Raw genomic sequence first — 51558 nt, forward strand, 5'->3', positions numbered from 1 at the left:
ACTTGGCCTGTGTAGTAGCGAATTATATTCGCCTAAAACTTTTAAAACATCCTCTCAGGGTTGGGGGTGGGGTTCTCAATAAGCAAGGAATTTAATCTGGGTAAAGTGCAAAGATTATAAAGTTTTATTGCAAGATTTAACACTTCTGGACAGTAGGATCAGGGTTTGGGATGACAAATTACCTCTTTATCCAAACGCTTATGTATACTAATTTTTGCCAGTTTTGCTATTATTAAGGCTCTTATTTTGGCTAAGGTATTAATGTCTAAACTTAATTTTTCTTTATGACCAGAGAAAGAGGTACATAAAGCTACAAATATGTAACTTTGTATATTAGAGATGAAACTAGTCTAATCTGTAGTCAAAGTCATCTAATATTCCCTACAAAGCAGTTTATTTATGTTCTCTAAATCTGGGATTGTAGAAAAAAGTTCGCCAACAAAAGAAAGAACAATTACCATATATAACCGTGCTGAACAGCAATTTATTGAACTGCTGACTACAGAGAATTTAGACAACATTGTGGAGGTAAAAGCGGCAAAAGTAAACGAATTTGAGCGGATACTCTGGACAGCGATTCGTGCTGCTTATCAAAACGAATATGATGATTGGCAAGCTCATCTTTTTCTCCAGAGGATACTTTATAGAATAAATCGGCTCAAGCTATTTTGGTATGATGATCTGCGACATTACACCAATGAGCGCTCACTTTACTTATGCTCATGCCGTAACCAAATTGAAGCTGCTTGGCAAAATTGGGAACTGGCGCAAATCAATGTGGTGGTATTACAACAACTGAACGTTAAACAAGCTTTAATTGAGCGCGCATCTGCTGATTTAGACCCCTCACTCTCAGAAGATAGTCGCTATATCCGAGAACAGATGACTGAAGCTGGTTATCGCCACTTGCTCAAGATTGCTTCTTTTGACGGTTTAGTGGAAGGTAGTCGTCTTGCCAGAATTTTAGGTGGTGCAGCTAATGAAATACAGTGTACCCTTGTACGGGTACTCTTGGAAGAATATGGCAATGGTCGCTTATCCCGCAAGCACTCCACATTTTTTGCTCAAATGCTGGCTGAGTTTGAGATGAATTGTGAACCAGAGGGGTACTTTGATTTAGTACCGTGGGAAGTTTTAGCTTGTGCTAATCATAACTTTTTACTGACTGAGCGCAAACGCGATTTTTTACGTTATGCCGGAGGGTTAACTTATTTTGAAGTTGCCGGGCCTGGGGCTTACAGAAATTATCTGGCAGCAGCCCAACGACTCAGATTTTCAGAAGCAGCTATGGGTTATTGGGAACTGCACATTAGAGAAGATGAACGCCACGGACAGTGGATGTTGGATGATGTGGCTTTGCCTTTAGCCGAACTATATCCCAATGATGCTTGGGAACTGATACTGGGTTACGACCAAGAAAAATTAATGAGCGATCGCGCAGCTAAAGCTATTCTGCAATCAATACATCAAGCAGAATCAACAGCTATACCTAAATGTTTCGACTTCGATCAACATCAAGGATAAATTACCCAAAACTGCACCTCATTTTTTGGCACTTTCAATTAAGCATATCTGCCTGACCTAAATAAAATGTTTTCGATTATTTTACATTTTGTTAGATAGTTAGATTTATTTTAGCTTATTTACTTAGCAATAGAAACTAATTAGTTTATATGCAGATTATACACTGTTCTTGAACTCAATTCACATGAAAGATATCTTTTTTTGTCCTGAAGAATCTAATTTTTACTCAAACTGCTTAGACACCTTTGTTCTAAACAATTGTAGAAATTCTGACTCTATAGTGGAATTTGGCTCAGGAGATGGTAGTCCCATGATCAATTCATTACTTAAAAATAAATTTGATGCGGTTATACATGGATTTGAATTAAATACCTTGGCATGGAAATTGGCAAATTCCAAAATTGATGAATATAATCTCGCTCATAAATATAAAATTTCTAATTCATGTTTATTTAATTCTTCTCAACCCAAAGCTGAATATCTTGTAGCAAATCCACCTTATCTTCCTGCGCCAGATCCAGATATTTATATGCCGCTATTATTTGGAGGTGTAGATGGAGCCACAGTTACCAATAATCTTTTATCACTAGGATATAAAAATGTACTAGTTTTAGTATCTAGTTTTTCTAATCCCACAAGTACAATTAAAATAGCCGCAAAAAATCATTATTTCGTGCATAATTTTATGGTTTTACCTTTAAAGTTTGGTCACTATAGTTCAGAGCCAAAAGTGAAAAAATGTATAGATAGCTTACGTCAAAAGAAAATGGCATTTTATTCGGAAAATCATTACTTTTTAGCTGGAGTTCTCTTTAGAAATTCCCAAGAATCTACAATTAACTTATCTAATGAACTAGCCCAAGTGATGACGAGTTTGTAAAACTTGATTTTTTGTTTCAGCAAGGTCTTAATTTTGTAGGATGAGTTCCAAAATTTCATCAAAACAGATATGCAAACATCACGCAGCAGTGATAAAATTGTCACAGCATGATTTTTTTACCCAAATCTGATTTAATATGGAATCCCTAACCTCTCGTATGCAGGCGGTACAATCGCCAATTATTCCTGTGGTTGGGGAATTAATTCAGAATCACCCCGGTACTATTTCTTTGGGACAGGGTGTCGTTGCATATAACCCACCGCCAGAAGCTATCGCAATTCTACCTGAGTTTCTCTCAGAACCTACTAATAATTTATACAAAGCCGTTGAGGGTATTCCGCCATTACTAGTAGCCCTGACGGAGAAGTTGCAAAGCTTCAATCATATTGATATTGCTGAAGATAACTGCATTGTGGTGACTGCGGGTAGCAATATGGCCTTTATGAATGCCATTTTAGCTATTACTTCCCCTGGTGACGAAATTATCCTGAATACGCCTTATTATTTTAATCATGAAATGGCGATCGCAATGGCTGGTTGTCGGGCAGTCTTAGTCGCCACAGATGAAAATTATCAACTACGTCCAGAGGCGATCGCCCAAGCAATTACCCCCAAAACAAAAGCTGTAGTCACAATTTCCCCCAACAATCCCACCGGGGTTGTTTATTCAGAAGCCGCATTACAACAGGTAAATCAAATCTGCGGTACTCATGGCATTTACCACATTAGCGATGAAGCCTACGAATATTTTACCTATAACGGCGTTAAACACATTTCCCCTGGGGCATTTAGAGGTAGCCGAAAACACACCATCTCATTGTATAGCCTCTCCAAAGCCTACGGTTTTGCGAGTTGGCGCATTGGCTATATGGTAATTCCCCAGCATTTATTTATTGCAGTTAAAAAAATTCAAGATACAATTTTGATTTGTCCGCCAGTAGTTTCTCAGTATGTAGCGTTAGGAGCATTACAAGCAAAGGCAGAGTATTTACATAAAAACATTGGGGCGATTGCAGAAGTCCGAGAAATCGTCATTGATGCCCTCAAACCCCTAGAAAACTTATGTAGCATTACTTATCCTAATGGTGCATTTTATTTCTTTCTCAAAATTCATACTGAAATAGATGCCTTTGAATTAGTCAAAAAATTGATTCAGCAACATCAAGTAGCAGTCATTCCCGGTACAACCTTCGGCATGGAAACAGGCTGTTATTTGCGCGTTGCTTATGGAGCATTGGCAAAAGAAACAGCCGCCGCAGGTATAAAAAGATTAGTCCAAGGTTTAGAGATGTTATTAGGTGGGGAGAATCTGAAACATTCCCCCATAGCTGATTAATCTAAATGAAATTCCACAAACTCTGGTTGTCCAGGAATCATATTTTTATCCACTGCCGACAAAGTTTTATGATCAGAATTGGCAGAATTTAAGCAGCGACAAACTAACTCAGCCACATCTGGGCGATGAATAGTCCCCACAACACCCGGATCTTCAGTTAAAATCCCATTCCCCGTTGCTGGTTCCGACTTTAACCCACCAGGACGAATAATTGTATAAGTGAGTCCACTAGCAATTAAATGTTGTTCCGCCTTGTCTTTTTCCACCAACACAGGCCCCAGAGTTGCTAAGGCTTGGGGAGGTAAAGCAGCAGCACTGTTACCAGTTCCAATGGAAGAAACCAAAATAAACCTTTGCGCCCCAGCCTTCATAGCCACATCAATGAGATTTTTGTTACCCAGGTAATCAGCTCTTTCACCTTCTGAAGGTAAGCCGCCAATAGTGCTAATAACTGTATGGATAGGTTCATCTGTCAGCATTGCAGTTTCCACATCGCTGATATTTAAAGCATCTCCCATCACAGTTTTCATCCCCAGCGCTGTGAGTTCAGCAACAGCAGTTTCATTTCTCAGCAACGCTTTTACCGGGAGATTTTGCGCTGATAACCGTTGGGCGATTTCTTTACCCACACCACGACTTGCACCTGCAAGGAAAATATAAGATTGATTTGTCATGATTTCACCTGAAAATAATTAATTAAAGTATGAGATGTATTCAGAAAACCTTGAAGTTTGACAAATATCTCATCACCAAGCTAGTTAAATTTTACCAATCAGTTCACTAGAGTCACCAATACTCATATAGGACTCCTATTTGATTTCTGATATAGCAGTAACCACAAGTGTTAGGAAAATTCCCCACTCCCTACTCCCCACTCCCCATCTACCTTGAGAAATTGTGTTTGATAGTTTACTTTAGATATAAAATATTGTTGTGTCGCAATCAACGCCAATGGATTGGATTAGCTTACTTAAAGCTCAACAAGCTGACTTTCTCCAACGTTTGAAAAAACCGAAAACCTATGATTTATTTTTGCTGGAAACTCCAGTAAAAGGATGTCACAGTGAGATATTTCAGTTTTCAGGTGAGATATTATCTGAAATTATGCGAAATTGCTCCCAGCAGGCTGAAATTGTGGCGAAAAATCCCCCACCATTACCACCAGAATATGATGATTACTTGATGATACCTTTTGCTAAATACTTCCAGACACAAGCAGAAGATTATCTTTTACGAGAAGCAATTGTCACTGCAATTATGGCTAAATGCTGGGGTAAGTTGGTGCAGAAGTTATCCCAGGACACTGTGGAAAATATGGTGTTAGATGATGAGGGCAATTTACGGGGCGAAAGTAAATTTACTTACCTGTTAACGGCTAATCCTCAGTTGAAAATTCAAGTTTATGCCGTAGATGGCGAAAGTATTAATAGTATTAGAAAAAATAAAGTTCGGTGGTCTGTTACGCAAGATGATTTAAAAAATTATCAAGTTTTAGTTTTTTTGTGTTTACTGCATCCATTTATAAGTAATGGCTGTAATCAAAAACCGTCTCTAATTGCTGGGTTTTTACCCACTAATCAAATAAAATTTGCCGAACCAAAACAGTATATTAATCCAGATGATTTGCTATATGCTGGGGGACTGAGTTGGTATTTACAATTATTGATTACGCAACAAGATTCACGGTTATTCGTATCAGAAAATCAGATATCTGCAACAGTTCAAACTTTGCCACCAGAACATCCCCAAAAGGCAGTGATTGCTGATTGGGAATGTTGGCAAACATTGTCAGGACATACTAAAGGCATTAATTGCCTGATTTTTACTTCTCGGTATAATAATGGTAAAACTTCACCTATTTTAGCAAGTGGTAGTCGTGGAGAAATCAAGTTATGGGATTTAACTAAGGGTGAATTAATCGAGACATTATCAGAATATCCTTGGGTGACATCTGGGGAAATTAATGAGGTTAATTCTTTAGCATTTAGTCCCGATGGACAAATTTTAGTCAGTGGTGGTGCAGATTCGACAATTAAGCTGTGGCACATTGGGGGATTAGATTTAATTGATATTCTGCACAAGCATCATGGTATGGTGCGGTGTGTGGCTTTTACTACCGATGGCCGGATGTTGGTCACTGCGGGAGATGATCGGAAAGTTTTGTTTTGGGATTTGATGCAGCGTCAGGTGGCGATCGCCCTATCATTAGATGATACAGCTGCTCATTCCCTAGCCATTAGTTCCAATGGGGAAACCTTGGCTACAGGTAGCTACCGCAAAATCAAAGTTTGGCAGACTTCACAACCCCAAAAGTGGGAAAATCTTAAAGACTCACCACCGTCATACAACTTCAAAGGTCATGGTCACATTGTCTCTGCTTTAGCTATCTGTGCAGATAATAACCTGTTGATTAGTGGTAGTTGGGATCACACAGTTAAAATTTGGGACTTGGAAACAGGTAAATTAATTCGTACTCTCACAGGCCATAAAGACCGAGTATATGCGATCGCCCTCAGTCCTGACCAACAAATTATCGCCAGTGGTAGCGCTGATCACAGCATCAAATTGTGGCATTTAGCAACCGGAGAATTGCTGGCTACATTTACAGGTCATAGCCATACAGTTACAGCCCTAGCCTTCACAGATTCCGGCGAGATATTAGTTTCTGCTAGTTGGGATAAAACAATTAAAATTTGGCAAAGAAGCTGATTAAAGACGCTTATAATGGTGTTTCTCAGCAAAAATTACCTCCTATAGCACCTAAAAATAGGTCTATTTGTACAGTATTTAAGTTGCGATGTATATGAAATCACAATAATTTTGATACTGAAGATGCAACCGCAGGTAGAGAATGAAAGATAGCGATCGCCAATAGCCTAGATATAACCCATTAAGAGAGGTTAGGTTATGGCAGTATCAGCAATTGACATTTCTAAAAGTCTCAGTGGTATCGATTTTCCCGCCAACAAAGAGGATTTAGTCAACCACGCTAGGGACAAAAAAGCCAACAAAGAGATCATTAACATCCTCCGAAAAATGCCAGAACAGGAATATACCAATATGGCAGATGTCGAACACGCCTTTGGTGAAGTTCAATAATTCCTGATGTATTAGGCAAAATTGTAGACTGTAAATAAGCGATGGCTCTGAGAATGGGCGATCGCTTTTCAATTTATCCTAAAATTGTTACTGCTTTAGCTAAAGATAAATTACTAGTCCGAAAACTCTACATCATGCTGACGCAGAATTTTCGGTAAATCTAAATCACAATCGTGAACACTTGTTGGACAGTTTCGCCTTCAGGACTTGCGGTTTTAATGGTATATTCAAATGCGATCGCTACCCACAACCCCTTGCTCAACAGATTGGGTATACCCAAAAAATATGTATTACCGTACTTTTATGCACAATAATCTCGGATTTGTCGTGAAATTGCTGATGCTGTCCGCCTTGCTATCTGTATTAATTAAGTACCTGGGACCGAATTTATCAATAGCCGCCACAGATGCTAATGCCTTAATTATTGTTTTATTACCAACTTTCATCATGGCGATCGCATTATATTGGAGATTTAACTCAGCACACAAACAAAACTAAGAGAAATTGCTAAAATCAGCTAACCTAATCTCAACTATATAGGTGGGGGATACTCTGTGAACCTTGGTCAATGGATTGGCTTAATCGCCATAGTTCTTTCCTTATACATCTTATGGCAAATTCGGCAAGTATTGTTACTGATGTTTGCCGCAGTCGTCTTAGCTTCCACCTTAAATCGGCTAGCCAAAAGGATTCAAGGCTTCGGGATGAGACGCGGTTTCTCTATTGTCATCTCCGTAGCAATTTTGTTCGCCGGAATTGTCAGTTTTTTCTGGCTAATCGTCCCACCCTTCGCCCAGCAATTTCAAGAACTCACATATCGAGTTCCCCAAGGCTTTGCGCGGTTTAACACTTGGATACAAAAACTAGAAACTTTAGTTCCTAACCAATTGGTTCCTTATATTCCTGACTTGAACGGTCTAATTGCACAAGCACAACCTTTCTTGAATCAAATATTAGGAAACTCATTCGCCTTTGTATCCGGTTCCTTAGAAGTAATACTCAAGATATTATTAGTCTTAGTATTAACAGGAATGTTCTTAGCCGACCCTCAAGCCTATCGGAGATTATTTATTCGCCTATTTCCCTCATTTTATCGTACCCGCATTGATGGCATTTTAGATCAATGCGAAATTGCACTAGAAGGATGGATTAAAGGTGCTTTTATTGCCATGAGTTTTGTGGGAATACTAAGTGTAATTGGCTTATCTGTTTTAGGAGTCAAAGCCGCCTTAGCTTTAGGAATTTTAGCCGGATTTCTCAACTTAATTCCGAACTTAGGCCCCACATTAAGTCTCATCCCAGCAATGGCGATCGCCCTTTTAGACACACCCTGGAAACCCCTAATAGTATTAATTTTGTACCTTGTAATTCAACAAATTGATGCTAACTTTGTTACTCCCACCGTCATGGCACATCGAGTCTCATTACTACCAGCAGTAACACTTATTTCCCAACTATTTTTCGTCACCTTCTTTGGCTTTTTAGGATTATTTTTAGCCCTACCCTTAACAGTAGTCTTTAAAATTTGGCTGCAAGAAGTCTTGATTAAAGATGTCCTAGATCAATGGGGTACTAGTCAAAACCAAGAAACTGAATTAGTAATCATTTCTCAATCCTCTTCCTCAGCTCCTCAAGCAGAACCAGAACCAGAAGCACAACTAGATACCATCATCCCCCAAGAAGAATAATCATCACCCTTTTAACTCAAATGCTGAAAAATAATCTTGTGTAATTCTAATTCCGTAAAAGGTTTCTTTAAATAACCCGATGCTCCTACTAATCTCGCCTTGACTTGATCTATAATTCCCCCATATCCCGTGATAAAAATTACCGGAGTATCTTTAAAACTTGCATTATTTCGTACAACCCGGCACAATTCATAACCATCAATTCCTGGCATATTTAAATCCAGTAAAATCAAATCTGGCTTGTGCCGAATAATCGACATTACAGCTTTAATAGGATCATTAATTTTCACCACAACACAACTATCACAGCCTAAAAAATGATCAATTTTTTTAAGAATTGTCGGACTATCATCTACAGAAACAATTTTATAGACTTTTTTAGTAGTTCCAGTAGCAGTCGTTACTCTTTCTCCAGTCCCATTTATGTTATTTGATATTGTTAGTCCCTGGATATTGTCTTTTGTAGGATGAGAAATATCTGGTAATTGCTCTACAGGAATATCAGCATAAACTCCGCTCCTCTGGTAATTCGTCTCCTCTGGTATATCTACTAAATTTGTTAACAGTAATTCCGTTGTATAAATAGAAGGTAATGACACATTTTGCACATTTTTTGGTAATTGATCATACGGTGGATCTGGTTCATGTAATATCACGCCACCTTGGATAATATAAGGATATAAACCGTTTGCTAATTCAATTTCATTTTGATTCATCATCGCCGCCAGATGACGTAAACTCAAACCCTTCATCCAACTAGATAAATGTGGTTCAATATCTGGAAAATCTCGACTATTAACCAGACTAGCACTCAACAAATATGGACGCTGGTAAGGTGAAGAAATATAAGGTGCGAAAGACAACCAATTATGCAATTGAATTTGACAGAATTTGATAAGTTTTTTAACATCCAACTTACAGATAGTTGATACCACTGTCTCCGAACCACTTAATGTAAAATTACCAGATTTAATTAACAAAAATGATTCCACCACTTCCTTTACCAACTCTTGAATCAGTAAAGTAGCTTGTTCAGCATTTAAATATCCTTCACCCATCAGCCATTCAATAGCTTGATATTCAGCAGGTTGCTGTTTATGATCACCATCATATTTCCCAGCAAACATTAAGCGTAATTGCACACAAGTTTCATGACTCACCCCTGGAATTTGATCACGCAGGTGCAGCAGATAGCGTTCTAGTCTGTCAAAAGGCGCTACAGAATGGGTCGCATAGATTATTGTCCCCTGCTGAAAGTAAATTGACCAGATGACACAATTACTAAAAACTTGTAAACACGCTGTATCATAACAACTGGATAAGTGTCTTAACAAACTCTGAGGACTTAATGCTGTGAAAGTGCCAAAAATATGCATATTTTGCCAGATTTACGAGATAAGATTCAGAATCCAGAATATACCTAAAAGTGGATTTTTATGCGGTAATTTGTCAGGATTTTAATATCTCTGTCAAAATAAAATTACTAACTTTTATCCATGTCCACATATAAAAATGTGAAATCACCCCCTACAAAAATGTTAAATTTTGGATTATCTAGACTGAAAAATATTGTTCAATCTATTTCCGCCAAAATTTTTGTGTTCATATTAGGAGGGAATGATGATTATCTATAGGACTCTAATTTGATTTATGTAAAATTAGCCTGCACTTGGCGGTCAAAATATCAGTATCATCGCAACAGTGTTTTTGCCACTCCCCAACTCCACCAACAAATCTAGAAATCAAAACAGATGACTATAAATGCAGAATTTCTCGCCTAAATTACCAAAAATATCCAGGATTAACAGTTTGATTTTTTAACAATAACCCAGGTCAGCAGTTAACCGACCAAGCCCTAAAGAAAAGGCAAATTAGGTATATATTCATGAATAAATGGTATATATAGATCATTTGCTAAAAGCTATCTTTTTCATAAAGATTGCATCAATTATGGCTAAACATTTATGTTTAGTCTTGTAAGCTCCGGAAACGGAAATATATACTTTGAAAAAAGGAAAATAAAGCATTGCAGTATAACATAACAGAAAAAGTTATGCACGATACCTTAAAACTGGATGAAATAGTTGAATTTGCTGAAAATCCTGAACCCCGTTGCCCTTGTGTACTATTGTTGGACACATCTGGCTCCATGCAAGGAGATCCCATAGAGGCATTAAATCAGGGTTTGCTAAGTTTGAAAGATGAATTAGTCAAAAATTCCTTAGCTGCCAGAAGGGTTGAAGTAGCCATTATTACATTTGATAGTAACGTCAACATAGTCCAAGACTTTGTGACAGCAGATCAATTTAACCCACCCATCTTGACCGCCCAGGGACTAACTACAATGGGTTCCGGCATTCATAAAGCATTAGACATGGTGCAAGAGCGTAAAGCCTTATATCGTGCTAATGGCATAGCCTACTATCGTCCTTGGGTATTCATGATTACAGATGGCGAACCACAAGGGGAATTAGATGATCTCATAGAGCAAGCAGCCCAGCGTCTGCAAGTAGAAGAAGCCAATAAACGCGTGGCATTCTTTACAGTAGGGGTAGAAAATGCTAACATGATGCGCCTAAATCAATTAGCCGTGCGGACTCCACTTAAACTGAAAGGACTAAACTTTATTGAGATGTTTGTGTGGTTATCAGCCAGTATGTCAGCAGTGTCCCATTCCCAGGTAGATGAACAGGTAGCATTACCACCCATTGGCTGGGGAACTATTTAATTTCTGAGCTGATGCACGGCTGAGAAACAGACAGCTCGCTGCTTTGAAAAATCTATGAACACAAAATTAAAACAGATATCTCATTGGCGAGTAGTCGCCGCATCTGTATGTGGTACAAGTCACATCAGGAACCAGCAGCTGTGTCAAGATGCTCACCACTGGCAGATACTACCCGGTAATGTATTAGTAATCGCTGCTGCGGATGGTGCTGGTTCAGCCAGTCAGGGAAAAATCGGTGCTATGGTCGCTGTAGAAACAGCCATTGAAAATCTAGCCCTTCAAGAAATTACCAGAGAATCCCTTGCAGATGATGCTATTGTGCAGTCACTATTGCATGATGCCTTAATAGCGGCCAAAAAAGCAGTAGACGATGAAGCCCTAGCTTGTAGCAAACAGCCTCAAGATTTAGCAACTACCTTAATTATTATGGTTGCCACACCAGAAATAGTAGGAGTTGTACAAGTTGGTGATGGTTTAGCAGTAGCCAAAGATCATCAGGGTAACTTGCTGGCACTAACAATACCTGACAATGGTGAACACATCAATGAGACAACTTTTTTAACTTCGCCGGATGCCTTAAATACAGCACAAATGAGAATATGGCGCGAATCCATAGTTAATATTGGTGTCCTCACCGATGGACTACAAATGCTGGCTTTAAACATGGTAATTGGTGAACCCCATAAACCATTCTTTTTTCCCTTATTCGACTTTGTAGAAAATGCCGAAGATCAGACATTAGCCCATGAGCAGTTGGTGAGGTTTTTAGGTTCTGAGCGAATTACCCAACGTACTGATGATGATCTGACACTGATTTTAGCTGGGTTTAAAAGTGCTGAGTGCTGAGTCAAGAAACTATTTGAAATGTGGCTAACTTTTGATGATTTTTATTCTCAGAAATGTTGTGTTAATTTTGCGATATTAGTCTTTTACATCACCCCATTCACCGTGATTTCATCATGCAAGTCTTACGTTGTCTTCCCGAACCAGAAATTCTCAACCTCAGCATTAGTTTGGGGCGTGGCGGTGAAGCTTGTATCTATGCAGTGCCGTCCTCTGGTGATTTAGTAGCCAAGGTCTATCATAAGCCAACAGCTGCTCACGCCCGAAAACTCCGGGTCATGCTTGCTAACCCGCCAGAAAATCCTACGGCTAGCTTAGGACATATTTCTATTGCTTGGCCGCAGGATTTAATCAAGGCTACAGATAAAAGTCATGAGATCATTGGCTTTGTGATGCCTCGGATTCATGGGATGCGTCCGATTATAGATTTTTACAATCCCAGAACCCGTCGTGAACACTGCCCCTTATTTAATTATCAATACCTACTCCGCACGGCTCGCAATTTAGCAGCAGCTTTTGGGGCTTTGCATAATAGTGGCTATTGCGTTGGTGACGTGAATGAGTCAAATATTCTGGTCAGCGATACAGCATTGGTAACTTTGGTGGATACTGACTCTTTTCAAGTCTATGATCCTGACGAAAAGGTTGTTTATCGCTGTTCGGTGGGTAAACCAGAATTTACGCCACCAGAATTACAGAATAAAACTTTTGCAGAACACGATCGCCAGATTAATCATGATCTGTTTGGCTTGGCGGTATTGATTTTTCAACTGTTGATGGAAGGTACTCACCCCTTTTCGGGAATCTTTCAAGGAGTTTCTGAGCCACCACCTTATGAAGCCCGCATTGCTGCTGGACATTTTACTTACAGTCAACAGCGTCGCGTCCCTTATCGCCCCACACCCATTGCACCAGCTTGGGAAGTGCTTCATCCTAAGTTGCAACAATTATTTGTGCGTTGCTTTGAGAATGGTCATAATGATCCACAGTTACGCCCCAGCGCCCAAACTTGGTTATCCGTTTTAGCTGAAGCTGAAGATAGCCTGATTACTTGTACGACTAATCCCCAGCATCGCTACAACAATCATTTAGATAGTTGTCCCTGGTGTGAACGGACTTTGCGCTTGGGTGGACGTGATCCTTTTCCATCACCGAGAGCTGTGGAAAATCAGGAACATCTCCGCCCGCGAGTTGTACCAAAAAGGCGCTATCCCCAGCGTCAACGTTCTCCACAACCAGTTAGTCATCATCATCGCATTAATTATTGGCAGCCTGTAGCTGCTTCTGGCTATTCCCCTTATCAACAGCATAAAAAAGCCAAGTTTTATCCAGCTGTCTTGTGTTTACTAGGTTTTGGTCTGTTGGGCTATTTGGATGTAGCAATTAAGTTTACTCGACCTTATGTTTCTCAAAATGCCTACACCCAACAAACTTTGATGGCTCTGCCCAAGCCAACAGAAGAGGAAGTTCTCACCTTTGCAGATTATTATAAACAGGGTCATGCTGCTTACCAGATTCGAGATTACCAAGAAGCTGTACAAAGCTTTTCCAAAGCTATAGAAAATGACGCGACAAATTCTAGAGCTTATATGAACCGGGGTAATGCACGCTATAACTTGAGAGATTATGAAGGCGCTCTGGAAGACTATAACCAAGCTTTAGAAATTAACCCCCAAGAAGTTAAAGCTTATGTCAACCGAGGTAATGCCCGTTATATGATGGCTGAATATAGTCATGATCCTGATCGGGAATATAATTTAGCGATCGCTGATTTTAATCAAGCTCTGTGGATTAACGATCAAGAAACTGAAGCCTATATCAGAAGGGGTATTGTCCGTTCTCAAATGGCTAAATATAGCGGTCAATCTTTACAAGATTATCAAAAAGCAATTGTTGATTTTACCCAAGCAATTAAACTGAATGCATCCAGAGCGGAAGCTTACTTTCAGCGTGGTGAAGTTCGCTATAAAATGGCACAATTTAGCAGCAACTTTATTCCAGAATATCAACAGGTGATCGCTGACTTTAATGAAGCACTGAAAATTAATGGATCATTGGCGAAAGTCTATCTCAAAAGGGGAATGATTCGCTATGAACTTACACAATACACTGGCGTTGAGTCTGACCCTAATAATGTCAAGGCGATTGAAGATTTACAAACAGCTGCCAAACTCTCCTTAGAACAAGAGGATACAGAAAGCTATCAGCAAGCACTAAGCGGCCTCTGTGTAATTATAGAAAGTCAATGTACGGCTTTATTACAAAGCTCTGCTATCTGGGGAGATACAGCCAATAACTAATTACAAAAACTAGTAAGTTCAGCGCTAGTTTCCACCTAAATATTTTTTGAGTAAAGTAACACAAACATGATCAAGATTAGCACCTTACTACTCTTATCATGTTTACTTATTTTTAATAATAGTTAAAAGATTCATATATATTTCATCTCTAAAAGACAATTATTTATATCCTCTTCATCAATCATATCAAAAAAATAGTTATATTATGTACTTGAATCAAGACATTATCCTAGCATTTTAATCTCATCCCAGTGCATCTCTTCATCCCGCAAAATGTAGACGATAATCTCGCTACAAATCTCCAAAAAGGTAGTTGTATGAAAGCAGTAATTCTGGCTGGAGGGCTTGGTACACGCCTCAGTGAAGAAACTAGTATCCGACCTAAGCCAATGGTGGAAATTGGTGGTAAACCAATTCTGTGGCACATCATGAAGACTTACTCGGCTCACGGTATTAATGATTTTATTATTTGTTGTGGATATAAAGGCTACATCATTAAAGAGTATTTTGCTAATTACTTTTTACATATGTCAGATGTTACCTTTGATATGCGATTTAACCAAATGAATATCCACTCTGGTTATGCTGAACCCTGGCGCGTCACCTTAGTCAATACGGGAGATAACACCATGACAGGTGGACGCTTAAAACGCATCAGTGAGCATCTTGGTAACAGCACATTTTGTTTCACCTATGGCGATGGTGTTAGTAACATCAATATCACAGAACTAATTAAGTTTCATCAACAACAAAATACCTTAGCAACACTCAGCGCCGTGCAACCAGCAGGACGTTTTGGTGCTATTTCTTTAGGACAGGAGCAAACTAAAATTAACAGCTTTCGGGAGAAACCTGAAGGTGATGGTGCTTGGATTAATGGCGGTTATTTTGTTTTAGAACCAGAAGTACTCAACTTGATTGCTGATGAATCTACGGTTTGGGAAAAAGAACCTTTAGAAAAACTGGCTGAGATGAATCAGTTATCTGCCTTTAAGCATAGTGGTTTTTGGCAGCCGATGGATACTTTACGCGATAAAAATCACTTAGAAGAGTTGTGGAAGAGTGGTAATGCTCCTTGGAAAGTATGGTAATTCGTAATTCGTAGTTCGTAATTACTATCCGTGAAGGTTGATTTAGTCCTTGCTGCACTAGGAGAATTTATCTCATGAAATCTAATTTTTGGACAGGAAAAAAAGTTTTTGTCACGGGACATACAGGCTTTAAAGGTAGTTGGTTATCTTTGTGGTTACAAATGCTAGGAGCGCAAGTGTGTGGTTATGCTTTAACCCCTCCTACAACTGTGAATCTATTTGATTTAGCTCATGTGGCTGATGGTATGACATCGGTGGTAGGAGATATCAGAGATTTAGATTTTCTCAGGGAAGTGATGCAAACTTACGAGCCAGATATTGTGATTCATTTGGCTGCTCAGGCGTTGGTGCGGGAATCTTACTACAACCCAGTAGACACTTATGCTGTGAATATTATGGGAACAGTGAATGTATTGGAAGCAATACGGAATGTCCCCAGTGTGAGAGCAGTAGTTTCTGTCACCTCTGATAAGTGTTATGAAAATCGGGAATGGGTTTGGGGTTACCGGGAAACAGACGCTATGGGTGGATATGATCCATACAGCAGTAGTAAGGGATGTGCTGAATTAGTTACTACTGCTTATCGTCAATCCTTTTTTAATCCTGCTGATTATGATGAACATGGGGTAGCTGTAGCCAGTGTTCGCGCCGGAAATGTGATTGGCGGCGGAGATTGGGCTAAAGACAGATTGATTCCTGATATTCTTAACGCTTGGCTCGCAGGGAAAGAAGTTGTGATTAGAAACCCCCAAGCTGTGCGCCCTTGGCAACACGTTTTAGAACCACTGAATGGTTATTTAATGTTAGCTGAAAAACTTTATACTCAGGGTTCAATTTATGGTGGAGGTTGGAATTTTGGGCCAAGTGAGTCAGGAGTAAAAACCGTAGCTTGGGTAGTGGAACAGCTACGGCAATTTTGGGGAAATGATGCTCATTGGATTAAAGATGGTGGATTTCAACCCCACGAAGCTAATTTGTTAACTTTGGATTGTTCTAAAGCTCGGACTCAAATTAACTGGGAACCAAAATTAGATTTACCCACAGCTTTAGCTTGGATTGTGGATTGGACTAAATCTTGGCAACAAGGTGATGATATGCAACAAAAAAGCCGATGTCAAATTCAGCAGTTTATGGAAATAGCAGATTTGTCCTCAGCAGAAAACTCTTTGTTGGGAGTTTAAGTTGGCGAAAATATAGCTGAAGTAGCTAAATTGAGAAATTTCAAAATTTGAATATACCGTTGTGAGAAACAAATGTCGTTACTGCAATCCGAGTTAACTTATAGGTCATCACGTTGGCAACATCGGAATAAGTTACCTATACTAACAAAAAAAGAACGGATCATTGTTGATGCTATTAAACGTGAGGGTATTTACATTACCAACCTCACAGATTTAGGCTTAACCTCTACCCCTAAAATGCTAAATGCTGCTTACAGTCTATTACCAAGTATGGGAAAAACTAACTACAGCACTGCCGCAGAAAATCCCCCCGAAATTTACATAGTTACAGATTTACCATCATTTTATGATTGGGGTAAAGAACAATCAATTCTCAATATTATTGAAAATTATATTGGTCTTCCCGTGGCCTATCATGGGGTGCATTTACGCAAGGATTTTGCCAACCAACATCAGTTTCAAACACTGCTGTGGCATAGAGATATAGAAGATCGGCGAGTTCTTAAAATCATCATTTACTTAAATGATGTGGAAGAAAAACATGGACCTTTTGAATATGTGCCAATATCTTTTACTGCCAAATCAAAACTTAATTATTACCGCATTCAAGGCAAAATTAAAAACTTAGGCGGAATTGATGACCAAACCCTAAATAATATTATCCCTAAATCTGCTTGGAAGTCTTGCCCAGGAGCAGCAGGAACAGTCATTTTCGCTGATACGAGACGAATTTTACATCATGGGACTCTCCGGACTGAAGAACGATCAACACTATTTTTTGTGTATACGGCTAATCCTCCCAAGCGTCCAGAACTTTGCGCTCATTACTGGAATAATGATTATCCTAGACCAAATTTTAATAAAGAAGTTAATGAGGTTAAGGTGGAAACAACATCAGTCTAAATAATATTCAGCCAGTTAACGCAAAATATTTGTTTATATCCCTAACTCATCCAGCTAATTACACTTAATACAGGAATAAATTGCAATTTTAATTAACCAGTTAGTGGAAATAAAATTGTACTTTTACGTCAAAATATATCTGGAAAACTCTTGTGAAATTTACCACAACTGCACTCAAAGACGCATTTATTATTGATGTGGAAAAAAAGCCGGATCATCGGGGATTTTTTGCCCGTGGTTTCTGCGCTCAAGAATTTATGGCTCATGGTTTAAAGCCTACAGTTGCCCAATGCAATATATCTTTTAACCACAAACAAGGTACAGTCAGGGGAATGCATTATCAAGTTTCTCCTGCCGCAGAAACTAAGTTAGTACGTTGTACCCAAGGGGCTATTTACGATGTAATTATTGATATGCGTCCGGAATCGCCAACTTTTTTATCATATATTGGTGTGGAGTTAACCGCAGAAAATCACCGGGCTTTATATGTCCCAGAAATGTTTGCCCACGGTTATCAAACTCTAACAGATGATGCTGAGGTGGTTTATCAAGTGGGTGAGTTTTATACCCCTGGGTATGAACGGGGACTACGCTATGATGACCCATTTTTTAATATTGCATGGCCTCTAGAAGTCACGGAAATTTCTGAGAAAGACTCTAATTGGACTTTGCTAGAAATGATTCCCGTTGGTAGTCCGGATTCTAGATGAACAGTTAAGAATTACTTTGACCGCATAATTAACAGAGGAATTTAACTAATGATTATTATTGATCGTGCTTTAGCAGCCCGCGCCGAGTTGGGAAATCCGGTGAAAGTGGGGATGATTGGTGCTGGTTTTATGGGTCGGGGAATTGCTAATCAAATTATTAATTCAGTTCCAGGAATGGAGTTGGTGGCTATTTTTAGCCGTCAGGTGGATGCGGCGAAACAAGCTTATATAGAAGCTGGCATAGAAAATATGCAAGTTGTTACAAGTGTGACTGAAATAGAAGAGGCGATCGCTAACCATAAATATGCCGTTACCGAAGATGCTTCATTACTCTGCCAAGCAGAAGGCATTGATGCCATTATCGAAGTCACCGGTGCAGTAGAATTTGGCGCTCATGTTGTCATGGATGCGATCGCCCATCGCAAACACGTGATTATGATGAACGCTGAACTAGACGCGACTATCGGTCCCATTCTGAAAGTCTACGCCGACAAAGCCGGAGTTATTCTCAGCGCCTGTGATGGTGATCAGCCAGGGGTAGAAATGAATCTTTACCGATTTGTCAAAAGTATTGGTCTGACTCCGTTATTGTGCGGTAACATTAAAGGACTCCAAGACCCCTATCGCAATCCTACAACCCAAGCAGGATTCGCTCAACGTTGGGGACAAAAAGCCCACATGGTGACAAGTTTTGCCGATGGTACCAAAATTTCCTTCGAGCAGGCGATCGTTGCCAACGCCACAGGAATGAAAGTCGCCCAGCGCGGAATGCTAGGTTACAACTTCACTGGTCATGTAGATCAAATGACCAAAATGTATGACGTTGATCAGCTTCAGCAACTGGGTGGTATCGTTGATTATGTCGTTGGCGCTCAACCCAGCCCTGGTGTATTTGTCTTTGCTACTCACAACGACCCCAAACAGCGCCACTATCTAGACTTATACAAATTAGGTGAAGGCCCCTTATATAGCTTCTACACTCCTTATCACCTCTGCCATTTTGAAGTCCCATTATCTGTAGCTCGTGCTGTCCTGTTTCAAGATGCCGTTTTATCTCCATTAGCCGCCCCCCTAGTAGATGTAATCACCACCGCCAAAATCAACCTCAAAGCAGGCGAAACCCTAGATGGTATTGGCTACTACATGACCTATGGCCAATGTGAAAATTCCCCCATTGTCCAAGAGCAAAAACTACTTCCAATTGGTTTAGCTGAAGGCTGTCGCCTCAAACGAGATATTCCCCAGGATCAAGTCCTCACTTACGATGATGTAGAGCTACCTGTAGGTAGACTTTGCGACCAACTACGCGCTGAACAAAACGCTTATTTTGCATCAGAAAAAGTTCTCGCAACCGTTGGGTAGCATCAGTATTTTCTATATCACCACGTTCAGCTAAGGCTGTGATCCCCTCAAGCTCATAATTATGGGTTTGAGGGAATCTGCAACAAATATAGCAGGGGGCAGGGGAGCAGGGGCAGGGAGCAGGGAGCAGGGAGCAGGGGAGAAACTTGGAAACTGCTTAATTGCAACGGTTTCATCATCTGCTTTTGTCGTAACTTCCTTGGCGGTTGCTATACATTCTCTGAGATACACAGGGAGTCAGAACCGGGAAAGAAAGAGTTTATTTTATATTTTGCGGGAGTTAAAACCCTGAATTTAGTGATAGAATCCCATATAAATCTGGTGTATACAGCTATTTTTAAGTTGTCTGGTTTTGTACTTAAAACTCCAAGATATAATCATAATTCTGAACACTAACGTTGTGCAGAGCAACTGGCTGGAGAGTTTTCCCACAAACTTAAAAAGAAACTTATATAAAATATGAAAATTGCTCTAGTTCATGATTACTTAACCCAGCGTGGTGGTGCAGAACGGGTATTTGAATTACTCTGTAGGCGTTACCCCGAAGCGGATGTTTTCACCTCCTTATACAATCCCCAAAAAACTATTGATATGGGTGAGCGCATCGTCAAAACTACTTTTTTGCAAAAAATTCCCGGCGCATTAAAGTATTTTAGACTCATGGCTCCGTTATATTTTCCCGCCTTTCGAGCCTTGGATCTACAAGATTATGATTTGATTATTAGTAGTAGTACCAGCTTTGCTAAAGCAGTACGCAAACGTCCAGATGCAAAACATATTTGTTTCTGTCACAATGTAACTCGTTTTTTGTGGGATACGGAAACTTATTTAAGAGAGTATGGAGACTATCGATATTTTGCACCGTTAATTGAACAGGTTTTTCAAGTCATGAGAAATGTAGACCTGAAATATGCTCAAGAACCTGATCTTTACATTGCTAATTCCAGTGTAGTTGCTCGTCGTATACAAAAAATTTACAACAAACAAGCCATTACTATTAACTATCCCATAGATACAAATAATTTTTTGTTCTCCGATATCAAAGATGAATACTATCTGGCCTCCGCACGGATGATTAGCTATAAACGGCTAGATATCATCATTGAGGCTTTTAATTGGCTTGGTTGGCAATTATTAATTTCTGGTGATGGTCCAGAGGAAGAACGTCTCAAAGCCAAAGCCTTAAATAATATTAAGTTTTTAGGACATGTTAGTGATGCTCAACGCAAAAACTTATTTTCTAAAGCCAAATCTGTGATAGTTGCGGCCTTAGAAGACTATGGATTAGTTCCAGTGGAAGCCAACGCGAGCGGTACACCAGTGATTGCTTACGGAGCGGGTGGAGTTTTAGATACACAAATACATGGCAAAACAGGTGTATTTTTTCAGAGACAAACACCGGAATCCATACAAGCTGCTTTATTAGAGTCCGGAGCAATCACTTGGAATTATGAAAATATTCGTAATCATGCAGTGAACAATTTTTCGGAACCCGTTTTTTTTAGAAAGGTGGAGGAACTTATTGCACAAACTTGTAGTAACAATTAATTCTTAGGTATTCTATACCAATTCACAAACACAAGGCAATACTGATCAATCTAGAAATCAAGATGGAGTGGGATTTTTTCAATTAAAAATCACCCAAAGCCTATGGTTACGCCATCCAATGTATAAGCATAGCTGGGCTGTGAGCCTAGCCCCAGTCAGAATTATAAATTAGTATGAACTCTATCCCTACGGGGAAGTAACCTCCGCGTAGCATCTCGCAGCCAAGGATAATAAACATGAATCAACCTAGTCTTAATCCCGGTATAAATCAAGTTAATAACTCCAATACAGAACCAAGTTATGGACAGTTGTTTAAAATATTTATTCGCAGATTCCCTTGGTTTTTAGCAGTATTGATTACTTGCATTTCAATGGCCGCTCTGGTGACTTCTAGGACAAAACCTACCTACAGAAGCTCTATGCAGCTACTTGTAGAACCTAACTATCAAGGTAGGCCAGAAGGTGCTGGGGTAGAAAGTCAATTTATTGAGCCAGGCATTCAGATAGATACAGCTACACAGTTAAATCTGATGCAAAGTTCAGGACTGATTCAACAGGCAGTTGATAAGCTGCAATCTGAGTATCCTGATATCAGTGTCAAGGAAATTAAAGCGTCTTTAGTTCTGAATCAACTCAGGAATCCAGAAGATAATGTAGCTACAAAAATTTTCCAAGTGGAATATACTGCCCAAGATGCAGAAAAGACACAAAACGTTCTGGCGGCAATTCGCCAAGTTTATGTGGAATATAATCAACAGCAGCAAGATACGCGGTTACAAAAAGGTTTACAAGTTATTAGAGAACAGTTAAGTAAAGCTAGTGAGGAAGTAAATGCTTCGGAGACTAACTTACAAAGATTTCGCAGAAACCAAAATTTAATCGATCCTGAGTCACAAGCTCAAGCTCTAGAAAACTCGTTAAATACCATTGAAGAAGAACGTCGTGCTACTCGTTCTCAGTATCAGGAGGCTGTAGCACGCCAAAAATCTTTGCAAGAACAACTGAAGCGATCGCCACAAAATGCTCTGGTTGCTTCTCGTCTGAGTCAGTCTACTCGCTATCAAGGCTTACTGAACGAAATTCAAAAAACTGAACTAGCACTGGCTCAAGAGCGTTTGCGCTTTACAGATGAAACTCCCACTGTGCAACAGCTACAAGAACAACTGGAAAGCCAGAAGAGATTACTGCAACAAGAAGTGAGCCGAACTTTAGGCATAGAGTCTAATGGTGTATTTTCCTCGGAATCCCCGCTTTTGGAACAAGGACAATTCGGTGAAATTGACCTGAATTTGGCGAGTCAGTTAGTGGAGACTCAAACAACGATAGTTGCTTTAAGCGCCCGTGATCAAACTTTGGCGGAGAAAGAAAATCAATTACGTGCCGAAATCAAACGCTTTCCGCCTCTATTGGCTTATTACAATCGGATTATGCCACAGCTACAATTTAGCCGGGAAAGGCTGGAGGAGCTACTGCGCGCTGAACAGAGATTACGCCAAGAACTGGCTAAGGGTGGGTTTAATTGGGAAGTTGTAGAAGAACCGCAATTGGGTATGTATTTAGGCCCCAATATGCGCCAAAATCTGATGTTGGGTGCAGTGGTGGGCTTGATGTTAGGTGGTATTGCTGCTTTTATTCGAGAAGCTTCTGATGATGCTGTTCATACCACGGCGGAATTGGAAAAGCAGGTGGCTTTACCTTTATTGGGAACTACTCCAAAACTGCCAACTAGCAAAAATAAAGAATCAATCATCAAGTTACCTTTTGGTAAACCAGAAGTTCTAGCTCCTTGGACAATTCAGGTGCTACAATCGCCACCCCGTTGGGAATCGCTGGATTTAATTTTTAAGAATATTGAACTTTTAAATTCGGTGCCAAATTTGAAATCTCTGATGATTACCTCGGCTTTGCCAGATGAGAGTAAATCAGCTTTGGCTTTGGGTTTAGCGATGAGTGCGGCTCGTTTACACAAACGGGTATTACTGATTGATGCCAATTTAAGAGAACCTAGTTTGCATGAACAGCTGAATTTGCCTAATGAGCAAGGATTATCTACTCTTTTGGCTAGTGATGTGACTATTCCCCATCAGATTGGTGTTCCTAGTTTGGGTTCAGCTTATATCGATATTTTAACTGCTGGTCCGATACCTATTGACCCGGCACATCTTTTGAGTTCGCCTCGGATGATGCAATTGATGAAGGCGTTTGAGGATAATTACGATTTGGTACTTGTAGATGCTCCTCCGGTGCTGGGTTTAGTGGATGCGATGCTGACGGCTTCATCTTGTCGGAGTGTGGTGTTGGCAGCCAGTATGAGTAAGGTAACTCGCAGCCAATTAGCTCAAGCTACAGGGATGTTGAGTAAGTTAAACCTGATTGGGGTTGTGGCTAATGGAGTCTCCAACTCTGGCAGCACTTATGTACATTATCCTCAGCCCTCTCGCTCTTCTCAATTGGCACTGCAAGAAGCGGTAGAAAAATAATTTGTATCTGTCTGCAAATTTAGAGATTTTAAATCATGTGCGATCGCTCCGTTTAGTATGCGATCGCACATATATTTTTTATGATATCTGCTTAATTATTTAAATAGTAATTTTTGATAATATTTTTTATTGCTTTCGATTCCGTAAATTTACAGCAGCTTTATAATTATCAAGGAAAACAACTAACTATTTAAAGACTAAATAAAGAATCTATATCGCCATAAATTAACTTCTATAAACTCTTATATCCTAGAGATTAAAGCCCTTTCCGAACAGCTAAAAGAGAAAAGTAAACTAGCTTTGTGAGATTGAACAAAAAAAATAGGTAGTTCCAACTAAACTTAAATATGAAGTCATGGGTTAATTGAGAAACGAGGGATTTTTCTCTCCACTTACCTATCTTCTCTATTCATCAGAGACAAACCGACGTTTCTCAATCAGCTTTCCCAGTATGTTTACTACTTATCTGCTGAATATCTTGCTTGTTTGTACATCTTTAAGCCAGCAGTATTCCTCAAGATGTGGGCTTAGATCAAATGCAATTTAACACAACTGATTTTTGCACAGAATTATCTACACATTTTTAGATAAAAACAACATTTTGCTTGGAGTCTTTGGCATTAATCGCCTTCAATATTAACTCATCAATTCACTATTGTATATATCCAAAGACATTATGACAATTTCATTAATTTCTACTCCTCATAACTCTTTATCTGAAACTCAGAAAAACCAAGAAAATAATCACTTCCCATACTGTAAACTCCAATGGCGGCGAGGCCAGTTGTTGGTGAAATCTACTCAAGTAACTCAACAACTTTATCTACCTGCTTTACATAACCAAGAATTATTAGTAAATTGCTTAAAACATTCTTTAGTAAATTTGGTGAATATAGATCCTCAAGTTGGTGGAGATTATCTCAAATTTTGGGTAGAAGCCTGTGAAGAAGCTGGGAAGCCCATATTTATCCGCCTACACTCCAGGGAGAAACAAAGTAAAGTTTGGCAAAAACTAATTAATGCCATTGTAGCTTTATTTTTGATCATCCTAATGACTCCAGTTATGCTGGGATTATTTGTGATTTTAAAATTGGATTCACCAGAATCAGTTTTTACGACTGAGTGGCAGATAGGAGAAAGAGGTAAACTTTTTCGTGCTATCAAATTCTGTACAACTAAAAATCACAATATTACACCTTTTGGTCTGTGGATGCGTAAATACGATTTAGACCATTTACCTCAGTTGTGGAATGTCCTCAAAGGTGAAATGACTTTGATGGGATCTGGTAATTTAACTTTAGAAAATGCTGTGGGAATGACTATGGCGGGACAAAGACAAATGAATCAATTAGCAGAGATGACAGATGCTTGGGAAGAATCCAGTGTGTTGCATTTAGATAGCCAGACACTGTGATTTTTTGGTGAACTAAATTCTGTAGCTAAGGTGCGTTAGGCAAATTGCTATAACGCACTTTCAAAAAAGAAGGGTAATTTTCTGTTATCTAAAATAAAAGGGTTATTAAGCATCTCTATGATTTATTTAACTAAGCACATTTCTCTGAGAACACACTCATGTATATTCCAGGTTATCAAATACTAGGCAAACGATTCAAGAATAGTAAGTTTTGGCAAAGAAATTATTTAATATTTCGAGAATTTAAACACTTTCGCAAAGTTGCCATTCTCGCTTTAGTATTTTCATTTCTAGCAGCAACTTTTGAAGGTTTTAGTATTGGTTTCTTACTTTCATTTTTACAAAATTTGACTACTCCCGATGCCGAACCAATTCAAACTGGAGTTGCCTGGTTTGATACTTGGATTTTAGCGGCTCAGGCATCGACAATTAATAGACTATATCGCATATCTTTATTGATTTTATTGAGTACATGGGTACGTGCTGGTTTCAATTATCTATCACAAGTATACACAGAAATATCTCAATTATTTCTGGCTGACCGCTTACGAAAACAAATTTTTGAGCAGTTGCAAGGTTTACCTTTAAGTTATTTTGCTAAAACCCGCTCTGGTGAATTAGTTAATACTATTACCACTGAAATTGAAAGGATGAAACAGTGGTTTAGTGGGGCGGCTTTTTTGATGACAAGGGGGATTACTGCTTTTGTTTACTTTGTCTCAATGTGTTTATTGTCCTGGCAATTGACTATTGTTTCTTTTCTCTTGTTCACCTTGGTAGGTGTGGGATTATCAACACTGAATGCCCGTGCTAGGGAAACGAGTTTTAGCACTTCTATTGCTAATGGTAACTTTACTTCTATAGCGATGGAATTTATTAATGCAATTCGCACAGTTCAGGCATTTTCGACTCAAGAGTTTGAGCGTGAACGTTTCTATAATGCCAGCGATAAAGTAGTTAGCACTTCCACTAAAGTTGTGTTAACTTGGGCGCTGGTCAGACCTTTGGCTGAAGCGATAGCTAGTACGATTCTGATTGGGATGATTATTTTTGCATTTACTGTTTTTGTGGTGAATGGCAACTTACAAGTTGCTTCTTTACTGACATTTTTCTTTGTGCTGTTCCGAGTTGTGCCAATTGTGCAAGATATTAATGGTACTAGAGCGCATCTCAGCACACTGTACGGGGCAGCCGATAATATTAAGGAACTGATTAGAAATGACAATAAAACCTATTTGCAAAATGGCTATGTGAGATTTAATCAGCTACAGCATTCAATTGATATAGTTTCTACTGATTTTGGCTATGATCCTCATACTTTAGTGTTAAATAATATTACCTTGAGTATTGAAAAGGGTAAAACTACGGCGTTAGTTGGTGGTACTGGTGCTGGTAAAAGTACATTAATTGATTTGATTCCCCGATTTTATGATCCCACAGAAGGAAATGTCTTGATTGATGGGATAAATATTCGTCAATTTGATATCAAATCTTTACGCCAGAAAATAGCTGTAGTTAGTCAGGATACATTTATTTTCAATACTTCTGTGAGGAATAATATTTCCTACGGTACTGAAGGGGCGACTGATGATCAAATTCGTGAAGTTGCTCGACTAGCAAATGCTCTGGAATTTATTGAGGAAATGCCGGAAGGCTTCAATACACAGTTGGGAGATCGGGGTGTGCGATTATCTGGAGGACAACGCCAACGAATTGCGATCGCCCGCGCTTTGCTGCGTGATCCAGAAATTCTCATTTTAGATGAAGCTACTAGCGCTTTAGATTCTATGACTGAAAAATTAATTCAGGAATCTATCGAAAAGCTATCTGTTGGTAGAACAGTGATTGCGATCGCACACCGTCTTTCCACTATCGCCCAAGCGGATAAAGTCGTGGTATTAGAACAAGGACGTATCGTTGAGCAAGGTAACTATCAAGAATTACTCCAACTCAAAGGTAAGCTGTGGGAATATCATAAAACTCAATATGAAATGGGTCAAGCTGGTTAACTTTTTCCGGATTTGATTCTGGGAAAATTGCACACTAAATTGAGAGCAAATATTTGGCGCTTAGGGTTAAATAAATGGTAAACATTGGCTATCACACTGCTCGCTTTCAAGGTAAGATTAATCGCTATCTCTATCAAGCAAAGATAGGTAAAATAGTGGATTTTTCTATCAAAAACACTCAAAAAGTTGCCATTCGAGTCTATGCTTTTTCTTGTGAGCGTGATTTAGCGGAACAAGTGGCAAGTATTCGCTCATTTCTGACTAATATTGGTATTCCTGAGAAATTTAATGTGATTTCTGATGGTAGCTACACTGATTTGAGTTGTCAGTTATTGCGCCGCATTCATCCCTGTGTTGATGTGATACCTATTAACCAATTTATTAAACCCGACTTGCCCAAATGTGTATCTGATTATGCCCAAGTACATCCACTGGGCAAAAAATTATCCGCGTTGATGTCAATTCCTGTGAATGGTGCAACTATCTATACAGACTCAGATATTTTATTCTTCCCTGGGGGAAGTGACTTAGTTGAGTTAGCTAATTTAGATAGTCAAGTCTGTCATTATTTACCAGATTGTTCAAATTCACTAGATGGGAGAATACTGTATGAAGAAACAGAAAAGTTAAATCCTGTGAATGCGGGGTTTATTTTGTTTAAAGATGAACTAGATTGGGATTTTGCCATCAAGCGGTTAGGGAATTTGTCTGAAGTACCTACCTATTTTACTGAACAAACAATTGTACATTTGACAATTCATCATAATCATGGGGTTCCGCTCTGCTCAGAGAAATATGTGATGAATGTCAGGGATCAATTTATTTATCCAGATCAATTTGCTGGTAACACAATTGCTTTACGCCATTATGTCAATGACATTAGACATAAGTTTTGGCTGAATAGTATAAAAAAACAGATACACACAGAGAAAAATTTTGTGCTACGAAACCAAGAAGCGCAAATTTTTTAAACTACATAAACTAAAAATAAGCAAAATAAATATGAGTTTATTGGTTGATACAAAAATGATTTATCACTGCTCCCAAGCTGATATTAGGGGCGGTGGTGGTGTGGAAACTTATGTAGAATCTTTGGTAAATGCTAAGATTCCTGGGGTGAGCGATCGCGCGATTACTTCTTTAGCAAATGTGGAGCAAAAATATTTTAAATTATTGCACCTTCACGATGTAGATATGTTAGGTGAACTCCGAGAAGAATGTCCGGCCATATTTACCTTGCATAATCACTCTAGCTACTGTCCTAGTGGTACGAAATATTTAACAAATTGGGGTAAAGTTTGCGATCGCACTATGAACCCCTGGGGCTGTACTTGGGGTCATTTAGTAGACGGTTGTGGTAGCCGTCGCCCGCAAAATATTTGGCAAGATTGGAGGAATGCTAATCATCCTTTAGAAATCCTCAAAAACCTGAAAATTCCTGTGATTGCTAACAGTAATTATGTGCGCCAGCAAATCGTGAGTAATGGTTTATCACCTAAACGAGTGGTGACATTGCGATGTGCTGTACAACATCCCCAAACTGACAATGCACCTCTAAATCAGAAAATTCATCAAAAGCAGCGAATTTTGTTCGCTGGTCGCATTGTTCCTTACAAAGGAGTGGAATGGCTGATGAAAGCTTTGGCACTCTGCGATCAAAGTATTCATCTTGACATTGCTGGTGATGGTTGGAATCAGCCAAAGATGAAAAAATTAGCAGATCAGATGGGGTTAAGCGATCGCATTACTTGGCATGGTTGGTGTAATGGTGAAAAATTAGAAAGCCTTTATCAACAGTGTTTTGCTGTAGTCTTTCCTAGTGTTTGGCCTGAACCTGCTGGCTTGATAACTCTAGAAGCCTACAGTCACTATCGACCAATTATTGCTAGTGCAGTTGGGGGTATTCCCGAATACGTGCGACATGGGGAAACGGGAATTTTAGTTCCACCTCACGACATTAAAAAGTTAGCTGCTGCTATCAACGAATTAGGAAACAACTTTTCCCAAAGTAAATTAATGGGTGAACAAGGTCAGGTTTGGTTCCAGGAAGAGTTTACTATTGATGTTCATATTCAGCGTTTAAAAATAATTTACGAAAAAACTATTGCTGAATTTCATGCCAGAAATTTACACAATTGAAAGTAAATTTTCCCCAAATACTATTTATTTAACCCTCATAATTAACAATGGAAAACCAGAAGCCGAAAATTGTAGTAATTACACCTGTTAAAAATGAAGCTTGGATATTAGATCGTTTTTTAGCTGTCACTAGTGAATTTGCTGACCACATAATTATTGCTGACCAAAATTCTAATGATGGCAGTCAGGCGATTTGTAAAAATTATCCTAAAGTGACACTGATTGAAAACAAATCAGAAAGTTTTAATGAATCAGGTCGGCAGTTATTATTAATTCAAGCAGCCAGAGATTTAGTTCCAGAACATAAAATTATTTTAGCTTTAGACGCTGATGAAATATTAGCAGCTAATGCTATTCATACCGCAAGCTGGCAAGCAATGCTGAAGGCTAAACCAGGCACAGTATTATGTTTTGAAAAGCCAGATTTATTTGTCACAACTCATCAATGTCTCAGAACTGGTATTCTCACACCCCTGGGTTATGTTGATGACGGTGCTGAACATCAGCCGCAGAAAATTCATAGTGTCAGGATTCCTATGCCTGAATATGCTACAAGATTACATATTCATGATATTAAAGTGATTCACTATGGTGTGACTCGTTTGGATGCCCATGCATCAAAATTACGTCTGTATAGTGTAATTGAAAATGTCTTAGAAGTTGGTCATTCTATAGGTAGGCGATCGCGCTATCCTTCTAAACCCGATTACTTGAGTCTAGGAAAATTAGAAACTGCTACCCCGGAATGGTTTACAGGTTGGGAAGAACGGGGAATTGATATGCATACAATTATCAAACAAAAATATTATCATTATGATTTTGAAGTCTTACGTTATTTTCATAAATATGGCATTCAGCGCTTTTGGATGGAAGATATTTGGAAATATGATTGGGAAGCTTGCCGTCAATATGCCCAATCAATAGGTATCACTAATATTCCTGATCATCCCATACCAAAGCCCGCCAAAATTTTAGATTCCATCAAGATTCTAGACATTACAATGTCGATGGTTACTCAATCTTATCGATATATTGGTTCAATTCTCAAACCATCAATGAAGTTAGGTTGAAAAATAATTGCATCCTCATTCATCCCAGATAAATATTTGTATATGAATAACATCAATACTACTGAATTGAAATTAAATCAGCCTCTGGTGAGTGTGATTATTCCTACTTATAATCGACCAGAATATCTCAAACAGGCGATCGCCAGTGCAGTGAAACAGACTTATGAAAATATTGAAATTCTTGTTTGTGATAATTGCAGTTTAGAAAGTCCTCAGAAAATTGTAGAATCTTTTGCAGATTCCCGCATTCGCTTTTGGCGACAGCCGCAAAATCTGGGAATGCTTGGTAATCAGATGTATGGCTTCAAAATGGCTACTGGTAAATATGTGGCCAGTCTCCACGATGATGATATGTGGACAGAGGAATTTTTAGCGAAACTTGTGCCACAATTAGAAGCAAATTCTGATTTAATTTTAGCTTTTTGTGACCAATATGTTATTGATGGTAATGGCAAAATTAATGATGCGGGGACGGAACTAAATACACGCTCTTACAAACGGGATCAAATAGCCGCAGGAGTTCATCAACCATTTGATAAAATTGGGTTAATAGATAAAAGTATTCCCACCGCCGCAGCTTGTGTAATTCGTAATCACATCATTGATTGGGATAGCATTCCTCCTGAAATTGGGGGGATGTGGGATTTATATTTAAGTTACCTCTGCTGCATATCTGGTTATGGTGCTTACTATCATCCAGAAAGACTGACATTATATCGAGAACATGAGCAGACTGATACTAAGCTGAGTGGTAGTAAAAATGTTGAGGCAAAAATTCGCAAAGCTAAAAGCGAAATTTTCTGCTACAAACTGTTTATGGAAGATACTCGAATCCAGAGTTTTAAACCACATTTTCGCCAAAAATGGTTAGAAGCTTATACAACTTTAGGCATTGGTTTATTACGCAATCAACAGACTAAATTAGCACGGTCTTATCTTTGGGAAGCATGGAAACAGCAAAAATTTAATTTCCGCACTATTGCGGCGCTTGTGATTAGTTATAGCCCGAAAATATTCGCTGATCCAGTATTGGGAATACCAAAATAAAACTAAATCGGGATAAAAACGCAGATGTACGCTGATAAACGCCGATGATCGGATTTGGAATTTACCAGTTATTTTGATAAGTTAGAGGAGAGGTAATAAATGAAAATTTGCATTGTTACCCACACGGTACAAAAGGGTGATGGTCAGGGTAGAGTTAATTATGAAGTTGCCTTAGAAGCGATCAGGCGGGGTTATCATCTGACTTTATTAGCTAGTCATGTGGATTTAGAATTACAACAACATCCGCAGGTTAACTGGGTTCCTATTTCTGTGAAAGGCTACCCCACGGAATTTATCCGGAATATGGTGTTTGCGATTAAAAGTACAAATTGGTTGCGTAAACACCGTGGTGAAATTGATCTTGTAAAAGTGAATGGGGCAATTACTCATGCTGCGGGAAATGTGAATGCAGTTCATTTTGTACATAGTTCTTGGCAGAAATTTATTGCTCAAAAAAATCAAGTAAAATTAGATAATTTTGTTTATACTTTTTACCAGTGGCTATATACAACTTTAAATGCTTACTGGGAAAAACAGGCTTTTGCTAAAGCGGAAGTAATTGTTGCTGTTTCTGAGAAAGTCGCCCAGGATTTATTGGCAATCGGTGTACCCCAGACATCGATACAAGTAATTGTAAATGGGGTTGATTTACAAGAGTTTTCCCCCAGAATTAGCGATTCCTACGGAGCGCTACGCCAAAAATGGCGATTACCTGAAGGCTTACCCCTAGCTTTGTTTGTCGGGGATATTAGATTGAGTCGGAAAAACTTAGATACGGTTTTACAGGCTTTAGTACAGGTTCCTGAGTTACATCTGGCAGTAGCTGGTAATACTCAAGGAAGTCCATATCTGCAACTAGCAGCATCACTGGGATTGTCTGAACGAGTACATTTTTTAGGACAGAGGTCTGATGTTCCAGAACTGATGCAGGCTGTAGATTTCTTGGTTTTCCCCTCCCGTTATGAACCCTTTGGCTTAGTAGTAATTGAAGCAATGGCTTCTGGTTTACCTGTAATTACCGCTAGTTCCACCGGGGCGGCGGATTTAGTCACAACTGAATCTGGAATAGTTTTGTCAGATGCAGATGATCCTGATCCTTTATCACAAGCATTGCAGTTACTAAGTAGCAATCGCACATTGTGCCAAAAAATGGGTCAAGCTGCACGTTCAGTCGCGGAACAACATAGCTGGACAAATATGGCACAAACTTATCTCGATTTATTTGAGGAATTAATCAATCATGAGAAATACGGTTCTCATCCCCACTTATCGCCGTCCGTTGGATCTATCACGTTGCCTTTTGGCACTACAAGCCCAAACTAAACCCGTTGATCAAGTAATTGTGGTGGTTCGGGATACGGATGGAGAAACTTGGGAATTTCTGTCCCAATTTGACCACCAAAATTTACCATTGCAAATTGTCCAGGTGACACAACCGGGAGTGGTAGCCGCACTCAACGCCGGATTGACCGCCATCACTGGAGATATTGTTTCCATTACTGATGATGATGCTGCACCCCATCCTGATTGGTTAGAAAAAATTAACGCTCACTTTCTCAGTGATAGCACCATTGGCGGTGTCGGTGGGCGGGATTGGGTACACGTCGGCGACAAAATTGAAGACGGTCAAGCAGCGATAGTTGGTAAGTTGCAGTGGTTTGGGCGAGTAATTGGCAATCATCATTTAGGAGTAGGCGCACCCCGTGAGGTTGATGTGCTGAAAGGTGTAAATATGAGTTTTCGTACCCAAGCAATTGGGCAATTAAAATTTGATCAACGAATGCGTGGTACGGGGGCGCAGGTACACTTTGAAATGGCTTTTACTTTCAGTTTAAAACGGGCTGGTTGGAAGATGATTTATGACCCACAGGTGGCGGTAGATCATTATCCAGCCCAACGTTTTGATGAAGACCAACGCCACAATTTTAATGAAGTGGCTTTTATGAATTTAGTGCATAATGAAACTTTAGTTTTACTAGAACATTTGCCGCGATCGCGCAAAATTATCTTTTTGCTGTGGGCGATATTAATAGGAACAAGAGAAAATTTAGGTTTAATCCAATGGTTGCGCCTTTTACCCAGTCAAGGTCAACTTGCGGGCAAAAAGTTAGTCATATCTTGGCGGGGACGTTGGCAGGCTTATCAAGGATTAAAAATTCCCATTTCTGCATTAACAATAGAGAATTTAACCTCTTATACCAATTTAAGGTAAGGATGCATAAATAGATTTTAAACAGAAATCCTACTCCTGACTCCCCACTCCCTACTCCCCAGCTATAAATCTAAAATTGGTAGATTCATTGTGATTTCCAAACAGATTCATTTTCATGCTTTTTTAGAATCACATTTTTTTCCCGAAGAGCGATCGCTACAAGGTTGGTTGGCTATTTCGGGCTTTGTGCTACTGAATGTAGTTTGTTATTTTGCCGGTGCTGCTGGTTTATTACGCTTAGTTTATCCAGCCACAGCCTTAGTGGTAGCCGTATTTTTATACTTACGCCATCCCATTCTTTATATCGGCTTTACTTGGTGGATCTGGTTTCTCACACCCCTAGCTACTCGCTTAGTTGACTATCGCATTGGCTGGGACCCCACCCGTCAGATGCTGATCGCTCCTTATTTAGTAGTATTCGTCACCATAGCCACTTTCTTAAAACACTCTCCTCGCGCCTCTGTCCAGGGAGGTTTGCCATTTATTTTGGCATTTATAGGGGTATTTTATGGCTTTTTAGTGGGACTAATTTATAATGGACCGATGCCTGTAGCACGGGGTTTTTTAGATTGGCTGAGTCCAATTATTTTTGCTTTTCACCTGTTTATTAACTGGCGAGATTATCCCAGCTACCGCCAGAATTTTCAAAAGATTTTTCTTTGGGGCGTATTGATTTTAGGTATTTATGGGATCTATCAATTTGTAGTTGCACCAGAGTGGGATAGATACTGGCTGATAGAATCCAAAATGTTTACAAGTTCCGGAGACCCTGAACCTTTTGGTATGAGGGTTTGGAGTACCTTACACTCACCTGGTCCCTTTGCCTATGTGATGCAAACAGGATTATTATTATTATTTACCAGTTCTGGTTCCTTGATTTTTCCCGCCTCAGCAGTTGGTTATATCTCCTTTTTGCTGACACAAGTACGGACTAGTTGGTTGGGTTGGTTGCTGGGAGTAGTAATGATTTTTGGTTCGGTCAAGGCGCGGATTCAAATGCGCTTAATTGCCGTCATTTTAGTCATGCTGATGTGTGTCGTCCCCTTGACAAATATTGAGCCAATTTCTGATGTAGTCACAGAGCGTCTGGCAAGTTTTTCTAATCTGGACGAAGATACCAGCTTTAAAGATAGATCCGGAAGCTATGACAGAAATTTGAGTTTAGCTCTTTCTAATGTTTTTGGTAATGGGTTAGGGAATATCTGGAAAGTCAATGAAAAAACAGGTCAAATAGAAGTAATTGTCCTAGACAGTGGCATTTTAGATATGTTTTTCACCTTGGGTTGGTTAGGTGCTATCCCTTATTTGGGTGGGTTATTATTAATAATTGTTAGCGTTCTCAAATATAGCGAGGCGAATTTTGATAGTTTTGTCAGTGCTGCTCGTGCCATTGGTTTAACTGCTTGTGTACAGTTAGTTGGTAATAGTGCCATGCTGAGTATACCGGGGATGATTTTGTGGGGATTTTTAGCAATGGCGATCGCCGCCCACAAATACTATCAGCATCAAAATACACATCATTAGGACTTACGCAAAAATTCTCAATCATAATTAAACGCAGATGGACGCAGATAAACGCAGATAATCTCATCTTCTGACAGCGCGGAACATCCCAAAGCGACAAAGACCTGTACCAAAAGCCAACCGCATTAATAGCAAAGTCGGAACTTCTCGCAGAGATTTAATTAAACCAGATATCCCAAAACGTACTAATCCCGCAGGTCGGGCTATTCCTTGCCAAATGGAATCTAACCAAGAAGGAAGTGTTGGTTGTGTCCAGTCTGCTGTTACTACTTCCCCCGCCACTAATTCCGTAGCCGCCAAAAGTTCAGAAAAACCTTCAATACTAGCAAAAGCCGGATGAGACCATTGATCTAGTAGTTGTTTCATTACGGGTTTTTCCCAAACATTCAGAGGGTTTTGGCGGTCGTCTCTTTGATTCCAATCAGCCACCACTAAAATTCCCCCAGGCTTTAACACCCGCATTAATTCTTTGGCGAAAATGGCTTTATTTGGCATATGGGGACCAGCTTCAATCGACCAAACCACATCAAAACTGGCATCAGGAAAGGAAAGCGCCATTGCATCATCTACCTGAAACTGGGCGTTCAGTCCATCGGGAGTTAATTCTTGGGCGCGTTGCACTTGTTGCGGACTGATGGTAATCCCTGTGACGGCGAAGCTATAATCCTTTGCTAAAATCCGAGTGCTACCCCCAATTCCACAGCCAACGTCTAAAACAGTTGTACCGGCGGGTAATTTATCTAAACCTCCCCAACGTACCATTTCATGCACAAAGTCTGATTTAGCGAGCAGAAAATCTTTGTGTTGTGGTGGGGAACCATAATGACCTAAGTGAATGTGTTCGCCCCAGTAAAACTCCAAAATCCCATCTTCTGTCCATTCATCGTAAGAATTAGCTACGGAGTTAGATGATTGATAACGGCGAGCTGTGACTAAATATAATATAGTTCCCAGGGCTAATAGTGCAGTGAGTAGTCCCAGGGCATAAAACAACCAAGTCATGGAAATCTGTCCTTAACATTGCTTAAAAATTCTATCCTATTCTCTCGGTTGTTGAATCTTGTGTGGATCAGGGCATCTTAAATTGGTAAAATTCAGGTTGCCGAAGCAGAGAACACTAAAAATATGGTAGCTAGTCCGACGAATTTAAATATTGCCGCTTTAGAAGCAGAATATACTCAAAAAACTCCCAGGGAAATTATTAAGTTTGCTCTGGAAACTTTTAACAATATCTGCATTTCTTTCAGTGGTGCTGAAGATGTGGTTTTGATTGATATAGCATCGAAAATTACTAAAGATTTCCGTGTTTTTACATTGGATACTGGACGCTTGCACCCGGAAACTTATCAGTTATTGGATCAGGTAAGAGAACGTTATGGGATTAAGTTAGAGGTACAATTCCCCGAAGCTGCGGAAGTCCAAGCTTTGGTAGAGGAAAAGGGCTTGTTTAGTTTTTATCAAGATGGTCACAAGGAGTGCTGCGGAGTTCGCAAAGTCAGACCTTTACGCCGCAAACTCAATACTTTGGATGCTTGGATTACGGGTCAACGGAAAGACCAAAGCCCTAGTACCCGTAATCATATTCCTGTGATGGAGGTTGATAGTGCTTTTTCTACTCCCGACCATGAATTAATTAAGTTTAATCCTTTGGCTAATTGGTCTTCTGCACAGGTGTGGGAATATATCCGGGCTTTGGATGTGCCTTACAATAAACTGCATGAGCGGGGTTTTGTGAGTATTGGCTGTGAACCTTGTACTAGACCTGTGTTACCTAATCAGCATGAACGGGAAGGCCGTTGGTGGTGGGAAGAGTCCACTATGAAGGAGTGCGGTTTACACGCGGGGAATTTAGAAAAATAGTTGAATGTATGCGATCGCTATCTGTTCCTAGAATACGCGATGATGGCGATCGCCTGCAACTTGACTTTAACGCCAATCATCAATGACAAAAACATCAGGACGATTGTATCCCGGTTCATTTGGTTGGTGCATTGCCACTCCAATAAAATCACTGCGAAAACCACGAGCTAACATTCTCAAGTATGCTTCTTCTCGGCTAGTATTCACCCCAGCTATTAAGCGAGACATTCCTAAAGTTGTTGTCAATGCTTCACATAAATCTAACAACTGTTCAAATAACTGCCCAGCATCAGAACCGGGACGGACTGCACCAAATCTCACAAAACAATTGTTACTTCCGGCTTCTGTACCAGCGCCTATATGACAAACGGCAAATCCTACTAAGCCAGTATCGTCCCATAAAAAAATTGTCTCACCCAGTCCTTGGTTTTCAACTGTCTGAATTTCTGATGATACATCTAGCCCTGGATAAATAGCATCGGTGAGTTGATAACTGGCTTTGAGACTGCTCGCACGTTCAACTAAGCTCATTTGGGAAAATCGAGTACCGGGAACTAATGGCTTTGTTGGTTGTACTACTGGTTTAGCTAAAATCGCAGTCAAAAAACGCAACCGAAAACCAAATTTTTGGTATATTGCGTGATTTTTGGGACTTTGAGCAAAGGTAAATAACCCTGTGAGTTGAGTATTTTGGGCAGTAAAATAGGCGATCGCAGATGCAATCAAACGTTTACCGACACCTTGATTCCAATAATCAGGATGAACACTTAAAGGGCCAAAATAACCGAAACTACCCCAATTCACCACTAAATTTGAACCAATTAATTTTCCATCTACCTCAGCAGCAAACACAGTCTTAGGGTCAGCTTGCCAACGGTGGGATATATAAGTCGCATCTCCATAAAATTGAGTTGGTTCTGGTAATCCCAGCAAAGTCCCAAAAGCTAACCGAAAGATATGGTCAGCTGGGGCTATTTCATCTCCGGCTAAAGAACGAATCAAGATATTCATAAGACTCACACCCAGGTTTTTTACAGAAAAATTATAAAACTATCTCGCCGATGAAAATCAGCCTCTACTCCTGGATGAGTTAAAGCCCAATAAGTAATATTATCAGTTTTATTTCTGATTACCGCAGTAATTGCTACTTCTATTTTTTGTTCTTGGCTGAAAATTTTACCCAAATCTACATCTAAAACCAGGGTTAAACTATCAGATTGCTTGTGAATAGTAAAGAGAAGGCTATTAAAAGCGGTTTCCTCCTGCATTTCTTGACGGTAGCCATCAAAATGATACACATTCCAATGTCCGGCGGGGGAAAGGTTAAACTCCCAATATTCTGCTGCATCTTTAATACCCAGGAAAAACTCAAAACAAGTATTTTCCCAGAGTTCATGCTGGCGCGCTGGTGTCTCTGATAAGGGAGGAATTACAAATGGCGTTAAATCTCCCAGTAGTTGGTAGCGCAAGCTGAGTTGATTTGCATAGCGGGTGATATTCCCTGTAATCTGCAAATTAGGTAAAGATTCCTGAGAAGGAAAGGGTTTTAGGTTAAATATCTGATTTTTCATCTCAAATCTGATTGAATACTTACGAAAGGCGAAAACCTGCCAAACCTTTGCTTTATCTTCCCTCCTCCCTACTCCCAGCCATATCATCTCAAATCTGCGATAATTTGGCGAATTTGTGTTTCTTGGGATTCTATACTTGCAGTTAGCTGAAACTGTACTAAAGCCCTGGCTAAGTTGTGTTCTGGATATTTAATTTTAAAGTAGACATCCCCGGCTAAATAGTCAGTCAAAAATCTTAGCCCTAACTCAAAGCTAATCAGACGAATAGCCGGGTAAATGTATATATAGTCATTCTCGGTGAGAAAAGCTTGGGCGACATCTAGATAACCCTGTAAAATTCCCTGACATAAATCTGTCTCAAATTTAACTTGTTCCCAGGATTCAGTTTCTTCTCCAGTGGGATTGCAACCTGAGCGCAAACAGTCGCCGATGTCGTAATGTACTAATCCTGGCTTCACGGTGTCCAGGTCTATAATGCTAACTGCCTTTTGGGTGACAGTATCAAATAAAACGTTATTAATTTTAGGGTCGCCGTGCATCAGGCGTAGGGGTAATTTGCCTGCGGCTTTGGCATTTTCTAAGATATCTGCAATGATGGTGCGATTGTTAACAAATTCTAAGCAATAATTAACCTCTGGGGATGATTGGCGCTGATGTGTGGTGAGAATTTGCTGGTACTGCTGCAAATAAATTGGTGTAATATGAAACCCTGGTAAAGTATCGGCGAGTTTGCTGGGGGGTAAATCGCTGATCAGATTGTGGAACATTCCCAAAGCATACCCAATTTCTGGGGCGTGGGAATTATTTGTTAAGGTGTCGAATGATTGGGCGTTTTCTATAAAGCTAATAGCCCGCCAGTAGCCGCCATTTTCATCTCTCCACAGGTTTTGATGATCTTGAGTTAATAACACACGGGGAACCTCCCAACGGCGATCGCCTGGGGTGCGGCTTTGTCGAATGCAAACATGATCTGTTAAAATCTGCATATTCTGCATTACCAGTGGCGGTTGCTGAAACACCTGGGTATTGATGCGTTGCAGCACAAAATGCTTTCTGTCTGGAGAATCCAAAGTTACCAAGAAAGTATCATTAATATTCCCATTTCCCAAAGATTGAATAGCCGTAACTTTCCCTGAAAACGTGAATTGTTCGGCTATAGCAATAAAATTCATCTCTGTTGTCATGTTCTTTGACCTACACTACTCCTCACGGATATTGCACAAAGGCAATAGGCGATATGGTAGCCTAAGTTTCACTACAGGTGAGTAGTGGGGAGTGGGGAGTGGGGAGTGGGGAGTGGGGAGTGGGGAGTGGGGAGTGGGAAGTGTGGGGAGTGTGTGAATTAAACTGACTTTAAAGCCAACGCCTCAAACTGTTTCCCACAAAGATACAAGGCACGGGGTACATGAAAACAACCCTTCCATTTACCACCCTTGAGATTTAACAATACTTCCCCACGGCGATTGAGATAACCAAACCATTCGCCATATTCTGGATCTGCAAAGTGTGACCAAGTATAATCATGGATTTTTTCATACCATTGCCAACACTGATCACGCCCAGTCAAGCGATAGCCCATTGCTAGTGCTACTAAAGACTCTAAATGCACCCACCACAATTTTTGATCCCATTCCAGTTGCTGGGGGGGATGACCTTGAGCATCCATAAAGTAATATAACCCGCCATACTCAGCATCCCAAGCAAAATTGAGGATATTTAGCACCACGTCAACGGCTTGGTTAATAGTCTGAGTATCGTTGTTTCGGTGGGCGATATCCATGATAAACCACATAGCTTCGATACCATGACCAGGATTGATTAACCGCCCTTCAAAGCAGTCAACGTGGGAACCGTCAGGGGCGACATTTTCATACATTAACCCCCGTTCCTGGTCGAAAAAATCTGTCATTACTTCTTTCACAGTGCTAGCCAGGACATTTTCCAGGGTTTCACTGGGTAGCAACCATGCCATTTCTAAAGTCAGGTTAGCTAAAATCATCGGTACAGCCAAAGATTTGAGGGGGCGTGTACCGGGATAGGTCTTGTTATATTTACCTTTGGGATGATCTTTGCGGCGCAACACATTATTATAGGCTTGCATTGCCACATCCTTCGCCCAATCTTTTCCAGAAGCTAAGGCGTATTGACTAAATGCCATCGCTGCAAAGCAATCAGAAAATATATTGTAGGGTTCCACCAGTGGTTGACCTGCACTGGTGAGGGCAAAGTACCAATTACCGTCGGTATCTCTGCCATATTGGGCGAGAAAATCAGCACCGTTTTGGGCAATTTTTAACCAGTCTGTCCGTTTTTCTAACTGGTTATATAGCATGGAAAAAGTCCACACTTGGCGATTTTGCAACCAGATAAATTTGTCTGTGTCGTAGACCTGACCCTCTCGATTCAGACAGGTGAAATAGCCGCCATGCTGCCAGTCGAGGGAGTATTTTTCCCAAAATGGTAGTACGTCATTGATCAGGGAATTTTTATAAAGTTCAGCTAGTGTTTTAAAGTCGTATGCCATAGATTGTCTGCCAAAACAAATAATTTCATTATTTTAAATGTAGACAGGTTTCATAGAAAGTCTCTACAGGGTTTTTGACTTAAATCCTCAGCCCAAAGTTATACAATTGACAGTTCTAACTGTTAGATAGTTGTCAAAACTTGACTTTATATAAATCAAATAATTCTCCTAATTGGCGCGTCACTATTTTTGCACCAGTGGCTTTGATGATTTTTTCCCACTCAGCTACAGGTTCTAGAAAGACTTCAGCGCCGAGATATGTTTCTAAAACTGCCCAATCTTCTGCTAAAGGATGTTCGGGGTTGAGGATATCAAACACAAAGTGTCCCTCTGGTTTTAAAACCCGCTTGACTTCTAGTAAGACGGCATTCCAATATTTTAAGGGAAAATAACAGCTGAATCCGGTGGCGATCGCCAAATCAAACTGGTCTGCTGAATAGTTTAATTGATGGGCTGGCCCCAACTCCACGCCTTTAAACAGTTTAGAATTTAATTGTGAACCACGAGAATTGAGAGTATCACGTGCCACAGTGCTAATTTCTTGCCCATAAAAATATCCTAGCCAATCCCGCCAGGGATAGATTAAAAAGCTGACACCACAGCCAATATCTAAACAGTGCTGATTTTTTTTCGGTTCAGCAATTTCCCAAAAAGGAGAAACAATTCGCCCAGATAACAACCCAGAAATCCATTCGTGATATATGGGCATTTCTTGTAATTCTGCGGGTAATTCTAAATCTTGCTTTTGATACTGTCGGTTAAAGCGATACCCCACCTGCGCCACTCTCTCCTGCCAGTTTTCTGAGTTATAGGGAGTTTGGGAGGGAAAAAGCTGAATTGGGTCTGGTGAATTACGCTTTTTAGACATTCTGTCTCTGCTGCTCCTAGAATATTTTCTGGTCAACTCCTAGTGTAGCGAAATGGAAACTGGTAAGAAAAAATCAAGCCTTTGAAAAATATCTTAATTTGCCAACAGGCTCAGAGGAAGCTGCGGTTCTGATTTTGGGTAGTGAACCCACACCATAGACGATTAGTGAGAGTCAGGCTGTGTTGTCTGATATGTGTTGTCTGATAAATTTTGTAGGATGAAACCTACAGCCTACCCATGAGTATTTACTCTGATCAAATTGACTGTAAAACCTGAGAAAGATGTTAAATATAACTGTTTAAGCTAAATTTTGCCGCTAAAATTCTGAAATAACCTATAAAGTAGCCAAACAAATTTTATGGTTTGGAAAATCAGAAGAAGTAAACTTGTAAGTGCGATCGCAGTTATTGGTATAGGTATGCTCCTTGGGTGTACAAAAGCAGAAAAAACTCAAGTATCTACTCCACCTCTAACTAGTCCTGAAATCAGCCAGCAGGTTCCACCGACTCCACAAACAACAGCTAGTAATAAACTTAATCAATTGCTAACAACTCGGCAATGTCCTGGTTGTAATTTCCAAGGCGTTGATTTAGAAAAAGCTGATTTAAGAGGTGTTAATCTCAGTAATGCTAATTTGAATGATGCTGATTTAACACAAGCTAACTTAAGCAATGCTAAACTTAGTGGAGCTAACTTAACCGATGCTGACTTAAAAGAAGCTAATCTGACTAGAGCAAATCTCAGAAATGCAAATTTTACTAGTGCTGATTTGGAAGATGCCATATTGACTAATGCAGATGTCAATGGTGCCAATTTTACAGGGGCAGATATAGAGGGCATAGTAGGTTTGAATCGATAAAGTATCGAAAAACCATTTCGCTTAACCTAGCAGTGGTAGGGGCGCAAGGTCTTGGACTCCTACCACGTGGTTTATTTACCTGAAAATAGCTGTAAATCCCAATTAACCCAAATCAAAAAGCAAAAACTCTGTGCCAATATCTGTACTGATTTCTAGTTTTTCTTCCCCAGTGATTTGCACGCCATCACCGGCTCTGAGTTCTTCTCCATTGAAAGTTGCGACACCTTGAGCTATTTGTAACCAAGCATAACGATTAGGTTTAACGTGATAATTCACAACATCTCCTGGTTCTAAAATAGAGGCATATAAATCAACATCTTGGTGAATTATTACTGCACCATCACGCCCATCTTTGGCAGCAATTAACCGTAGTTGACCCTGCTTTTCTGTGACAGAAAATGATTTTTGTTCATACCTGGGTGCTAATCCTTCCTTGTCTGGTAAAATCCAAATTTGCAGTAAGTGTAGTGGTTCAGTTTGCGAAGGATTAAATTCGCTGTGGGCGATTCCCGTTCCTGCGCTCATAATCTGTGCGTCACCAGGGCGAATGATGGAACCAGTACCTAAGCTATCTTTATGCTCAACTGCACCTGATAGGACATAGGTGAGAATTTCCATATCGCGGTGACTGTGGGTAGGAAATCCCCCACCAGGGGCGATGCGGTCATCATTAATTACCCGCAGAGTGCGAAATCCCATGCGATCGCGATCGTAAAAACTGCCAAAGGAAAATGTGTGATGACTATCGAGCCAGCCTAACTGAGCATGACCACGAGCATTTCTATCATGAATTAAATAGTTAATTGTGTTTTGTGACATAATTTCACCTGCTTGAGAAAGTTTACTTTTTTATTAGTCTGTTGATTTGAATACATTAATTTTTCACTTGTTTAAATCATAAGATACATACCTCTCAAATGAAAAGTACGCACTGAAAAGTAATGTAGTTACCAAAAAGAAACTACTCAGTTATGTTAGTCATCAATTATCTGTATATTTAATTTCTCTAAGTTGCGCTAGTAGCGGCTAATTTATGATTTATAGCAACCGCAAAGGACGTTAGGACATAAATTGATCATAAAAGTTATACACCGAAAGGCTTTTACCCTACTCCCTACTCCCCAGCTATAACTGTATGTGCGATCGCCAATAAACCCAGTCTGGGGATAAACTGGGCTACTACACAGATACAGTCCAGCGAACTGGACTAATACAAAATCAAGGTTTTGTTTGTTTAGCCGCGACTAACCGTCGCCACGGCTGTTTTTCAAACTTATCTCAAAACCGATGTCTTTTGATGACTCACAGTGTTACCGTTATGATTTTGAATTTCTGCTACTTGCAAATGAGCATCTAAGAACCAAAGACGTTTATCAATGGTGCGGGAAATTTCTGTGTAAAGATCGGCGGTATCTGCATCGCCTAATTTATCAGTTCTGGCGATCGCATCTCTGATATGCTTACCATAGAGACTAAAACGATCTGCCAACGCCGCTACATGGTCTTGACCTTGTAAAATATTGCTAGGATATTCCGGTAAAATAGAATTATTAGCCGCAGCCCTTGCTGTTCCTAAAGCATAACCACCCAAAGCGGTGACACGTTCCGCAACCATATCAACATACTCTTCTAATTCACCTGCTAGCTCATCAAATAATTCGTGCAGTTGAAAGAAGTCACTTCCCTTCACATTCCAATGGGCTTGCTTCGCCTGGGTTTTCAAATCCAGAGTAGCTGCTAAAGTCTGATTGAGAATTACCACAATTTGCAATCGCGTTTCCGCAGGAATATCAATGCGAGTAGGGTAAAGACGAGATGTTAGGGTGTTGTTATTAGTCATTAATTCTGTCTGAATTACACAATACAAATACTTTACAGATAGTCAATGACTTTTTGTAACTCTCTCTGGGTAGATGTGTTTAATATGTGAATCCCTTCTTTTGTCGATTTCAATTTTTTATATAAATTAAATATTCTCAATTAAATAAATAAAATTACTTTGATATTAATCGCGCTGAATTTCCGACTCAGACAGGCGATCGCCGATTATTTAATTAGAGGAAATCATCAATATAATATCTTCAATTTGACTATTTTTATCAAAATATTGTAGATTTCTAACTATACCCAAAGAAATATTATTTTTATGAATTACAACGTTATCTATGATGGAAATTGTAATCTCTGCGTTACCCTAGTGCAGTTACTGGAAAAATTAGATCAGGGAAAACTGTTTCGCTATACCCCCATGCAAGATGAAGAAACATTGGGACAGTGGGGAGTTACAGCCCTAGATTGCGAACAGGGAATGATTTTAATTGATGGTAATGCACCCGCAAGGCGTTGGCAAGGTAGTGATGCGGCTGAGGAAATTGGGCGATTGTTACCGATGGGAAATATATTTGTAGAAGCTTATCGGGCGTTACCTGGGATGAAATGGGTAGGCGATCGCTTCTATGAACAAATCCGCGATAACCGCTATACTCTCTTTGGGCAGCGTCCAAGTACCTATCAATCAGCCTATTGTGTCGATGGTAGCTGCAAAACTGAGAATTACCAATAATTACGGCTTTTGGGATTACCCAGAAATCAATTCTCCAACTTCGACTTTCTCCTGCTCTTAGGTGATTTCGGGTTTTCTTATTTGCAAGTTTTTTTGTCCTACACCACAACATTAAAGTAATTTATGAAAATCAAATTTCGCTTACTAATTGGTTTAATAATTGGTTTTACCTTGGGATGCTCCCCAAAGACTCTTGTTGCTCCTTCTGTAAATGCTAAAAGCTTTAGCGCTTGGTGTCAGCAAAAATCAACCTTAGCTCCAGAAACAAGACATACGGTTGAGATTTTGTTGCGAAAGGCTGATACTCAAAACTGCGATCAGGCTAACGAAAGGCTTACCAAGTTGACTTATCTCGACCTTGATTCCAATAAAATTAGCGATATTCAGCCATTATCGGCGCTGACTAATTTGACTGAGCTCAATCTCTACTCTAATCAAATTAGTGACATCCAGCCATTATCGGCGCTGACTAATTTGAAGCGTCTGATGCTCACTCATAATCAAATCAGTGACATCCAGCCATTATCGGCGCTGACTAATTTGACTGATCTCAGTCTCGACTCCAATCAAATCAGTGACATCCAGCCATTATCGGCGCTGACTAATTTGATTTATCTGACGCTCAACTCCAATCAAATCAGTGAAATACAGCCATTATCGGCGCTGACTAATTTGGGTGATCTCAGTCTCACTTCTAATCAAATCAGTGAAATCCAGCCATTATCGGCGCTGACTAATTTGAGGCTTCTGAGGCTTGGCTCCAATCAAATTAGTGAAATACAGCCATTATCGGCGCTGAATAATTTGGCTGATCTCAGTCTCCACTCCAATAAAATCAGTGAAATCCAGCCATTATCGGCGCTGACTAATTTGAGGCTTCTGACGCTCCGCTCCAATCAAATTAGTGAAATACAGCCATTATCGGCGCTGACTAATTTGACTCATCTCAGTCTCGACTCCAATCAAATCACTAAAATACAGCCATTATCGGCGCTGACTAATTTGACTGATCTCACGCTTGACTCCAATCAAATCAGTGAAATACAGCCATTATCGGCGCTGACTAATCTGACTACACTCTGGCTCAACTCCAATAAAATCACTAAAATACAGCCATTATCGGCGCTGACTAATTTGAAGCATCTAATGCTCACTTCTAATCAAATCAGTGAAATCCAGCCATTATCGGCGCTGACTAATTTGACTTTCCTCGCGCTCTACTCCAATAAAATTAGTGACATCCAGCCATTATCGGCGCTGACTAATTTGACTGATCTCAGGCTCGAATCCAATCAAATCAGTGAAATCCAGCCATTATCGGCGCTGACTAATTTGAAGCGTCTGGAGATGTCTAATAACCCGATCGCACCCCAGATCTGTCCTGTAAAACCAGCGTCGATCTGTACCTTTAATTAATGTTAATTAGTGGGAATTTATCTGGTTTGAAGCTATGTGGTATGGTCGCATCACTCCAATGAAATTTCCTGCGCGAAGGAGAACTTTCTGGAACAAAGTTAAACACTGGCTTGATTAAACACCTCTAAAATGTGGCGACAAATCTGCTTGAGTTTGTCCCCCACTTGTGGCGAAGGTTCAGACTTACCCACAAAACTCCAATTTTCCACTGTAGACAGTCGCCAAGCTTCACCGCGATGATCAAACCCAGCCACCTCTAAACCAATAGCCCGTCGTGAGTCATTTATGGGGTCTTGATAAAAGCGGATTTGAATCAATATACTCCGACTGCGCCAAGATTTGCTGATTCCGGGAAAATGAAAGCCGATGTCTATAGAATCTGGATCTAACAAATCTCTGGTTTCTGGGTCATCCTTCCAGGGTTTGAGATCCGATTTAGCATCAGGAAACTCGAATTTAAACAAATTCACTACAGTAGCAATCTTGCTGGCCAGTTCAAGATTTGTTGCTTGTTCAGATGCGTTCACGAAAAAAACACTCCTATATTTTGCACATCTAGAGGGGATGTGACGACAGAAAACCGCCAGAAGGCTTATTATATTGGTGTTTTAGCTTATCAACACCATTGGGATTTCGCAAATATAAGATTAGGCTTCCTCACAATTTCGCTATTTTGAGTAATTATACTGAATTTTTCCCAAAACACCCAGTAACTAGGCTGTTCCACAACAATATCTGCCTTGATTACCAAAATTTCCAGGAAAATCCCTTGGCAATTAGAACTATCGATTACCGCAACGATCTAAAATTACACTGTAAATGGGCATACACAAAAAAATTAAGTTCAGTTTATGGCGCGTCACCGCTCGATTTTTTCTCTGATTTTAGTATTATTGGCAACATTCCTCATTAGTTGTGGTGGACCGAGTGCTGCAATTGCACCTCCAACTTACACAGCAATTCAACTAGAGAGAATTGAGGAATATGTTCCCAAAATTCAGGCTGTGCGCGATCGCGCCGCCGAATTAAAAACCCTGATCAACAAGAAAGATTGGATTGATGTCAGTAATTTCATCCACGGTCCAATGACAGAAGCCAGGTTGAGCATGACATATATTATTCCCAACCTGTTACCTTCAGCCCAACCCACAGCACGGCAAAAAACGCGAGATTTACTTAACCACTTAGTTAAAATTGATCAAGCTGCGGGAGAAAGTGATACTCAACTAGCCTTGATTAACTACCGAGAAGCAATGGAAGACATTGATCAGTTCTTCAAACTGCTTCCTGATACAAATGCAGAAGCCTAAGTAACTGAGGCGACTAATTAAAATGGGTAGAGGGAAACTTGTTATTGATTTTCTCTCTACCCTTTCATCATTATTTATACTCGTTAAATGTTCTAGCTGTCTTTTCTAAGCATAAATCCGCAGCTATTAAATCAATACCATCAATAATTTTACTGGGTTCGACAATTCGCAAAGCAGTAAAACATTTGTCTCGATAATTTGGGTTATTTTGGAAAAAGGATATCGCTTTTTTTAAAGGTTCAATCACTGGATACGCTGTTTCTGCTTTCTCAATAGCCTCTCTAGGAATTGGAGACTTGAGCCTTTGGACGGCTAAATCAATTAAATCTCTCGACTCTACCGAAGAATCATTCCATCTGTCGGAATTAGCTAAAAGTTTTTCAGCAAAACTGTCAATTTCATTTAAGCATGGGACGGGGGACCAACTGGGAAAATCTGGTTCTCCCAATTCGATGCGTCCTTCCATAATAATTTCAAATTTAATCAGAGTTTCATCAACTATAATTGCAAATCTTACCCCATATTGGTCAGCTTTAATTTCTCCGCACAATTCGAGGTTATTTTGAGTATTAAATAGAGCATTATACTGATTTTCAGCTAATTGTTGTCGCAATAACCGATAGCCAGTCCCAGTGGAACAGAGAAAATCTATATCTTTGCTTAATCTATATTCACCATGATTTAAACTTACCAGAGTGCCACCGCCAAAATATGCACCACACTCTAATAAAAAATTAGCCTTTAATTGATTAATAACTGTTAAAATTTTTTGATGAAATTCCTTCTCAAACATTTGCGATCCTAACCATGAATTATAGTATTGAGCTAACCGTTGCACAAAGAAGGCTTCTGTTTGGCTCAAATCCCCTAAAACTCCTCGATAATGCCAACCTCGTTCATATATTCTCAGCATTTCTAAAAGGGTAAGATTTTCTATATCTTCTCTTTGCCAACATAATCTTGATAAAAAGGGCAACTTTTGGGGAATTTGAATTTGAGGTTTAATTAACATAGGTAATATAAATAGGTGTGAAATACGTGATCAATGCACCTCCAAAATACTAAATACTGTCATGTTTGATGGCACATACTAGTTTAGCAGCATCTTAGTGGATTAATTAAAAGCCATCGTAGCCGGGGAACCTCAAACCCAATTTTTCGATAATTATCACAAAGAAACAGAGAAAAAATACCTCATTTAACGCCTCCCAGTATTGGTTGTGGCAGTGGTGGCGGTGCTGGTGACAGTTGGTAAATGTTATTTTCCGTAATTCCTCGCCCATGAATTGATGTATTAATTAAGAGTCAATTCAGACTGATATCTGATAGGGGAAAATATGAAATTAACTTTCCTACAACCAAAACGAATTTTTCTGTTAGGTATATTTTCAGCATCTATAGTTCTTGCACCGTTGTCTAGCCTTGCCTTAAAGGTGGAAGAAGTGCCAAATCCTCGACAAGTATCGGGTGGTTGGGTGACAGATATGGCAGATATTCTCAACGATGAAACAGAAGCCCAAATTAATCAGATGATTGCTGATTTAGAGGCGAAAAATGGTACAGAAATGGCTGTAGTCACAGTACCCACAACTTCCCCAGCACCTTCACCCAAAAGTTTTGCCACGGAGTTATTCAATCATTGGGGAATTGGTAAACAAGGAGAAGATAATGGTGTATTATTTCTGATATCGGTGGGCGATCGCCGAGTCGAAATAGAAACTGGTTACGGTATTGAAGCCATTTTACCTGATGCCAAAGTCGGCAATATTATCCAGAGTCAAATTATCCCTTATTTCAAAAAAGGAGATTTTGCAGGTGGTACGCTGGCAGGAAGCAAAGCATTAATAGTAGTTCTCAACTCGAATGAAGCATTATCTGATAATCAGGCAATACTTCCAAGCACTCAAAGAACCCCATCTGACACAGGCTACCTTGAGATATTTATATTAGGACTTACTTCAGGCGTAGGTTTGATTGTAATGCAAGTTCTAGGAAAACTACTGGATAAGATTTTCTCATATATTATATTTATCTTAAATCGTCCCCGAAAAATACTTATTGCACCAAAAGGGCGCAGTTGTAAAAAGCAAGGGAATTACATTTTTTTGTGTGCTGATTGCAAACAACCAATGGAGAAAGTAGACTATGATACAGTCCAATCATGTCTGAGCAAAGAAGAACAAGAACTAAATAGTTTTAAATTTCAGGGTTGGAGATGTCCTAGTTGTTCTCAGCAAAACATTGATAATAAGTTTCATATTGTCGCTATTAAGTATCGTATTAGTAGCGGTGGGGGTAGTTATGGTGGAGGTAGTTATGGCGGTGGGGGTAGTTATGGTGGAGGTGGTGGAAGTAGTGGTGGTGGAAGTAGCGGCGGCGGCGGTGCTGGTGGGAGTTGGTAAATGCTATTTTCCGTAATTCCCCATCGATGAATTGATGTATTAATTAAGAGTCAATTCAGATTATGTCTGATAGGGGAAAATATGAAATTAACTTTTCTCAAACCAAAACGAATTTTTCTGTTAGGTATATTTTCAGCATCTATAGTTCTTGCACCATTATCTAGCCTCGCCTTAAAGGTGGAAGAAGTACCGAATCCTCGACAAGTATCGGGTGGTTGGGTGACAGATATGGCAAATATTCTCAACGCAGATACTAAAGCCGAAATTAATCAGATGATTGCTGATTTAGAGGCGAAAAATGGGACGGAAATTGCTGTAGTCACAGTACCCACAACTTCCCCAGCACCTTCACCCAAAAGTTTTGCCACGGAGTTATTCAATCATTGGGGTATTGGTAAACAAGGAGAAGATAATGGTGTATTATTTTTGATATCTGTGGGCGATCGCCGAGTAGAAATAGAAACTGGTTACGGTATCGAAGCTATTTTACCCGATGCCAAAGTCGGTAATATTATCAATAGCGAAATTATCCCCGAATTTAAACAAGGTGATTTTGCAGGTGGAACACTGGCGGGAACCAAAGCATTAATAGTAGTTTTAGGTTCTGATTCTCAGCCCCCAGGATTATTTACTAGAATCATTCAATCTATTGTTGGTGGCTTTGGGGTTTCATCGGATTTATTACTATTCCTACTTTTGATAGTAATGACAGAATTATCAGTCATTGGTTTGTTCTTTTTCAACCGATTCATATACGAAAGATCGCGGATAACTCTTTTACATCCAGAAGACAGGACAAGAAGAAAACAAGGTTATTATGTTTTTTGCTGTATTGAATGTAAGAAACGCATGAAAAAAATAAATTTCAAAAGCGTTGCACCACATCTCAACATCAAGGAACAAACAGCACTAAAGTTAGGTAGTGTCCAATTTGAAGGGTGGCAATGTCTCACTTGCTCTCAGCAGTCAACTGGTAGAGGATTTCATTTAATTGGTCTGGAAAGTAATTTATATAAGTTTGCCATCTGCCCTCACTGTAAAGAATACAGCACTTCCGTCTGTTATGAGGTACACTTAATTAAGATATAAATACTTTA

The 51558-nt window shown here is 39.7% G+C and carries 45 protein-coding genes; 33 read left to right on the forward strand and 12 right to left on the reverse strand.

What is annotated here, in order from left to right:
- Positions 1-399: 399 nt before the first annotated feature.
- The 3 genes from ACM0OP_RS09800 to ACM0OP_RS09810 all read left to right on the forward strand — a co-directional run bounded on the left by ACM0OP_RS09800 (position 400) and on the right by ACM0OP_RS09810 (position 3740).
- Positions 400-1524: an iron-containing redox enzyme family protein gene (locus tag ACM0OP_RS09800; protein ID WP_414528220.1), complete on the forward strand. Its 1125-nt coding sequence runs from the start codon at positions 400-402 to the stop codon at positions 1522-1524.
- Positions 1525-1708: 184 nt separating this feature from the next.
- Positions 1709-2404: a class I SAM-dependent methyltransferase gene (locus tag ACM0OP_RS09805; protein WP_414528221.1), complete on the forward strand. Its 696-nt coding sequence runs from the start codon at positions 1709-1711 to the stop codon at positions 2402-2404.
- A 136-nt stretch (positions 2405-2540) separates the two neighbouring features.
- Positions 2541-3740 carry a pyridoxal phosphate-dependent aminotransferase gene (locus tag ACM0OP_RS09810; RefSeq protein ID WP_414528222.1) on the forward strand — a complete coding sequence of 400 codons (1200 nt, stop codon included), beginning with the start codon at positions 2541-2543 and terminating at the stop codon, positions 3738-3740.
- On the opposite strand, the gene ACM0OP_RS09815 is transcribed toward ACM0OP_RS09810, so the two are convergent.
- Positions 3737-4414, reverse strand: a complete 678-nt coding sequence (locus ACM0OP_RS09815) for an SDR family oxidoreductase (RefSeq protein ID WP_414528223.1) — start codon at positions 4412-4414, stop codon at positions 3737-3739. The two genes, ACM0OP_RS09810 and ACM0OP_RS09815, sit on opposite strands and share 4 nt — an antisense overlap.
- A gap of 277 nt (positions 4415-4691) precedes the next feature.
- Here ACM0OP_RS09815 and ACM0OP_RS09820 point away from each other — a divergent pair, with 277 nt between their 5' ends.
- The 4 genes from ACM0OP_RS09820 (at position 4692) to ACM0OP_RS09835 (ending at position 8527) form a co-directional block, all read left to right on the forward strand.
- Positions 4692-6449, forward strand: a complete 1758-nt coding sequence (locus tag ACM0OP_RS09820) for a WD40 repeat domain-containing protein (RefSeq protein ID WP_414528224.1) — start codon at positions 4692-4694, stop codon at positions 6447-6449.
- A gap of 198 nt (positions 6450-6647) precedes the next feature.
- On the forward strand, positions 6648-6839 hold the full coding sequence (locus tag ACM0OP_RS09825; RefSeq protein WP_414528225.1) for a DUF2795 domain-containing protein: 192 nt from the start codon (positions 6648-6650) through the stop codon (positions 6837-6839).
- A 303-nt stretch (positions 6840-7142) separates the two neighbouring features.
- On the forward strand, positions 7143-7337 hold the full coding sequence (locus ACM0OP_RS09830) for a hypothetical protein (RefSeq protein ID WP_414528266.1): 195 nt from the start codon (positions 7143-7145) through the stop codon (positions 7335-7337).
- Between the two features lie 56 nt (positions 7338-7393).
- Positions 7394-8527, forward strand: coding sequence for an AI-2E family transporter (locus tag ACM0OP_RS09835; protein WP_414528226.1), 1134 nt, complete (start codon positions 7394-7396; stop codon positions 8525-8527).
- Positions 8528-8538: 11 nt separating this feature from the next.
- Here ACM0OP_RS09835 and ACM0OP_RS09840 read toward each other — a convergent pair whose 3' ends face one another.
- The gene (locus tag ACM0OP_RS09840) at positions 8539-9903 is read right to left on the reverse strand and encodes a response regulator (RefSeq protein ID WP_414528227.1); all 1365 of its coding nucleotides are present in this window, start codon (positions 9901-9903) and stop codon (positions 8539-8541) included.
- 677 nt (positions 9904-10580) lie between these two features.
- Between ACM0OP_RS09840 and ACM0OP_RS09845 the strand changes: the two genes are divergently transcribed.
- The 19 genes from ACM0OP_RS09845 (at position 10581) to ACM0OP_RS09935 (ending at position 35088) form a co-directional block, all read left to right on the forward strand.
- A complete protein-coding gene (locus tag ACM0OP_RS09845) occupies positions 10581-11255 on the forward strand; it encodes a vWA domain-containing protein (RefSeq protein WP_414528228.1) in 675 nt (224 codons plus the stop codon).
- 54 nt (positions 11256-11309) lie between these two features.
- Positions 11310-12101 carry a PP2C family serine/threonine-protein phosphatase gene (locus tag ACM0OP_RS09850; protein ID WP_414528229.1) on the forward strand — a complete coding sequence of 264 codons (792 nt, stop codon included), beginning with the start codon at positions 11310-11312 and terminating at the stop codon, positions 12099-12101.
- Between the two features lie 113 nt (positions 12102-12214).
- A complete protein-coding gene (locus ACM0OP_RS09855) occupies positions 12215-14398 on the forward strand; it encodes a tetratricopeptide repeat protein (protein ID WP_414528230.1) in 2184 nt (727 codons plus the stop codon).
- 317 nt (positions 14399-14715) lie between these two features.
- Positions 14716-15489: a glucose-1-phosphate cytidylyltransferase gene (gene rfbF, locus ACM0OP_RS09860; protein WP_414528231.1), complete on the forward strand. Its 774-nt coding sequence runs from the start codon at positions 14716-14718 to the stop codon at positions 15487-15489.
- Between the two features lie 74 nt (positions 15490-15563).
- A complete protein-coding gene (rfbG, locus tag ACM0OP_RS09865) occupies positions 15564-16670 on the forward strand; it encodes a CDP-glucose 4,6-dehydratase (protein WP_414528232.1) in 1107 nt (368 codons plus the stop codon).
- A gap of 72 nt (positions 16671-16742) precedes the next feature.
- Positions 16743-17573 carry a phytanoyl-CoA dioxygenase family protein gene (locus ACM0OP_RS09870; protein WP_414528233.1) on the forward strand — a complete coding sequence of 277 codons (831 nt, stop codon included), beginning with the start codon at positions 16743-16745 and terminating at the stop codon, positions 17571-17573.
- A 152-nt stretch (positions 17574-17725) separates the two neighbouring features.
- On the forward strand, positions 17726-18283 hold the full coding sequence (gene rfbC / locus ACM0OP_RS09875; protein ID WP_414528234.1) for a dTDP-4-dehydrorhamnose 3,5-epimerase: 558 nt from the start codon (positions 17726-17728) through the stop codon (positions 18281-18283).
- Between the two features lie 48 nt (positions 18284-18331).
- Complete coding sequence (locus tag ACM0OP_RS09880; protein ID WP_414528235.1) at positions 18332-19645, forward strand: NAD(P)H-dependent oxidoreductase; 1314 nt, start codon at positions 18332-18334, stop codon at positions 19643-19645.
- A 459-nt stretch (positions 19646-20104) separates the two neighbouring features.
- Positions 20105-21193, forward strand: coding sequence for a glycosyltransferase (locus ACM0OP_RS09885; RefSeq protein ID WP_414528236.1), 1089 nt, complete (start codon positions 20105-20107; stop codon positions 21191-21193).
- Between the two features lie 236 nt (positions 21194-21429).
- Positions 21430-23673, forward strand: coding sequence for a GumC family protein (locus ACM0OP_RS09890; RefSeq protein WP_414528237.1), 2244 nt, complete (start codon positions 21430-21432; stop codon positions 23671-23673).
- A gap of 676 nt (positions 23674-24349) precedes the next feature.
- On the forward strand, positions 24350-25087 hold the full coding sequence (hepC, locus tag ACM0OP_RS09895) for a heterocyst development glycosyltransferase HepC (protein WP_414528238.1): 738 nt from the start codon (positions 24350-24352) through the stop codon (positions 25085-25087).
- A gap of 158 nt (positions 25088-25245) precedes the next feature.
- A complete protein-coding gene (gene hepA / locus ACM0OP_RS09900; protein WP_414528239.1) occupies positions 25246-27096 on the forward strand; it encodes a heterocyst formation ABC transporter subunit HepA in 1851 nt (616 codons plus the stop codon).
- A gap of 74 nt (positions 27097-27170) precedes the next feature.
- Positions 27171-28067: a hypothetical protein gene (locus tag ACM0OP_RS09905; RefSeq protein ID WP_414528240.1), complete on the forward strand. Its 897-nt coding sequence runs from the start codon at positions 27171-27173 to the stop codon at positions 28065-28067.
- A 31-nt stretch (positions 28068-28098) separates the two neighbouring features.
- Positions 28099-29235, forward strand: coding sequence for a glycosyltransferase family 4 protein (locus ACM0OP_RS09910; RefSeq protein WP_414528241.1), 1137 nt, complete (start codon positions 28099-28101; stop codon positions 29233-29235).
- 47 nt (positions 29236-29282) lie between these two features.
- Positions 29283-30305, forward strand: a complete 1023-nt coding sequence (locus tag ACM0OP_RS09915; protein WP_414528242.1) for a glycosyltransferase family 2 protein — start codon at positions 29283-29285, stop codon at positions 30303-30305.
- 42 nt (positions 30306-30347) lie between these two features.
- The gene (locus ACM0OP_RS09920; protein WP_414528243.1) at positions 30348-31352 is read left to right on the forward strand and encodes a glycosyltransferase family 2 protein; all 1005 of its coding nucleotides are present in this window, start codon (positions 30348-30350) and stop codon (positions 31350-31352) included.
- Positions 31353-31451: 99 nt separating this feature from the next.
- Positions 31452-32675: a glycosyltransferase family 4 protein gene (locus ACM0OP_RS09925; RefSeq protein WP_414528244.1), complete on the forward strand. Its 1224-nt coding sequence runs from the start codon at positions 31452-31454 to the stop codon at positions 32673-32675.
- Positions 32593-33564 carry a glycosyltransferase family 2 protein gene (locus ACM0OP_RS09930; RefSeq protein WP_414528245.1) on the forward strand — a complete coding sequence of 324 codons (972 nt, stop codon included), beginning with the start codon at positions 32593-32595 and terminating at the stop codon, positions 33562-33564. The genes ACM0OP_RS09925 and ACM0OP_RS09930 overlap by 83 nt, the downstream gene beginning before the upstream one ends.
- Positions 33565-33654: 90 nt before the next feature.
- Positions 33655-35088 carry an O-antigen ligase family protein gene (locus ACM0OP_RS09935; RefSeq protein ID WP_414528246.1) on the forward strand — a complete coding sequence of 478 codons (1434 nt, stop codon included), beginning with the start codon at positions 33655-33657 and terminating at the stop codon, positions 35086-35088.
- Between the two features lie 63 nt (positions 35089-35151).
- On the opposite strand, the gene ACM0OP_RS09940 is transcribed toward ACM0OP_RS09935, so the two are convergent.
- Positions 35152-36090, reverse strand: coding sequence for a methyltransferase domain-containing protein (locus tag ACM0OP_RS09940; RefSeq protein WP_414528247.1), 939 nt, complete (start codon positions 36088-36090; stop codon positions 35152-35154).
- A 123-nt stretch (positions 36091-36213) separates the two neighbouring features.
- Between ACM0OP_RS09940 and ACM0OP_RS09945 the strand changes: the two genes are divergently transcribed.
- The gene (locus ACM0OP_RS09945; protein WP_414528248.1) at positions 36214-36948 is read left to right on the forward strand and encodes a phosphoadenylyl-sulfate reductase; all 735 of its coding nucleotides are present in this window, start codon (positions 36214-36216) and stop codon (positions 36946-36948) included.
- Between the two features lie 66 nt (positions 36949-37014).
- On the opposite strand, the gene ACM0OP_RS09950 is transcribed toward ACM0OP_RS09945, so the two are convergent.
- The 5 genes from ACM0OP_RS09950 to ACM0OP_RS09970 form a co-directional block, all read right to left on the reverse strand.
- Positions 37015-37959 carry a GNAT family N-acetyltransferase gene (locus ACM0OP_RS09950; protein ID WP_414528249.1) on the reverse strand — a complete coding sequence of 315 codons (945 nt, stop codon included), beginning with the start codon at positions 37957-37959 and terminating at the stop codon, positions 37015-37017.
- A 20-nt stretch (positions 37960-37979) separates the two neighbouring features.
- Positions 37980-38519 carry a DOMON-like domain-containing protein gene (locus tag ACM0OP_RS09955; protein ID WP_414528250.1) on the reverse strand — a complete coding sequence of 180 codons (540 nt, stop codon included), beginning with the start codon at positions 38517-38519 and terminating at the stop codon, positions 37980-37982.
- An 83-nt stretch (positions 38520-38602) separates the two neighbouring features.
- Positions 38603-39703, reverse strand: coding sequence for a phosphotransferase enzyme family protein (locus tag ACM0OP_RS09960; RefSeq protein ID WP_414528252.1), 1101 nt, complete (start codon positions 39701-39703; stop codon positions 38603-38605).
- 158 nt (positions 39704-39861) lie between these two features.
- Positions 39862-41043, reverse strand: coding sequence for a n-acyl-d-glucosamine 2-epimerase (locus ACM0OP_RS09965; RefSeq protein WP_414528254.1), 1182 nt, complete (start codon positions 41041-41043; stop codon positions 39862-39864).
- A 133-nt stretch (positions 41044-41176) separates the two neighbouring features.
- Positions 41177-41911 carry a class I SAM-dependent methyltransferase gene (locus ACM0OP_RS09970; protein ID WP_414528255.1) on the reverse strand — a complete coding sequence of 245 codons (735 nt, stop codon included), beginning with the start codon at positions 41909-41911 and terminating at the stop codon, positions 41177-41179.
- Positions 41912-42269: 358 nt separating this feature from the next.
- Between ACM0OP_RS09970 and ACM0OP_RS09975 the strand changes: the two genes are divergently transcribed.
- Positions 42270-42770 carry a pentapeptide repeat-containing protein gene (locus tag ACM0OP_RS09975; RefSeq protein ID WP_414528256.1) on the forward strand — a complete coding sequence of 167 codons (501 nt, stop codon included), beginning with the start codon at positions 42270-42272 and terminating at the stop codon, positions 42768-42770.
- A 102-nt stretch (positions 42771-42872) separates the two neighbouring features.
- On the opposite strand, the gene ACM0OP_RS09980 is transcribed toward ACM0OP_RS09975, so the two are convergent.
- Together ACM0OP_RS09980 and dps are read right to left on the reverse strand one after the other, a co-directional pair.
- Positions 42873-43589: a pirin family protein gene (locus ACM0OP_RS09980; RefSeq protein ID WP_414528257.1), complete on the reverse strand. Its 717-nt coding sequence runs from the start codon at positions 43587-43589 to the stop codon at positions 42873-42875.
- Positions 43590-44043: 454 nt separating this feature from the next.
- A complete protein-coding gene (gene dps / locus ACM0OP_RS09985; RefSeq protein ID WP_414528258.1) occupies positions 44044-44610 on the reverse strand; it encodes a DNA starvation/stationary phase protection protein Dps in 567 nt (188 codons plus the stop codon).
- 306 nt (positions 44611-44916) lie between these two features.
- Between dps and ACM0OP_RS09990 the strand changes: the two genes are divergently transcribed.
- Both ACM0OP_RS09990 and ACM0OP_RS09995 read left to right on the forward strand, forming a co-directional pair.
- On the forward strand, positions 44917-45333 hold the full coding sequence (locus ACM0OP_RS09990) for a thiol-disulfide oxidoreductase DCC family protein (RefSeq protein ID WP_414528259.1): 417 nt from the start codon (positions 44917-44919) through the stop codon (positions 45331-45333).
- Positions 45334-45456: 123 nt separating this feature from the next.
- Positions 45457-46749 (forward strand): leucine-rich repeat domain-containing protein, encoded by a 1293-nt coding sequence (locus ACM0OP_RS09995; protein WP_414528260.1) that lies wholly within the window; start codon positions 45457-45459, stop codon positions 46747-46749.
- Between the two features lie 98 nt (positions 46750-46847).
- On the opposite strand, the gene ACM0OP_RS10000 is transcribed toward ACM0OP_RS09995, so the two are convergent.
- The gene (locus ACM0OP_RS10000) at positions 46848-47276 is read right to left on the reverse strand and encodes a hypothetical protein (RefSeq protein WP_414528261.1); all 429 of its coding nucleotides are present in this window, start codon (positions 47274-47276) and stop codon (positions 46848-46850) included.
- 324 nt (positions 47277-47600) lie between these two features.
- On the opposite strand from ACM0OP_RS10000, the gene psbQ reads away from it, so the two are divergent.
- Positions 47601-48059 (forward strand): photosystem II protein PsbQ, encoded by a 459-nt coding sequence (gene psbQ / locus ACM0OP_RS10005; protein WP_414528262.1) that lies wholly within the window; start codon positions 47601-47603, stop codon positions 48057-48059.
- Between the two features lie 70 nt (positions 48060-48129).
- Here psbQ and ACM0OP_RS10010 read toward each other — a convergent pair whose 3' ends face one another.
- Complete coding sequence (locus ACM0OP_RS10010) at positions 48130-49071, reverse strand: nucleotidyl transferase AbiEii/AbiGii toxin family protein (RefSeq protein ID WP_414528263.1); 942 nt, start codon at positions 49069-49071, stop codon at positions 48130-48132.
- 325 nt (positions 49072-49396) lie between these two features.
- On the opposite strand from ACM0OP_RS10010, the gene ACM0OP_RS10015 reads away from it, so the two are divergent.
- Complete coding sequence (locus ACM0OP_RS10015) at positions 49397-50461, forward strand: TPM domain-containing protein (RefSeq protein ID WP_414528264.1); 1065 nt, start codon at positions 49397-49399, stop codon at positions 50459-50461.
- A gap of 81 nt (positions 50462-50542) precedes the next feature.
- Positions 50543-51550 (forward strand): TPM domain-containing protein, encoded by a 1008-nt coding sequence (locus ACM0OP_RS10020; RefSeq protein WP_414528265.1) that lies wholly within the window; start codon positions 50543-50545, stop codon positions 51548-51550.
- The last annotated feature ends 8 nt before the right edge of the window (positions 51551-51558 follow it).

The organism is Nodularia chucula CCY0103, from assembly GCF_963923915.1.
In the GTDB taxonomy this organism is placed as follows: domain Bacteria; phylum Cyanobacteriota; class Cyanobacteriia; order Cyanobacteriales; family Nostocaceae; genus Nodularia; species Nodularia chucula.

Bases quoted from the DNA above. Each gene is read 5' to 3' on its own strand.
- ACM0OP_RS09810 (WP_414528222.1), top strand. From the start codon at position 2,541: ATGGAATCCCTAACCTCTCGTATGCAGGCGGTACAATCGCCAATTATT.
- ACM0OP_RS09920 (WP_414528243.1), top strand. From the start codon at position 30,348: ATGAATAACATCAATACTACTGAATTGAAATTAAATCAGCCTCTGGTG.
- hepA (WP_414528239.1), top strand. From the start codon at position 25,246: ATGTATATTCCAGGTTATCAAATACTAGGCAAACGATTCAAGAATAGT.
- ACM0OP_RS09815 (WP_414528223.1), bottom strand. From the start codon at position 4,414: ATGACAAATCAATCTTATATTTTCCTTGCAGGTGCAAGTCGTGGTGTG.
- ACM0OP_RS09990 (WP_414528259.1), top strand. From the start codon at position 44,917: ATGAATTACAACGTTATCTATGATGGAAATTGTAATCTCTGCGTTACC.
- ACM0OP_RS09830 (WP_414528266.1), top strand. From the start codon at position 7,143: ATGCACAATAATCTCGGATTTGTCGTGAAATTGCTGATGCTGTCCGCC.
- ACM0OP_RS09950 (WP_414528249.1), bottom strand. From the start codon at position 37,959: ATGAATATCTTGATTCGTTCTTTAGCCGGAGATGAAATAGCCCCAGCT.
- ACM0OP_RS09880 (WP_414528235.1), top strand. From the start codon at position 18,332: ATGATTATTATTGATCGTGCTTTAGCAGCCCGCGCCGAGTTGGGAAAT.
- ACM0OP_RS10020 (WP_414528265.1), top strand. From the start codon at position 50,543: ATGAAATTAACTTTTCTCAAACCAAAACGAATTTTTCTGTTAGGTATA.
- ACM0OP_RS09980 (WP_414528257.1), bottom strand. From the start codon at position 43,589: ATGTCACAAAACACAATTAACTATTTAATTCATGATAGAAATGCTCGT.
- ACM0OP_RS09855 (WP_414528230.1), top strand. From the start codon at position 12,215: ATGCAAGTCTTACGTTGTCTTCCCGAACCAGAAATTCTCAACCTCAGC.
- ACM0OP_RS09850 (WP_414528229.1), top strand. From the start codon at position 11,310: ATGAACACAAAATTAAAACAGATATCTCATTGGCGAGTAGTCGCCGCA.
- ACM0OP_RS09820 (WP_414528224.1), top strand. From the start codon at position 4,692: ATGGATTGGATTAGCTTACTTAAAGCTCAACAAGCTGACTTTCTCCAA.
- ACM0OP_RS09840 (WP_414528227.1), bottom strand. From the start codon at position 9,903: ATGCATATTTTTGGCACTTTCACAGCATTAAGTCCTCAGAGTTTGTTA.
- ACM0OP_RS09960 (WP_414528252.1), bottom strand. From the start codon at position 39,703: ATGACAACAGAGATGAATTTTATTGCTATAGCCGAACAATTCACGTTT.
- ACM0OP_RS09915 (WP_414528242.1), top strand. From the start codon at position 29,283: ATGGAAAACCAGAAGCCGAAAATTGTAGTAATTACACCTGTTAAAAAT.
- ACM0OP_RS09870 (WP_414528233.1), top strand. From the start codon at position 16,743: ATGTCGTTACTGCAATCCGAGTTAACTTATAGGTCATCACGTTGGCAA.
- ACM0OP_RS09845 (WP_414528228.1), top strand. From the start codon at position 10,581: ATGCACGATACCTTAAAACTGGATGAAATAGTTGAATTTGCTGAAAAT.
- ACM0OP_RS09995 (WP_414528260.1), top strand. From the start codon at position 45,457: ATGAAAATCAAATTTCGCTTACTAATTGGTTTAATAATTGGTTTTACC.
- ACM0OP_RS09970 (WP_414528255.1), bottom strand. From the start codon at position 41,911: ATGTCTAAAAAGCGTAATTCACCAGACCCAATTCAGCTTTTTCCCTCC.
- ACM0OP_RS09940 (WP_414528247.1), bottom strand. From the start codon at position 36,090: ATGACTTGGTTGTTTTATGCCCTGGGACTACTCACTGCACTATTAGCC.
- ACM0OP_RS09825 (WP_414528225.1), top strand. From the start codon at position 6,648: ATGGCAGTATCAGCAATTGACATTTCTAAAAGTCTCAGTGGTATCGAT.
- ACM0OP_RS09890 (WP_414528237.1), top strand. From the start codon at position 21,430: ATGAATCAACCTAGTCTTAATCCCGGTATAAATCAAGTTAATAACTCC.
- ACM0OP_RS10010 (WP_414528263.1), bottom strand. From the start codon at position 49,071: ATGTTAATTAAACCTCAAATTCAAATTCCCCAAAAGTTGCCCTTTTTA.
- ACM0OP_RS09955 (WP_414528250.1), bottom strand. From the start codon at position 38,519: ATGAAAAATCAGATATTTAACCTAAAACCCTTTCCTTCTCAGGAATCT.
- ACM0OP_RS09965 (WP_414528254.1), bottom strand. From the start codon at position 41,043: ATGGCATACGACTTTAAAACACTAGCTGAACTTTATAAAAATTCCCTG.
- ACM0OP_RS10015 (WP_414528264.1), top strand. From the start codon at position 49,397: ATGAAATTAACTTTCCTACAACCAAAACGAATTTTTCTGTTAGGTATA.
- psbQ (WP_414528262.1), top strand. From the start codon at position 47,601: ATGGCGCGTCACCGCTCGATTTTTTCTCTGATTTTAGTATTATTGGCA.
- ACM0OP_RS09975 (WP_414528256.1), top strand. From the start codon at position 42,270: ATGGTTTGGAAAATCAGAAGAAGTAAACTTGTAAGTGCGATCGCAGTT.
- ACM0OP_RS09910 (WP_414528241.1), top strand. From the start codon at position 28,099: ATGAGTTTATTGGTTGATACAAAAATGATTTATCACTGCTCCCAAGCT.
- ACM0OP_RS09905 (WP_414528240.1), top strand. From the start codon at position 27,171: ATGGTAAACATTGGCTATCACACTGCTCGCTTTCAAGGTAAGATTAAT.
- ACM0OP_RS09945 (WP_414528248.1), top strand. From the start codon at position 36,214: ATGGTAGCTAGTCCGACGAATTTAAATATTGCCGCTTTAGAAGCAGAA.
- rfbG (WP_414528232.1), top strand. From the start codon at position 15,564: ATGAAATCTAATTTTTGGACAGGAAAAAAAGTTTTTGTCACGGGACAT.
- ACM0OP_RS09805 (WP_414528221.1), top strand. From the start codon at position 1,709: ATGAAAGATATCTTTTTTTGTCCTGAAGAATCTAATTTTTACTCAAAC.
- dps (WP_414528258.1), bottom strand. From the start codon at position 44,610: ATGACTAATAACAACACCCTAACATCTCGTCTTTACCCTACTCGCATT.
- ACM0OP_RS09925 (WP_414528244.1), top strand. From the start codon at position 31,452: ATGAAAATTTGCATTGTTACCCACACGGTACAAAAGGGTGATGGTCAG.
- ACM0OP_RS09930 (WP_414528245.1), top strand. From the start codon at position 32,593: ATGAGAAATACGGTTCTCATCCCCACTTATCGCCGTCCGTTGGATCTA.
- rfbF (WP_414528231.1), top strand. From the start codon at position 14,716: ATGAAAGCAGTAATTCTGGCTGGAGGGCTTGGTACACGCCTCAGTGAA.
- ACM0OP_RS09800 (WP_414528220.1), top strand. From the start codon at position 400: ATGTTCTCTAAATCTGGGATTGTAGAAAAAAGTTCGCCAACAAAAGAA.
- ACM0OP_RS09885 (WP_414528236.1), top strand. From the start codon at position 20,105: ATGAAAATTGCTCTAGTTCATGATTACTTAACCCAGCGTGGTGGTGCA.
- hepC (WP_414528238.1), top strand. From the start codon at position 24,350: ATGACAATTTCATTAATTTCTACTCCTCATAACTCTTTATCTGAAACT.